The following is a 57,671-nucleotide window of genomic DNA, read 5'->3' on the forward strand; positions in this document are numbered from 1 at the left end:
GCTTTTTCGGCTTCTGGCCATTACGATAAGACGATCCTCCGGCACCGGCCCCTTGGTACCTGCTCTGACCGCTTCAATGTCGTCACGGGTGATGGGAATTCGAATGTCTGGATCATTCTTGATTTCTAGCTCAGTCTGATACCATCTGATAGGGTTCGTTTTATCACTCATGTTAAGTATGTTCTTTTTATCTACCGAGATATAACAAATCCCTGATTTATCAGGTAGATAACGGTAACCCGGTGCGCGGTATTCTACCCTTCCATGTAACGCAGGACTGAGAAAGCCCTCCAGTTGTTGCTTCAGTTTGCTCCAGGACATGTAATCCCCCTTTATATAAAACAGCGGACAGGCTTGCTTTCGGCAATCCCAACGCTAACGCACAAAAAAAAGCGATGGACACCTTCCACCGCCGTCTGATCTTCTCTCTACTTTAATTATACTTCGATTTACGATGGATTTACAGACTACAATTTTGCCGGTTTGCACACTATACTAGTGTGTACCAATCGCAAAGAAGAGGTGGATCTATATGAATAACCAAAAAGATGTGCTGGATAACGGTCCTTTTTTTCACGGTACGAAAGCAGAGCTGAAGATTGGAGATTTGTTAGAACCTCAACACTTATCTAATTACCAGAATAAAAAATCCAACTATATCTATTTCACGGCCACGTTAGAGGCTGCCAAATGGGGTGCCGAATTAGCAGCTTCTGAAGCCAAAGAAAGGATTTATATGGTTGAACCCTTAGGCGAGTTTGAAAATGACCCGAACGTAACGGACAAGAGATTCCCCGGAAACCCGACACGTTCCTATAGATCCAAATCTCCACTCAAAATCATAGCGGAATTAGGATTCTGGGAAAGACACTCCGAAGAACAAATTAATCATATGGTGGAATCTATAAAAATGCTGCATGAACAAGGGAAATTTGTAATTTACGATTGATTCTCACGTTCCCCGTCATCCTGCACCTTGCTTGCAAACTCATCGAGCAGCGCACGCACTTCACTTGTGGACTTGGTGTTCATTAAGGTATTTCTTAATTCACTTGCCCCGCGGAAGCCGCGGACATAGATTTTGAAGAATCGTTGAAGGGGGCTGAAGGCACGTGGTGCCTGTCCTGCGTATTGATCATAGAGATCCAGATGCAGCCGCAGCAGATCAAGCAATTCCTCACTACTGTGCTCCTTCGGCTCCTGCTCAAAAGCAAACGGATTATGAAAAATACCGCGCCCGATCATAATCCCATCCACACCGTACTGCTCAGCGAGCCTCAGGCCGGTCTGACGGTCAGGGATATCCCCGTTAATGGTCAGCAGCGTGCCCGGTGCCACCTCATCACGAAGCTTCTTGATCTCCGGGATCAGCTCCCAGTGGGCATCTACTTTGCTCATTTCCTCTCTGGTGCGCAGATGAATGGACAGATTCACAATGTCCTGCTGCAAAATATGGGTTAACCAGCCGCGCCATTCGTCGATGTCAGTGAATCCGAGCCTTGTTTTTACACTGACGGGGAGTCCCCCGGCTTTGGCCGCCTGGATGATCTCCGCTGCGAGCTCGGGACGGCAGATCAGGCCGCTTCCCTTCCCGTTCTCTGCTACATTCGCTACAGGACAACCCATATTGATGTCGATGCCTTTGAATCCTTCCTTCGCCATCCCGATGCTCATCTGACGGAAGTATTCCGGCTTGTCTCCCCAGATATGCGCTACAATCGGCTGTTCATCCTCTGTAAACGTCAGACGGCCGCGCACTGCATGGTGCCCCTCCGGGTGACAATAGCTCTCTGTATTCGCAAACTCCGTAAAAAACACATCCGGTCTGCCCGCTCTGCTTACGACATGGCGAAACACAACATCCGTCACATCCTCCATGGGCGCCAGTATGAAAAAAGGCCGTGGTAAATCACGCCAAAAATTGTTTGTCATATTAAAAACCTCTCTATGTCTTATTACTGCCTACATTTATCGGTCAACGAATCAATAAGTCGAGTTTAGCAACGACATCTGACAGTGTTATCTGTGGTACTTTGCAGATGAACGCTGCCTGTCGGGACTGCCAATCGAGACTCTTTACTTGATCAGCAAGGATAACCCCTTCGATGGGCAGATCCTGCGGAATAACTACTTCAAACGGATAGCCTTTTTGCTTCGAAGTTACCGGGCAGAGCAAACAAAGCCCTACCTTACCATTATAAGATGCAGGAGATACGACCAAGGCCGGACGTTTACCTGCCTGTTCATGCCCCGCTTGCGGACCCAACTGCAACCATACCAAGTCGCCGCGATCCGGCACATACCCGTTTGTTACCATACTTCCCGTCCTTGTAGCTCACCTGTAGGAACCTCTTTATGGAGATTTTCCGGTGTGACCTGGGAAAGGATTTCGTCTAGTGTAGCCGACTTCGGCTTTATTATAAGATGCCCATCTTCCACATCAAGATCGACTTCGGAGCCTTCCTCAATACCGACCTTCAAGGCAAGGGACTTCGGAATGCGAATGCCCAAGCTGTTACCCCATTTTTGGACCTGAAACATGGAACCGCCCCCTAGAATGTATAAACAAAGTATAAACATTCTGTTTTTGAAAGTCAAATCGTCAACATTCCCAATCAATACACGCAAAAGGACAATGATACGGTTTTTCATCGTGTACATCCTTGGAAATTTCAATTATATAATTATTTCCCGGGTTCGCACATGGTAAAATAAAGAAGAATTTACTTTAAGGTGAATTTACTTCAGGCGATAAAGAAGGAGAAACCAAATGAAAATATGCAGCGGCACCGCTCCGTGCAAGGTCTGAACCGGACGAAACTGCACGGAGCGGATAGAGTTCGTCCGTTCGGCTTTGCACTTTCATGGCAACCGATGAACAGCCTGTGGGTCGCACTAGTCGGCACAGGCAAAGGCTCCGGAGCAGCTTTGCTATTCCTTGCGATCGGAATTTTCGGTGCATGTTCTTGCCTGCCGTTCCGGGCGGATAAACATATATGGAGATTGGAAGAATAGTTTTTTTATTCAAACGGCAATTAGCACAGTGTAGCTTTTAGGCTGCCCTGTGCTTTTTATTTTCCTGCAAACTCAAAAAGGCTATGCTTTTCGTTGTCAGAAAAACATAGCCTATACTTCTTTAGAATTTTGCCTTAGTTAATTATCTTCATTCTTATCTTTTTCATCACTATTCTTATTTGCATTCGCATTACTATTCTTATTTTCATGAGCTACAGCATTACTTTTGGTTGCGCCTTGGTTTTTGTTGTCTACTTCTTTTTTATCATTATCTTCAGCATCATCTTTTTTAGATTTATTGGTCACACTGGCAGCATTATTATCCTTGCTATCCTTGTCCTCACTGCTCATCTTATCTTCTTTTTCATTAGCTTTAGATCCATTATTCACTTTAGCTGCATTTGTATTATTTGCATCGCTTGAGTCTGCGGCCGTGCCGGTGGTAGTGGTGCTAGTATTGGTATTATTGTCGGCTGTACTATTTGTTTGATCTTTGTTTTGATCTTTGTTTTGATCTTTATTTTGATCTTTATTTTGATCTTTATTTTCATCCTTATGATCAGCGTTATTCTTAAGCTTGGCTTTACTATCTTTTATAGTTTTCATTATATCTTTGACACTTGCATCTTTATATTCATCTACAGTAGCGGTTGGATCAACCTTTTGAAGCTTATTTATAAGATTAAGCTTGCCAGGGCTGATGCCTAAAGTTCTCGCCTGATCCCTGCGGGCAAGGGCAACATTATCTTTGATAACAGTTGCTGTTGTGTCAGTTTCCTGTAAAGCCTGATTTGCTCCGGTTTCAGCATCGTTTTCAAGTTTGGCTGCGGTCTTTGAATTATCTGTTTCCGATGTAATAGAAACCACAGATGAACCGTTATCGGCTATAAAACCATTATCAACAGCAGAATAAACCAGCGTGCTGACAGCTACTCTAACATTAGAACCTTTTATGCTTATTTTAGCCAATATCTTGTTGCCGTCGTCATTGATTCCTTTAACTTTTACAACTTTATCAAACGCGTTAACGCCTATTTCTACGCTGGGGTTAATGTCCAGGCTTAGGTATGATACCGGTGTTTGATAATAGGCGTATGCCGAACCGCTTCCACCAACTAATAAGGTTGCCATGCAAGCTGCTACTAACTTTTTCTTCATAATGAATGTCCTCCAATGATTGTATTTAATGTTTTTAGTATTCTCATTTATTAATGCGTCCTTTAGAAAACCTTCCGTTCTGCTTATTAAGTCGTCTTCGGCTTTAATTTGATTGATCGCAGATTTAAAACGTGAAATCATGTTCTTTACCTCCTAACTTTTGTTTCATAAGTTCCCTTGCTCTGTGTAAGTGAGAATAGATGGTGTTTACTTTTTTATTTAGTAACTGAGCCATTTCAGGCACGGTATACTCCTCGTAGTAAAATAGATAGATAACATCCTTGTACTTGTCCGGAAGTGATAAAACGACCTGCAGGAGTTCATTCTCTGCTTGATCCTCAAATGGAAATTCCATACCTTCAATTGAAACCATTTTCTTTCGCCAAAAGCTTTTTAAGATGTCCTTGCATTTATTGATTGTAACTCTGATTAGCCATGCTTTTTCATGTTCAGCACTTTCAAAGCGGGAGTTATTCTGTAACAACTTTAGGAATACTTCTTGAAAAACATCATCCACATCTGCACTATTATGTAGATATAAAAAGCATATTCGACGTACAAGGTCAGAATATTGGGTGAGCGCAGCTGAAATATTATCGTTGATATCAATCGGTAATTGGGCCATTTTTTCTCCTTTCTATAGTGGATACGATCGACCAATAAGAATCCTTGCAAAATTTTTTTGTTTTTTTGTTTGAAAAATATTCCTTTATTGAATTATTACCTTCATTTCATTTTTCAGCCGGAATTCACGCTTGGTAACGAAAAAAAGAGACGTGGGAATTCCCGCACCTCTTTTCGTTATGTTGTCATTGGATAGAATTCATTAACTCGTAGAACCCTATAAACCTAAGAACCCATCCGCCATGCTGGAAGGGTTCGGCTACCGTCACATTTTGTTTAGTCCTATCTCACTAGCACCGCCACCGACTCCACATATGTGGAGTCAGATAAGAAGACCCGTCAGCAACGGGGAGGACCACTCCAATCCGCACGATTCCTCATCATTAACCTAAGAAGGCGATCGAACGTTTTACTTTTTTTGCAAATGCAACGGGATTATCGATCGACTCCCAGTGAATATACATCAGACGTGGATTCTCAAAAAGCCAGTGATTATGGACTGCTGTTACTTTGATCCCGTTCTTGCGGAGGTTTGAGAGCAGTCGATTGACTTGATTCTGGAAAAGTGCCGTTTCCCCTAAACACAGTGCGCGACCTGAACTGTCCAGTGATTCGAACGAGAACAGCTGATAACGGACCAATGGAGATGTGGTACGTCTTCCTAAAATTGAGGCGTTTACTCTCCTGTTTCTGGAGACAAAACAAACCGGACCCTTTGTAATTTCATGCTCGGTTCCACCTAAAATAGTTGAAAATTGGTTACATAGTCTTCTAAAACGGGGGCTTGCCTTCACCTGTTTCTCCATACGAAATCATCCTTTCAGAATAAGTTAAGAATATAATTCACCGGTCCACTGCATTAACCTAAGAACGCAATGGATTCTTTGGTTTTTTTGGCAAACGCAACAGGATTGTCAATGGATTCCCAGTGCATATACATTAAACGAGGGTTTTCTTTTAGCCAGTGATTATGAAGCGCAGTCACTTTTATCCCGCGTTTACGGAGATTGGACATCAATCGATTCACTTGATTTTGATGTACGGCAGTCTCGCCCAAACAAAGCGCGCGGCCCGACTTATCAAGAGATTCAAACGAAAACATTTGCATTTGCACCAAAGGCGAGCGCGTTCTTCTTCCCAGGATTGTCTCCCTTAAGTTCGTCATACGCGTGACAAAACAAACCGGACCTTCTTCAACTTCCGATTCGCCACCTAGAATTTTTCCAAATTGCATACAAAGTCTTTTGAATTGCGGGCTAACCTTCACTTTTGCTTTCATATAATCCCTCCTTCACTCATTTTCGAAATATCTTATGATCAAATATGAAAAGTGCATGGACGAAACACTGAGGATAACCAAAATAAAAATAGGGCGTAGCGCAGATCATTCACGCACTTACCCCGAAAATCAAAAACTCTTATTAAAACGAAAAAGCCGAGTGATCATCAGGATAAACACCTGAATCTCATCGGCTTAGGGAGAAGTATTTTTTCAGAGACAGTGGGACTATAGAGACTAACATTACTATTTTAATATGATACGCCATATCTGCACCATTAAAAATTATATCATTTTCATATAAAAACTTTCCCTCAAACGTGTCATTTGAATAACTGTCTATCTAGCAATATAATCAATTAGTAGAAATATCTTCTAACTGGAGGAGTATTGAATGAACTTTGTAAACCCACCAGCAGAATCGCCTCAATATGTTACTCATAAAACATTTTACAGCCCAGTATTAAATCACGAAGTAGGCTATAATATCTATCTTCCGTCAGGGTACAAAGACTGCGGCGAAAAATATCCGGTTGCGTACCACATTCACGGATGGACGGGCAACGAATCCTCCGAGATATGGCCGCTGGAAAAGGTCTATAAAAACAGACAAGCCATTACTGTTTTTGTCAACGCCATTTCGTCGGAAGACAATTATTTCGATGCCTTGTTGCAAATTGAATCCATCCTTATTAAGGAACTGATTCCCCATATCGACGGTCAGTACAGAACAAACACAACCCGCGAGAACAGAATGCTGTCAGGGTTTTCGATGGGCGGCAACATGGCGTTTTATTATGCAGTTAAGCACCCCGAGCTGTTTGGTTCCGTAACCTCTTACGCAGGAACCTATCACCATCTCTATCTCAAAGAATTCCGTACTGTGGGGGTAGCACCGGAAAAAGTCATCGAGTTATACGAAGATATGATGAGAGAAGAATGGTATTTGGAGGAAAACAATATATTATGCTTGGTACGGCAAAATGCGGAAAAAATTCGCGGTAAACTAAAAATTGATATTCATATCGGCACAGCGGACATATTATTTTGCGATAATGAAATTTTACATTTATATTTGGATTCGTTGAATATACTGCATGAGTACAGGAAATTCGAGGAGATTGACCACGACTTGGAAAAAATATTATAGCACACACAAACACAGGGAAAGGCTTGAAATTCACAGGTCCCGCCTCCCCCGTTCCAATCCTCAAACCCCACGTCCACACGTGTGGAGTAAGCAACGTCAACACATCTTGCCTAATAAGGAATCCCGATGGGCAATATTAGCAAAAATTATTCAGCATTACAAAGCGGCAATTAGGAATTGTGTATATATGGAAGTATGTTGGAAATATTTGTTTCTCATAAAGCAGCTCGGGGGTAATATATAGAGCGGCATCCGCATACATAACGGTCTGTTGCTGGCATAAAGGACAATCGGTTGTCCTCCTGTGGATGATACGTGCGATTATTACAGAATAGGAGAATAAAAATGAAGAATCAAACCCAGGATACATATCGTTTTCAGGTCAACTTAAGCGGTATGATCAACATTTTGTCTAACCATTTGTATAGCAGCCCGAAGGTATTCTTGAGGGAGCTGCTGCAAAATGGTGTAGACGCGATTACTGCACGGCAGGCTTATTCTCAGGGTGGATACGATGGTAGGATTCATGTCGAGGTAAGCGAGACTTCAACCGGCGCGACCTTATTAGTTGAAGATAACGGGATCGGGTTAGACGAGTCGGAAATTCATGAGTTCCTGGCAATGATCGGACAATCCTCCAAGCGGGGCGAGGACTTTCTCCAGACCAACACCTCTTTTATCGGGCGGTTTGGCATCGGGCTCTTGTCTTGCTTTATGGTGAGTGACGATATCGTCATGGTTACACAATCCGCCAAGGGCGGACCTGCACTGGAATGGCGCGGGAAGCCGGATGGAACCTATACGATCCGCAAGCTCGAAGGGATACATGCTCCGGGAACCAAGGTTTTTTTGCGTTGCAAAGAAGGCTCTGAGCCGTACTTCAAGGAAGGCAATCTGCAAGAATGGCTGTTCCATTATGGAGCCCTGCTGCCTTACCCCATCCAATTGGTGTCCAATCAAACCACTCGCTTGATTAATCCGCCTTCCCCGCCTTGGGTCAAAGATCCGCAGCTGGCCCGGAAGCATCGCAGCGAGGTGCTGGCTTTTGGTAAGCAGGTGCTTGGGGAGACGTTCCGCGATTTCATTCCTCTGCATACCTCCTCCGGCCGGACAGGAGGCATCGCCTTTATCCTGCCGCAGGCAGTGAATTTGGGCGCCAAACGCAATCACAGGGTGTACTTGAAGCACATGCTGGTCTCCGAAGCCGCCGATAATGTCCTGCCGGACTGGGCGTTCTTCGTCAAATGTATGATTTGGACCGATGAGCTGCAGCCGACCGCTTCCCGGGAGCATTTCTATGAGAACGTCCAGCTGGAGCAGGTGCGGGAAGAACTGGGTAGCACCATTCGTCAGGAATTGATGAGGATGGCGGAGTATGATCCGGATCGCCTGCAATCTATCATTTCGCTGCATGCCTTATCCATGAAGGCCCTCGCCGTGGAAGATTCATCCTTCTACTCCATTATTCACGAGTGGCTCCCGTTTGAGAGCACCTTTGGCACGAAGCCGCTTGGCGAGCTGAAGCAGCAGTCCCCCCTTTACTTTACTGCTACTCTGGACGAATACCGCCAGATTACCCATGTGGCTTCGGCCCAATCCATGCTGGTGGTGAATGGCGGATATATTTATGATGCCGAGCTGCTGTCCCTGCTGCCCTTAATTGACCCGGACGTGCAGACGGAACGCTTGCTGCCGGAGGAGGTGTCATTATCCTTTACCGATATTACGCCTCAAGAGCGGCTTGACTACTATGAATCCGTAAGATTGGCGGATAGTGTGCTGCAGAAATTCCGCTGCCAGGTACAGCTTCGCCGCTTCAAGCCGGAGGAGATTCCTGTTCTCTACACGCTGTCCCATGAGTCCGCACAGTGGCGTGTTATGGAGGCGACCAAAGAAGTGAGCACCGACGCTCTGTCCTCCGTTCTGGGCAGCCTGGGCGCTACGTTAAAAGATGCAGCGTACGCAACGCTTTATTTTAACCTGAACAATCCTGTCATTGAGCGGGCCTTTCATCCGGCACATAAGGCAATGCTGCCTTCCATTATCGAAATGCTGTACTGTAATGCGCTGATGATGGGACATTATCCGATGAACCGTCAAGAGACAGCGCTTTTGAACAAAGGCATCATTCAATTTATTGATTGGGGTATGACGGCCAGTCATACGACAGGAGGAGATGAGTAGATGAACCTTACCGGGATGAGTTTTGAAGAGCTGATGGACGAAGCCTATGACATGCCAGGCGGAAAGGCTAAGCTGGAACTGCTGGAGCAGGCGGTACGGGTGGCAGATGCCGCAGGAGATCTCGATCAGGGCTTTGAGGCACGCAGCGAAATCGTAGAGACGGGCAGCTTCCATGGCTATCCGATGAAGGCACTGGTCGCCTTTTCCTGGCAATTGGGACAGTATGACAAAAATCCGGACCGGTTCGATAGCTTCACCCTGCTGTGGTCCTACAAGTGGGTTCTGGACCGCATCACCTCTTTTCCGGAAATTAGCCGTGTTCAGATCGAGAACCTGCTGGAGGACATGAAGATACGTTTTGCAGCCGAAGGCTATAGCAGCCGTTCCTATCACTACTACCGGGCGCACATCTTCGCTGAGTTTGGAGAGCTGGACAATTCTCAGGCAGAGTGGGATATCGTACAGGCCATGGATCTGGATGAGATGAGCGATTGTCCGGCCTGTGAGCAAAACCGCCTTGTCGAGTTTCTGGCGAAGCGGGGAGACGACGAAGGAACTGTGAAGGCGGCTGAGCCGATTCTCAAAGGTAAAATGAGCTGCGGCGAGGTGCCACATGTGACCATCACAAAGGTGCTGTTCCCTCTCCTGCGGCTGGGCCGTCAGCAGGAAGCGGATAAGCTTCAGAAGAAAGGCTACAAATTGGTAAAGGGTAACCGCGATTTTTTGTATCATCAGGGAGAGCACATCGGTTATCTTACCTTAACTGATCCAATCAAGGCGCTGGAGGTCTTTGAAGAGTATATCGCCTCCTCTCTCGATCATGAGAACCCGGTCGACCGGATGATATTCAACGCCTATTCGGCCAAGCTGTTCCGCAAGCTGGCGGAAGAATCCATCCAGTTCCAGGTTAAGCTTCCGGCAGGACACCCGCGTGGGCACCAGTCCGGGGAAGTAACACTGCTTGCGAAGCACTTCCAGCAAGACGCTCTCGCCACAGCGGAAAAACTGGATAAACGAAACGGTAACGATTACTATACCGCACTCCTGCAACGATTGTAGACTGTGTTCCAGTTTCACATTATTATTATAGGCACAGTGTTAGACGCAATGATGCCTTATACTAACCTTTGATGCGCTTATCGTAGCGCTGCTGTCCAATAAAATAATAGACCGCACTGCCGGCAAAGGCATGCGGTCTATTTGTCATTTCCTGTTTGCCCCGTTCTTACAAACGGGCTGCAGTCCTTGAATACGTTGTTTTTTTCCCAATATAACCTTCTAGCTACTTACCCGATCTAATGTATGTAACGTTACGAATATTCTAATACTTTTATTCAAGAAAGCAGGTGAACCCTTGCATACAGATCCTATTGTCATCAAAGCTAAAGCCGGGGATCCTGAAGCATTCATGCAGTTGATGCAGGAGATAGAGTTACCGTTATATAGAACTGCACGGTCTATCGTAAACAAAGACGAAGATTGTGCAGATGCCCTGCAGGAGACGATGCTTAAAGCCTTTAAGTCGATCCATACACTCAGAGAGCCCGCTTATTTCAAAACGTGGATCTTTCGGATTCTGATTAATGAATGTAACAAAATGGTCAAAAGCAGATCAAGAGCCCTCCCTTACGGAGAGCTTCCCGACGTCCCTTCCCCTTCCAAGGATTATGAGAAAATCGAATTATGGGATGCCGTTCAACATCTTGAGGAGAAACTACGGATTGTCATTCTCCTTCATTACTTACAGGACATGCCGATCAGTCAAATTTCCGACATTCTCGAAATTTCTACGGTAGCCGTGAAGACCCGGCTGCATCGCGCCCGCAAAAAGCTAAAGCATTCATCTCAAATCAATCTTGAAATGGAGTTGCGACATGGTGAACACTAAGTTAGAAGAACAATTAAAGAACTGCCAAAGCCTACTTCCCGATCAGTTATCGGAACTTACTCGCTCCAAGCTGAATGAGACTTACCAAATCATCAGGGAAACCAATCATTCCATTCCCCCCGTTCAGAGAAAGATAGAGGTATCAAGAACTTTTAATAAACGGTGGGGTTCCGCTGTAGCCGCTGCAGTCCTTGGACTTACCCTTATTGCTTCCGGCTTTGTATCGCCCGTAATGGCTAATGCACTCAAGGAAATCCCGGTTCTGGGACAAATCTATTCATTATGGGGAGAAAACAACGGAGATCCCGGTGTGCAACAAGCCGAGGATTTCATCACAAACGTAAACCAAAGCGTGACCCATGGCGATGTGACCATGAATATCCCAACGTTGTTATTTGACGGAACCCGAATTCTTATGAACATAACCACTCCAGGAAACCGTCTGGATTCGGAGCCCAATTCACCGCCTTCCGAAGCCAATAAAGGGGCGATAGATGTAGATAAGTTTGAGGTCCTCTATAAAGGTCAACCTCTGCTCTGGAATTACGAACATATGGACGGGGAGACTGCTTCCAGCATAATGGTTGAGGTTCTCAGCACTTATTATGAGCCGCTCGCAACAACACAGACTATCCAGTTCCCTGATCAGTTTGACTTGACTGTAAACGTAACATTAAAGGGCTACGATGTCCCGTTCCAATTTGTTCTGCCTGTTACAAGCTCAACGCCCGTTACCGTTCTAACTTCGGAGGAGACCAAGCATCACGATAACATTAACTTGCAGATCAGTAAGGTGGAAATCACCCCAATCACCACGCAGATATCCGTTGAGTACAAAACCAAATCGGACCAGAGCGTAGAAGAAATGCTTGCTTCCATCCCTTCGAAATATAAGGGCGCTAACGGGAGCGTCATCGCTCTTCAGTATGACATTGTGGATGAACATGGCGTTCAACTGAAGCCCATTGGTTATCACCCTATTAGCGAATCTTATAATATTCGCTTTGAACCCTTCAAGACTCTACCACGTACCATAACCATCAAACCGTACTTAGTTGTATCCCCAGGTGAAACCCCACCTGAGACTAAAGGACGGGTGGAAGTCAAAAATATGGTCAAGGAATACATCCCTGAGCTAGAGACTGTATTTTCGGTGCAATAGTTCATCTGTAAAAAGGACCTTATGATCTAGGATTAAAAGGGTATGCAAATCTACTACAGACGGAGCCATAATTGGCTTCGTCTATTTATTTAAATGAATTTAACTAACTCAACAAGTGTTCTTATCCCATGATTCACAAACAAAGAGATATACGTCAAATCCTTCTTCTCTTATATTGTCAACATAATTCTCTAGTATGCTTTCGTATCGTTAAAATTTTTCTTCTGGTTGCTGAGAAAATGTGTACTGCCCAACATTGAGAACAGAGACATGCATTTAGCTGTAAACCACCCCCGAGTGTCCATAGCATCTAACTCACGATCCATTTAGAAGACAAAAAAATACCCTCTCCATGAAGAGAGGGCAATCCCACATTAACTTCTCAATCGTTATTTCCGTTCCAGACCAACACCGCCACCGACTCCACATGTGTAGAGTAAGCAGAGTCAACACATTTAATAACAATTAATGGGGACGCCTTAACCTGCGCGATGCTAATAAATACGAAGCTTTTCGAAATCCCGGCAAAATCTATCCGATCAAAAAGGTTCTTCGTCATTACCTGGACCGGATCAACCTGATAAAAGAAGGAACTCTATGTAATTTTGTGGAAATAATCAAGAGCGTTTCAGGCCATTTAAATTATAAAAGGGAGTTTACCTATGAGAGAGCAAAACATAAGGAACAGAGTTAAGCAGTTCTCCGCCAGTATGCTTGTTGTCATTATGCTGATGCTGGCTATTCCTGCGTATGCAGCTGAGCAAGAGCAAGTTCTGCTTCCTTCCGGCTCACCCTTGTCTTCGCTTGAGGGGTTGACCGATAATTATGAAACTGTCTATGAGCCAATGACCGCAGCCGTGTCTGTGGCGGTGGTTAAGGATGGCGACACCCTCTTCGATAAAGCGTATGGATTTGCAGACATAGAGCGTCAGGTTGCTGCAGATACAGACACTGTATTTGAGTGGGGCTCCTGCACGAAGCTGCTGGTATGGACCAGTGTGATGCAGCTGGTTGAGCAGGGGAAGCTTAATCTGGAGACGGATATCCGTGAATATCTTCCTGAAGGCTTTCTCAGCAAGCTAAAATATGAGACGCCTATTTCGCTGCTGAACCTGATGAATCACAACGCGGGCTGGCAGGAGCTGAACACAGATTTATGGTATTTTGCAGAGGAAGATGTCCCTGAGCTTGGAGTGGCACTGCACCGCCTTGAACCCCGGCAGGTTCACCCGCCAGGCAAGGTTGTAGCTTATTCCAATTTTGGAGTGGCGCTGGCCGGCTATATTGTGGAGCTGCAGAGTGGTGAGCCCTTCCATACCTATGTGCAAAAGCATATCTTTGAAGTGCTTGGCATGGACCATACCTCCATTCACTGGGCGCAACAGGACAATCCGGCAGTTGCCGAAGGGAGAAGCCGAATTCAAGGATACACAACGAAGCTGAAGCTGATTCAGAAGAATAGAGCCTATCTCAGTATTTATCCCGCTGGAAGTACCATAGGAACCGCAAAGGATGCAGCGAAATTCGTGGCGGCTCTACTGCCTCCAGCTGGCCGTAACAGTCCGTTATTCCACGATAGTGCTACGTTACAGGAAATGCTGTCTCCCAGCCTGTACTATGAAGGGACTGACATTCCAAGAATTGCCCACGGTTTTTTTGCAGTGAATTATGCTGCTCCTGCGCTGGAACATCCCGGGAATACGCTCGGCTTCACAAGCAAGTTCGTGCTGGACCCGCAATCTGGTTTCGGCATGGTAGTGATGACCAATCAGTATAACGAGTCGAACTATACCACCGGCCTTGTCGACAAGGTGTTCGGCAACTACCTGCCCGCAGTCTACAGCGGCGAGCTTCCGGATAGTTCACAGGTGGCTGGTGAATATATAACTGCGCGAAGAGTAATCCATGGGTTCACCAAAATTCGGGACTTCTTTTATACTGAGAAGATTACCGCAAGTAACCCTTCCTATTTAGATCATAACGGCCAGCCCTTGAGCCAAATATCGCCTGATGCTTATGTTCCGGTCTATAGTTCGGGATTTATTTATTTTGTACGGGATGCTCAAGGAGCAGTGATCAAATTCTCGAACCCGTATATCGACTTTTTTCCGCTCACTGGCCTATCCGCACAAAGTATTCGAATCACCCTGGTCGCACTCAGTCTGGGTACAGCAATCATAATCTTTTCTCTTCTTGGCGGCCTGACCAGATGGATCATTCACAGATTTAAAAAAACGGCAAAACCGCCAGCCCGGTTGAACAAATACTATCTCTGGATGAATGCTGCAGGACTTGCCTTTATTGCGAATACAGCAATCCTGGGCTATAGAACCTTAATCAGCTCGACCTATTCAGCCCTTCGCATTCACCTAATACTTAACATCGTTTATGTTGTGCTTACAGCGGGTTATATCGTACTGCTTGGACTTAAAGTCTTGAAGCAAAAGAACGGCAAACGAAGAAATATTTTATATGCGCTGTCCGGCTTTTCAGCATTGCTGTTCAGCTCCCTTATCATCGGCTGGGATCTGTACTTTTAGATTGCTCATGAAATGAGAACTTCACAGAACGCAAAGAAGCCTACAGATCACCGTTCCATCATAAGCGAAACTTACCTATGGTTCAGGCAGTTCATTCTGAATAACAACCTACGCTATATCCGCTTCCACGATCTGCGCCATACCTCAACAAATCAAAAACGCAAAATAAAGACGCTACGGGGAGCAATTCCCGAGCGTCTTCTTGCGTTCTTTTATGTCAAATAATATTTATTTGTTGGCGATTATTTAGATTTTTCCCTCTTTACGTCAACGAACAAATATACCCACCGTCCTAATCTAATCACCCTGCACTACTTTAGCTCCAGTAATGCGACGGATTCCACATGCACCGTATGCGGGAACATATCCACCGGAGTGACCTCCACTGTCTTGTATCCGCCATCCTCCAGCACCCGCAAATCCCTCGCCAGTGTCGATGGATTGCACGACACATACACCACCCGCTCCGGCTTCATTGCCAGGATCGTATCCAGCAGCCGTGGATCGCAGCCCTTGCGCGGCGGATCGACGACGATGACGTCTGGCGTGACGCCTTGCTCTTTCCAGTTCGGGATTACATCCTCGGATGCCCCTACTTCGAACACTACGTTGTTCATATGATTAAGCCGGGCATTCCCCCGGGCATCTTCAATAGCTTCAGGCACAATCTCTACACCGTAGACCTTAGCTGCGTGCTGCGCCAGGAACAGCGAGATTGTACCAATGCCGCAATAGGCATCGATAACTGTTTCATTGCCAGTCAGTCCGGCGTATTCCACGGTTTTGCCGTAAAGCACCTCAGTCTGTGCCGGGTTCACCTGGTAGAACGAACGGGCGGAGATGGCGAACTGCACATCACCGATATAATCATAGATAACATCTCTGCCCCATAGGACACGGGTTTCGTTGCCGAAGATCACATTCGTACGCTGAGTGTTCACGTTCTGGCAGATGCTGACTACATCCGGCAGCTGTTCCCGGATGCTGCCAAGCCAGGCGTCCATATGCGGGATATCGCGGCCGTTGGTTACGAGGACGAGCATCATTTCGCCGGTGCGGAAGGCTTTCTTCACGACAACATGGCGCAGCAGGCCGCGGCCGGTTTCTTCATTATAGGCGGAGATGCCCAGCTCTCTGCCGATGCGTTTCACCGCGCCTACGACATCGTCGTTATGCTCGTGCTGAATCAGGCACGTCTCCATATCGACGATCCGGTGGCTGCCGCGGGCATAGAAGCCACCGACCAGGCCGCCTTCGGTGACGCCGATCGGCACCTGAGCCTTGTTGCGGTAACGCCAAGGCTCGTCCATACCCAGGGTAGGCTGAACGATGATACCATCAGCTTGGGCTCCCGCAGCGTTTGCCACACCATCACGCTCATCCGCCCCCGTAGTGAGATTCGCCGTATCAGCGGCTCCTTCAGCTCCACCGCTTCCCGCTATAGCGCCTCTTCCCGGCGCCCCAGCCACCTCCAGCTTCCCGATCCGCTGGAGATTGTCCACCACCAGCTGGCGTTTCCACGCCAGCTGGGCGGTGTAATCCATATGCTGCAGCTGGCAGCCGCCGCATTGGTCGTAGATCGGGCACGGCGGCGCGATGCGGTCGCTGCTGGCCTGCACAAGCTCAAGCAACTTGGCGTAGCCGTACTGCTTCTTGGTCTTGAGCACCTTCGCCCGGACCTTCTCACCGGGCAGGGCTCCAGACACAAAAAGGGTAAAGCCTTCTACGCGGCCTACCCCTTCACCTTCATGGGTCATGCCGATGATATCGAGCATAACCTCGTCATTCTTATTCACTGGCAGTCCGGCGGCAGGCGCCGTGCCTTCCCGGCGGCTTGCGCTGCGTCCACTGCGTTGTTTACTCATAGCTATATATTCACTTCTTTCGTGTTCTTCTAATACAAAAGCTCCAGCCGACCCGGGCGGGCCACCGCACGAATCAAGTGGAGCATTTCTGTCATGTTAACGTCCTGCAATGCGGCTTCATCAGCCGCATCCCCGAAATTCCCCATCCTCAATGATTCTGCGCAAAAATCCGCAAATGCTGCGGCAGGATCTGGAACTTGCCCGGCAGCGTGCCGCCGAGTTCCCCGTCCAGGTTAAGCTGGACGTATCCCGGGGAAGTGACCTCCATCGCATCGGTACGGAAGTACACGACTTTCTTGTCCTGCAGATGCTCGCCGCGGATGGCCAGGGTGACCAGACGGATGAACTCCGCAAGGTTGCATTTCTTAACCGCAATGACGTCGAACAGGCCGTCGTCGATGCGCGCATCCGGGGCGAGCTTCTCGAAGCCGCCGACGGAATTGGTGTTGGCGATTAGGAAGAGCATGAACTCGTCATGGATCAGCTCCTGGCCGTTGGCGCGGATGTACAGCTCCTGCGGCGAGAGGCTGGCCATTTTCTCAATACCCTTCAGGTAATAAGCCAGCTGGCCCATCATCGTCTTGAGTCTGCTTGGAACCTCGTATGTCAGCTCGGTCAGGCGGCCGCCGCCGGCTATATTAATGAAGTATCGGTCGTTGGCTTTGCCGAGGTCAATCAGGCGCGACTCCTGGCGCAGAATCAGATCGCAGGAATCCTCCCAGTTCTTCGGTATGCCCATCGCCCGGGCAAAATCATTGGTAGTACCCAGCGGCAATACGCCGAGCGGGGGAAGATTGGGCTTCTCCGCCATACCGTTAATAACCTCGTTCAGCGTGCCGTCGCCGCCGGCAGCTATGATCAGATCATAACATCCGCGTTCAACCGCTTCTGCTGCAGCTGCCGTAGCATCGCCTTCTCCGGTTGTAGCATGACAAGTTGCTTCAATGCCGCCTATATCCAGCCGGTCCAAAATGTCGGCGAGTCGCTTTTTCATTTCTTCCCGTCCAGAAGTGGGATTATAAATCAATCTCGCAGTTTTCATTACCGGAACGCCACCTGTTTATATAATAGATAACCTTACTGATTATAACCAATTCAGCACCCTACAAGCAATGTCGGAGACTAACCGGCGAATATATTTATGCTAAACACGCTTCCTCAGCAGGTAATCTAAATATATGTATGCGGCAGCGGCGGAAATCAACACTCCCGGAGTGTGAATTCCGCAATTAATGAACCCGCAGCTTCTCCAGCATCCTGAGCACCTGTTGCTCAATCCAGTGCGGCAGCAGCGGATGCGGCAGCAGGGTGCTGCCTGAATAAGCATACCTCAGGCCCTCAAGCCGCTTCGGAATGACTACTTTAGTGAAATATCCCTCACTCAGAAAGAGCGGAGCCACCAGTACATCATGGCCCTTCTCAATCCAATATTCAGCCCGTTCTCTTACATTCTCGGGGTTCAGCAGACCGTAATCAGCCGCTGCCACTCCGCTGAGCAGGCGTACCCGCTCCGCCAGGGAGGAGATGCCAACTTCCCAGCGCTGGCGGAAGCCGTCATGTATACTGCCATGCCCCACGAGCAGAATGATCTCCCGCTCCGGGTGGACAGACAGCTCCCGCAGCTTGTCCCAGAGCATTACGGCAATATCCGGATCATCATCGACCGGGTAGCCGAAATGCACGTTAGCCTGCACCTCGAAGCGCTCCAGATCGGTCTCACGCTCAGGGGCAGGCTTCGCTCCAAGTGCATACTCTATCTCATCGATATGCGTACTTCCTGAAGAAACAAACAAGGGGATCACAATAATATCTGTGACCCCTGCAGATTCCAGCTCATTTATACCATCTTGAATCAAACGGCCTTCTACCAGCTCCAGAAAAGAAACCGCCACCGGCAGCTCTTCCTCCAGCGATAAATGACCCACTGCTTCATCTACAATAGAAACCCAGGCCTTGTCGCGGGAGCCATGACTGATAATAAGTACGCCCGGCTTCATGTCTTAACGCCCCAGACGTTCCAGCGTTAACTTATAGCCGTCATTACCGTAATTCAGGCAGCGCTTCACCCGTGAGATCGTCGCTGTGCTGGCTCCGGTCTCGGCTTCGATCTGGTTATAGGTAGAGCCTTTGCCGAGCATGCGTGCAACCTCCAGACGCTGAGACAGCGACTGAATTTCGTTTACTGTGCACAGATCGTCAAAGAACACATAACATTCTTCCATATTTTTGAGTGTTAAAATGGCTTCAAATAATTGGTCAACACTTTTATCGTTTAGCTTCTTAAGCTGCATCGTAGATCATCCCCTAAAAGTTTGGTCAGCATCATTTTCACTGATTTAGCATTATACAAAACTGACATTAAAACATTAAAAATATAAATTTAAACTGACTATCTTGCCTCTACTATATTGTACTGGAGCAGTTTTTTCAAGCATTAACGATTTCACGCTGTAAAGAACGAAAATAATGGACAACTGTCCACTGTGGGCGCACACAATCTTATGTAACCGAAAACCCGCTTCCTCTGCTCTATAGGATTTACCGCCTTAATTATAGTACTACATAAGCACCGAAAATCAAGCATGGACACGGTTTCTTCACTTCCGCTTCCGCCTGATGGGCATTCGCCCTTTTCCGCTGCTATCCCGGTAACCCGGGCGTTTGTCTATACCTTATGTTCGCCTATGACATACAGTATAGCAAACCACTAACGAAGGAATGTGATGTTATGCCTAATCATTACTACAATCATTCCAGCCGGGATAGACGTTCACTGGCCGGTCCGTATACTTACTCACCCTATCCCGGAATCGGTTCATACGTCCAGCCGCCTCCCCCTGTAGAGGCCGGAATATTTCCTGCGCTTGGGACGGAGACTGCAGAAGCAGCGCTGGCCGTACCCGTAACCGAAGCTGCCGCTGCCCCAAAAGCCGGCGGACTGCTGGGCGGTCTCGGCAATCTCGGGAATCTCGGCAATCTGGCCAATATGGATCAGCTCAAAGGAATTATTGACCGGATGGGCGGGATCGACGGGATCGTAAACTCCATGGGCAAGGTGCAGAAGGTGATGCAGGGCTTTCAGCAAATGGCACCGATGGTAAAGCTCGTTATGGGCACCTTCGGCAAGAAGAAAGGCTCGGGCGCACTGGCTGCTGAAGAGGACGCTGCCCTGTATAAGCCCAAATCACGCAAAAAAAGACGCCCCTCCACGCAGCGCCGCAAATCCCCACCGAAAAAAAACCGCAAGTCCTCTCCTGCCTCCGTGAAACGCCGCCGCACTTAGCGGTGGCGTTTCACGCGTTTTTTTGTCACCGCAGGCTCTACTGCTCTACTACTTAAACCAGCCGCTCCGCCGGAACCACCGGAACATGCCCGCCCCCAGCACCAGCATCAGCAGCAGGATCACCGGATACCCGTAGGCCCAGTCCAGCTCCGGCATCACTCTGAAATTCATCCCGTAGATTCCGGCGATCAGAGTCAGCGGCATGAATACCGTCGTGATCACAGTGAGTGTTTTCATAATAGAATTCATCCGGTTGGAGTTAAGTGAGATGTAGCTGTCCCGCAGATCGGCGGTCATTTCCCGGTCGACCTCAATCATGTCGGTCAGCTTCAGCAGATGATCATAGATATCGCCGAAATAGATCCGTTCCTCCCCGTTGCTCTGCACATGCTGCGAATTGACGATCCGGTACATCAGATCACGCATCGGGACAATCGTCCGGCGCAGCTTGAGCAGCCGCCCCCGCACATTGAACACCTGGCTCATCAGCTCCTCCACCGACTCCGTGCTGCCCATGCTCTCCAGGTCCGCCAGCTCGTCTTCCAGACTGTACAGGCTGGGAAAATATTTGTCGACCAGTTTGTCCATCACGGTATAGGCGGCAGCCATCGGACCTCCGGACCAGCCTTTGCGGCTGTGAATTTCCCCTTGCACGATCTCCCAGGCTTCATCCATTTCCGATTTCTGCTGGTGATGATAGGAGACGAGGAAGCTTTTGCTTAAGAACAGGTCTATTTCCTCCGCCTCCAGCGTCACTTCATTGAGTGCATGCAGCACTAAAAACTGCACATTCTCATAATAATCCAGCTTGGGCCGCTGCAGGACATGCATGCAATCCTCAATCGCCAGAGGGTGGAAATGAAAATAGGTGTCGAGCAGAAGAGTTTCCTCCGGTGTTGGGGAGGCGAAATCCGCCCAGACCCAGGCATAGTCAGCAATCGTTATGCTCTGAAGCGGCAGATCTGTCAGCAGTTCACCCTTATGTGTTACCGCCAGTGTACGTATCATCTATGAGTCCTCCGTCTAATCCTGTTTCTAAGCTTTCAGCGGCTTTATTTACCATTGTACAGTATGTGGCGGCTTCTGCCCAAATTCCTGTTTCGCTGCAAAAAAATAACCGCCAGCCCGCTGTTCAACGGTTCCGGTGGTTGTCAGATTGAACGTCTCTACCCGTCCTTAGGATTAACGGCCCAGGCCTTCCAGCAGCTCCAAATGCAGCACCTGCAGGAACTTCTTCAGATTGACCTTCACTTTGCCGGACTCCCGGCCCAGCTCGATCTCTCTCATCTTCAGCCGCACCTCTTCAAAGTCGAAATAGAGCGGCGCATAATGCTCAAACTTCGGATTCCCGTAATCCGTCAGCCCGATCGAAGCCAGATTAATCAGCCCGGCAGACAAAGCGCGGCGCAGGCGCTGCTCAATCGCTTTGACCTCCTTGGCTGCTTCAGAGGGAGACGTCTTATAGGTAGCCGCAGCCATTTCATATAGCTCCTTAAGCGGCGGAAGGGTCCGGTTATCCTCTCTGGCAGCTGTAAGCTCCATCATCAGAATGATATCCCGGCTTCCGGCCTCAGAGATCATGCCCATATTCATCAGAATCGGCTGGATAATCTCTTTTACAGAACGTTTATTCACCGCGGCCGGTGCCAGTCCGAACTGCAGCCCTTCCAGCTTGCCGAGGCTCAATTTGATCTCATCCAGATAGCGGTTAATCGCATAACGTTCATTCACTTTATGCAGCACGGACTCGACTTCGATTTTATTGATCGGCTTGCGGATGAAAAACTCAATTCCGCTGCGGTAGGCACGGCCGACCATATCACTGTTCTCAATCTGCGAGATCATCACGAACTTGGAGCGGCAGCCTTGGGCCTGCAGCGAATTAATCGTCTCAATCCCGTCCTGGTCCGGCATCAGCAGATCCATCAGCACAATATCCGGACGTTCCTCCAGAATCAGACGCACTCCGTCCTGCCCGCATTCCGCTGTACCGGTCACTTCACCAAGTCCGCTGTCCTCAATAATATGCTGCAGCATTCTTCTGGCCGACCCGTCGTCATCTACAATACAGAAAGATAGCGGCATTCCCTATTCCTCCTCCTTCCGCAGCTTTGCCGTCGGTAAAATAATCTGAAACCTGGCCCCCCCATGCTTTGAGGCATTATCGACTGTAAGTTGTCCCCCGAATAAGTCGACAATGTCCTTCACATGCGACAGTCCAATTCCCGTAGCCGCAACGCCCTCCTGATCGAACTTCGTGGTAAAGCCTGGCTCGAACAGCAGCTCACGGTCACGTTCGGCAATCCCGCCGCCGCTGTCCGCTACTGCAAAGACCGTATTCTCCCCATCCTCATACACTTCAAGGGACACGCTGCCTTCAACTTTTATCACTTCAACCGCATTAGCTGTAAGATTACCCAGCAGAGTTAATAGAGGGATGTAGCTCGCGGTGATATAGTCAGAGTTCATCATCAGTGTAAAATTTATTTGTTTGCCCAGCATTTCAGCGTACTTGGCATTGCTCTTGAGCGTAAACTTCATGATCACAGACAGCGGCAGATCGCCGGTCGCCTCGCGCTCCACAAGCTTCACCAGACCCGCCAGAATGCGCTGCGAGTCCTTCTTCACTTCATGAATCTGCTGGGTAATGTCAAGCACCTGACGGCTGTACGGCCTAAGTTCTTCCTCAGCCTTAAGGCTGCGGTACAGATCATAGCTGCTTAAGGTCACACGTTCCAGCGTCCCGATTGATTTCTCCAGATAAAAAACTTCCCCATACAGCCCCGAGCCGAAGCCGAGCATCTGCTCCATCCGCCGGTTCTGCTCCCGCTGCGCAATCCGCATCTGGCTGACAGAAATACTGCTGTATACCCCGGTTGTAAAATAGGTGCGGATCACCGCAATCGCCATCAGAAACGTCCATTCATTCAGCCGGAAAGTAGCTGAGTCCAGCACGATCAGCCGGGTGAGCAGCTCCATCTCATTCGACAGCAGATCAATAATCGCCGCAACGCCGCCAAGGACCAGAGGATGGAACGTATCCAGCCGGCTTTTGATCAGACTCATCAGCACCGCGAACACAATATAATAGACCATCGCTGAGAAATGGCTGTTCAGACTCTGGAGAAACGAAGCTCCGCTGCCGGCTGCAGCATCCATCCCGGTGCGGAATAATAACACGGTGACACCGGTTGCGATTCCCGTAGTAATATATGGCAGACGCCTCATTAAAAGCAAAAACAGCAGAAAAGCGCTGCTGCCTAGTGCAATCCGGAAGATGTCACCGTCAAACGGATTTATTTTAAATTCCCCGGCCACTGCTGTCCCCAAAGCTACCACAGCAATCTGCAGAGCCCTGGATTTAAGTATAGAATGTCCCATCGCCCACTGCTCCTGCCAAGAGATGTTGTCAACTATACTACCATAACCCTTGCCACTTTTATACGTCCTGGTATTGGTTTCCGGTAAATCAGGCCGTTTTATGCTCAAGTCTTCTCGAAACTACTGACAGCAGGTAATTCACTGCGAAATACAGCACGGCAATCAGCAGCAGAACAGGAATCGTAAAGCTTTCCTTCTGCCCCATCACAATCTTCGCATTATGCATCAGTTCCGGTAGGGCGACGATTGTCGCGAGTGAGGTATCCTTGAGCAATGAAATGAACTGGCTGACGAGCGGCGGCACCATATGACGCAGTCCCTGCGGAAGCACGATATGCCATAGCGTCTGGAAGCTGCTGAGTCCGGATGAACGTGCGGCTTCAATCTGTCCCTTGTCAACGGCCGTTAATCCCCCGCGCACTATCTCGGCAATCATCGCAGCCTCGAAGATCGTGAGTGCGGCAATCGCCGCAGTGGTCAGCCCCATCTTGATTCCTACCTCCGGCAGCGCGAAGCGGACGAAGAAAATAATCAGCAGCAGCGGCAAGTTACGGATTAGCTCGACCAGAAAGAACATCACCGGCGAGAGGACCGGCACTTCCGCATAGCGGATTACACCGACAATCACGCCAATCACGAAGCTCAGAATGATCGACACAAAAGCCACAATCAGTGTAAGGTAGAAGCCGTCCATCAAAAAACCTAAATTAGCGGCTGAAAATGCACCGGCAAAATCCATAGTATCCCTCCTTGCTAGTTATCAAAGTATTCCTAAATCATAATTCAGGGAGTGTGCCTATTAGTACTTCCGCTGCAATCTGCGCTCCCATACCCGGACGCCATAACTGAGCGGCAGTGTCAGCACCAGATAGAATACCGCTACAAAAATATAAGTATCAAAGGTGCGGTAGGTTTCTGTAGAGATGCTGTCTGCGAAATACATCAGGTCCATCCCTGCCACAATGGTCAGCACGGAAGAGTTCTTAATCAGGTTAATGAACTGGTTCCCGAGCGGGGGAATGACCAGCTTAATGGCCTGCGGCAAAATCACATGCATCATCGTCTGGATATAGCTGAGTCCGGACGAACGTGCCGCCTCCATCTGCCCTTTGGGAACAGCCATAATTCCCGCACGGATCGCTTCTGCAATAAATGCCGAGGTGTACACAGCCAGACCTATCGTTCCGGCCTTGAATCCGTCAAGCGGAAAACCCAGTGCCGACGGGCCGTAATAGAAAATATACACCACAAGCAGCAGCGGAATATTACGGACGAACTCGACGTATCCTGTTCCGAACCAGCGAAGTCCCTTCACCGTGGTGATACGGAACACCGCGATTACAGACCCGAGCAGGAAGCTGCCGATCAAGGCTAGCACACTAGACAGAATCGTACCCCAAAAGCCCTCCAGATAAAGGCCGAAATAATCGGTTAATATCGAAAAATCCATCGTTCTCACCTACCCTTGCCTACAAGATAATTAGTTGGACTCACTTACTTTATTCCTACTCCATCTGTCTTTTTACAAGAAGAAACGGCAGAGCCGGTCCTCTACAGGGCCGGGTACCGTTTCTGTAATCCTTATAAGAACAAGATCTATTCACACTTATTTCGCTGGAGCTTTACCGATCCATTTGGTATAGATAGCATCGTATTCGCCGTTTGCTTTCAGTTCAGCCAGTGTATCATTAATGGCCTTAACCACATCCGTGTTGCCTTTTTGTACGGCAATGCCGTACGGCTCATCGGTGAACGGTTTACCTACAACTTCATAACCGTCATCCTGGGAAGCCATACCGTACAGAATTGCATCGTCGGTTGTGAGCGCATCCCCTTGACCTGCCTTCAGGGCTGCGAAAGCATCCTGATAGTTATCGAATTCCAGCACCGTTACACCCGGAACCTTCTCTTTAATGTTCTTGATCGAAGTGGCACCCTTGGAGCCCAGGATCTTGGTATCCTTGGTTACACTTTCAAGTCCGGTAATCGGGCTGCCTTTCTTCACGAGCAGCGATTGTCCGGCCTGGAAATACACGTCGGAGAAATCCACTTCCTTCTTGCGTTCCTCGGTAATTGTCATTGTAGCGACAACCATATCGATCTCACCGTTATTCAGCATCGGAATGCGTGTCTTGGAGGTTACTTCCTTCAGCTCAATAGCATTTTCGTCACCCAGAATGTGCTTGGCAATGGCTTTGGAGATATCGATATCGAAGCCTTCAACGTTACCGGAAGCAGGATCCTTCAATCCGAACAGCCGGGTGTCATATTTTACTCCAACCAGCAGCTTGCCGCGTTCCTTGATCTTGGCGATTGCAGCAGAATCCGCCGCATTCCCGGCAGCATTGCCGCCGCTGGCTGCACTATTATTCCCGGCATTATTGTTATTTCCGCATCCGGCAATGACGAATAGGGCTGCAACCATCAGCACACTTAACCATTTGAAGCTCTTAAATTTGTTCATTTCTCTTCCTCCCCGTAATCTATATATTTTGGTTAATGACTTAATACACGGCTGAGAAACGTCCGGGTCCGTTCTTCCCTTGGACTGGCGAAGAATTGGGCTGGCTCGGCTTCTTCCACGATTTGTCCCTGATCCATGAAGATGACCCGGTCGGCCACCTCTTTGGCAAAGCCCATCTCATGTGTAACCACTACCATGGTCATACCTTCTTTGGCCAGGGTACGCATTACATCGAGCACCTCGCCGACCATCTCCGGATCAAGCGCCGAGGTCGGTTCGTCGAACAGCATAATCTTCGGCTTCATCGCCAGCCCCCGGGCTATAGCGACACGCTGCTGCTGGCCGCCGGACAGCTGGGAAGGATAAGCATGGGCTTTATCAGCAATGCCGACCTTTTCCAGATAATACATCGCTGTCTTCTCGGCTTCTGCCTTGCTTAGTCCCAGCACCTTGATCGGTGCCAATGTAATATTGTCGATCACTTTTTTGTGCGGATACAGATTGAAATGCTGAAACACCATTCCGATCTCCTTGCGCAGCTTGTTGATATCTGTTTTGCGTTCATTCACCGTTATCCCGTCAACAGTCAGTCCGCCGCTGGTTATCGTCTCCAGCCGGTTGATGCAGCGCAGCATGGTGCTTTTACCGGACCCGGAAGGGCCGACTACGACAACCACTTCCCCTTCCTGTACATGAAGGTCGATGGTTTTCAGCACATGAAATTGTCCGTAATGTTTCTCTACCTGATGAAAGTCGATCAACGACAGGCCTCCTTTACACACTTCTGGTTATAAGATTCTCAAGCTGCTCACTGTCAGCTATGGTAACACTTAGAACACACCTTACTGTAGAGACTACCGAAAACTATATAATCCTACTTCGTTTTTCAAAAATTCATGTCATTTTCTTTTCAAAAAGTGAGATATTTCATTTTCTTTTTGCCCCAATTAATGTTTTTTATCAATCACATGTAACTTTTAGTGACGTTTCTCTCTTGTACATAAGCAAAAAAGACACCCTTTGGTGTCCTCAGCCCAAACTATGGAATTCCTGGCTAACCAACAAAAAAAGATGTCAGCAGCCGTTCTTGGCCTCTAACATCTTAGTTACCCTGTTCTAGAAGAAAACTTTAAAGATAATTCCTGCCAGCACTGCGCTGATCGGAATGGTGATGAACCAGGTAATGATAATCCGGCCGGCTACTCCCCATTTCACAGCAGAGAAACGTTTGGCTGAACCCACACCGAGAATGGCCGATGTAATGGCATGCGTGGAGCTTACCGGCAAATGCAGCAGGGTGGCCGAGAAAATTACCGAAGCAGCAGAGATATCTGCGGCAAAACCGTTGATCGGTTCAATCTTGAATATTTTGGTACCCATCGTCTTAATGATCTTCCATCCGCCAATCGAGGTCCCGAGCGCCATAGACGTTGCGGCGGCGATTTTAACCCAGAGCGGAACTTCCATTGACTTCAGATGTCCCGAGGTTACCAGGGCAAAGGTGATAATCCCCATTGCCTTCTGGGCATCATTGGTACCATGTGTAAAGGATTGCAGGGCAGCCGTCAGCACTTGCATCGAGCGGAAGCCTTTGTTCACTGTATGCGGACTGCGTTTGGCAAACACCCACTTAAGAATCGTCATGATGATATAACCGATCACAAAGGCGATCAGCGGGGAGAATACCAGCCCCTCAACGATCTCGATGAACCCGCTCCACTTGATGTGGTCCGAACCGGCTCCGACATAGACTGCACCGGCCAAAGCACCGATCAGGGCATGGGAGGAGGAGGACGGAATACCGAGCCACCAGGTGATCAGGTTCCAGATGATAGCAGCAATCAGGGTGGCAGCTACAATGTCAATACCGTTAGTAAGCAGCGTCGGATCGGTGATACTGCCGCCGATCTTCTTGGCTACGCCCGTAAACATCAGCGCCCCGATGAAGTTCATCAGCGCTGCCATAATAATGGCTGTACGCGGCTTCAGCGCACGTGTCGAAACAGAAGTGGCGATGGCGTTGGCCGTATCATGGAAACCATTGATGAAATCGAACGCTAGCGCGAGAAATATAACAAAACTGAGCATTAATAATGATGTTTCCATATCTTAGAGCCCCTTATGAATTGCGCATGATGATCGATTCCAGCATGTTGGCTACGTCTTCACATTTATCAGTGGTCGTTTCCAACCGCTCGTAAAGCTCTTTGCGCTTAATCAGCTCGATAGGATCTGTAACGGTTTCGAACAGGTTTTTGGTGCAGATACGGAGAACCTCGTCACCCTGATTCTCCAGATCATTCAGACGGATCGTATACTCACGAATCGCCAGAAGCTTTTTCTGGGAGAGCAGATGAACCGCTTTTTGAATTTCATAGGCAGACTGGCGGAGGATTTCCGCGAACTGCACAATATATTCATCCGCGTCCAGCAGGTTGTACATATAGAAGCGTGAAGCAGAAGCTTCCAGGCCATCCATAACATCATCCATGCTGGTGATCAAATCCATAATGTCGTCACGCTCAAGCGGAGTGATGAACGTTTTGTTCAATTCCTTGATGACAGTGTGCGTGTAGGTATCGCATTGGTTTTCGTACTTCTTCATCACCGCAGCGAAATTATCGACATTATCCCGGAGACTGGTAATATTCTGAGCGAAGTAATCTGCCGCCTGGACAATGGTATCCGCCATATTTTCCAAAGTCTCAAAGAAAATATCCTTTTTTTTCAACTTCATTAGTTTAAACCCCTTTACATAAAATTGCCGTGAAAACGGAATGTCTTCCAGATGTAAGCAGCCTGAAAATGAATGACAACCTTTGTTATCTTAACATATCAGCCGAAGGGATAGAAGTAAAAGAACCGAACTTTTTTACACTATATTAACAATTCCCCGGAATGGACAAATTCATTCTCTGAACCCGCTTTTTTCCGGTCAAAATCAGTCCCGGCTTGGCGAAACCGGATACTCCACATGACTGCTGAAAGAAGGGCTGTTCGGTACGATCAGGATATGGGTTACCCCGGGATACATCAGCGCTTCTGTGCCGTCTGCCTTTACAAAGCGGATGATGTCTCCCGGATTGCGCGCCCATTTGCCCTTCAGGACTGTTCCGCGCTGGAAGAGCAGCGCCTCTCCGCCCAGCTCCACATCGATTTGAAGTCTGCCTACATCGTCAAGCACCTTATGATCCGCTCCAATCACCATGACGTTTGCAGCCTCCACCGGATTATTATTATTCAGATCCAGATGCGGCTTACCGTTGACCGAGCGGAGGTAGGTCCGGCGCTGGGCATCATATTTATAGCCTACCGTATAGCTTTTGAGCAAAAAGTTAACGTTCAGCTCCGCTGCGGCTTCCCCTTCAGTCGGAAGAAAGTCGGGATCGGTGAACTGGTAACCCGGAACCGCTACACTCCCGGCATAGCCAAGCTTTGCAGCGCCTTCACGCAGCTTTGCAGCGTTGCTGTACAAATTATGCGGCGCTTTGCGTTCCTTGTCCCGCCAGAAATAAGCACCGGCCTTGCCGATCTCGTCCATATCCTCCTTCTTCTGCCGCTGGAGGATGGCATAAGCTGCCGGACTGCCGCCGGCATGCACCGTTACCCCGCCATAGCTCTCCCCGATATCGATCAGATAAGGGCGGATGCTGCGGATCGGGCCGATTTTGACCACTCCCGTATGGCTCTGGAATATCCCGATGATCCGGGTGATTCCGCCTTCAGCCAGCACTTCATACAGGATGTCGGCCTCGCTTACTCCGGACTGCGGACGGGCGGCTGGCGCATTGTTGATCATGACGGCGAGCGGACGCGGCAGACTGCCCTCCTGCACGGGAAGACCGGTTAGTCCGGACACCTGCTGTGCTGCCGGTTCAGCAGTGGGTGACGGCTCGGGTATTGTGCTTGGCAGAGGTGACAAGGTAGGCATGGCCGTCGGAGCGGCCTCAGGCGCCGGCTTCTCTGACCCGCAGGCGGAGAGCATCAGGGCAGCAAGCAAAATTACGGATATCATCCGGGAAGGATAGCGGTTCAGGGGCATCAGTTTTTGTTCCTCCTAAAGGTTTTCACTTCTACTGATTGAACTTGAAATATACATTAGTTCCTTCCATTTAATCACAGCATGGCCTATTTGTCTTGAGCCTGCAAATAAAAAAGGATACAGCCTCTTTATCGGCTGTATCCTCAGGTTATTGTATTTATGCTAATCTACCATCCAACAATTAAGACTGAGCGTGCCGTACTGGTAAGCTTGAATCATCAGCTGTGCCTGCCTGCCGGCATCGGCAGTGCCCATAATGTAAAACAGCGGAACAAAATGCTCTCTTCCATAAGAGGGAACGGCATCCCGTACATGCGGCGCCTTCTTCTCGTAAGCGAACAAGGAAGGCAGATCCCAGCTTTCGAGTCCTTTGGCGATCCAGGCGTCGAACTCCTGAGCCCAGGATTCGGGCTGATCATCCTGCTTCAGCATGCGCAGATTGTGTACAAGTCCGCCGCTGCCGAGCAGCAGAATCCCTTCTTCACGCAGCGGAGCCAGCATCCGCCCGATCGTATACTGTTCCTCAGGCGAGCGCAAAGAATCCACTGATAACGCCACAACCGGAATGTCAGCCTGAGGGAACATTTTCTTAAGAATGACCCAAACGCCATGGTCCAGACCACGGCCCAGAACCGGCTGGTGCGGGAGATTGCTCTGGTTAAAAAGCTCGGAAATCCGGCTGCTAAGCGCTGGATCGCCAGGTGCCGGGTAGGTCAGGGAGTACATTTCTTCCGGAAATCCATAGAAATCATGCTGCGTTTCGTGCTGTGCATCTACTGTAATCAGCTGTTCGGGACTGTCCCAGTGTGCAGAGAAAACAACGATGCCCCGGGGCGTCCCCAGATCCTGACCAAGGCGCTCCAGGAAACGGGTATATTCGTTATCCTCGAGCGCGAGGACCGGAGAGCCATGCGCGATAAAAAATGCCGGTAATTTCATAGGGAGCCAACCTCCTCCATAACCCAGTATATGGTCTGCCCCTTTATTTTAACCCTATTTACCGGGGATTGCGAGTAAGCTTCTCTGGCAGAAGGACTGGCTGCTATATCTGACGCCATCTTAATACCGCGTATGCTATATCATCCAGTTCTGCCATTCCTGCTGTAAATGCTCCTGCTGGTTCATCCAGTCCTTGGTCCGTTTCAGCACCTGTTCCTGCGCCGGGCCGGATGAGAAGGTATGATCTCCCTGGAAGATAATTTCTTTATCGCAGCGCCCTTCGGGGCGTGTCCAGAATAGCTTCTGGTATAGGAACGCATAATCCACCGGAATCACATCATCGGAGGTGCCATGGATGACCAGCACATCGCCGCTGAATTTGCCGGCCTCCTGAAAAGGCTGGAACGCCGCAAGAGAGTTGAAATACACCGGAGTAAAGGAATAGCCCGCATAATCGGCAGAGCCGGCTTTGACAGACCGGTCATAGGCCTCTCTGCCCACGATCTTCACAATATCATTAAACGGATAGCCAACCGCCGCCCACAGCACAAGGTTCTTAACCCGGCGGTCACGGACGGCGGTCAAGAGTGCTACCGCTCCCCCGAGGCTGTGACCGATCAGGGTGACGCGCTGCGGATCGACATCGGCTGAGCCGATGCCGTAGTCCAGTACTGCCCGGGTCTGGGCAATCATCGATTCCATATCCTCACTGCCGTAATTGCCGCTGCTCTCGCCGCAGCCTGCATAGTCGAAGCGGATTACCATATATCCGTCCTGGGCCAGCTCACGCGCAGCCTTAACAAAAATCCGGTCAACACCGATCCGGTTACCTACGAACCCGTGGCAGATGACTGCCAGAGGCACCCGGTCCTTGCATCGTCCGGAGGTTCCCTTTTCCCGTGATGGATAGTGTATGCTCGCTGTAAGTTCTTCCTGGTTATGCCGGATTACAATATTCCGCTCCATTGTTGTATCCCCCTCAAAAGTAAGGCTATTTTAAAGTATTATAATTCCGATTACTTTAGTATGATTAATATCTTTATTATACGTTTTACGCTCTTATTGTCAATAACCACACACCTAAATGTGAACAGGAATAAGCCTCTTCTGCTCCTTGGGAGCAAAAGAGGCCGAACCTTCCCATAACTTCACTCAATCGTAGCTGTTGTGAAACATATCGTGGGTTTCCTGGCGGCCTTCCCAGTCCTCGAAGCCGGTCTCCGAATCCTGTCCTGCAGCATCCCACAGACTGAAGCCGTCAGAATTGCCCCAGTCTCCCACTTGGTTTGTCTCTGCAGGTGCGAAGCCGTCACCCATGAATTTACCTACCTCTTTTTTCTTCTCATGTCCCATAACGCTACCTGCCCTTCCTAAGCTATATTTGTGAAGCTAATCACAATTTCAGTGTTCACTCTTCCAAAATAGATTATTCATGGCAAAGCGAAAGGGTTGTCCTTGCACACAACCGCCGTGCAAACGTATACTCTAGGTTAAAGGCTAACCCGATTAACCACTACTTGGAGGTTTTCATCCATACTATGAAAGTTAAAGCTATGATTAAAGAAAACAACGCTCTGCGTGAACAAATGACCCCGTTTAACCGTTCATACTTTGAAGATATGATTCTGGCTATGCGGGCAAGCCAGGTAGACCCGGTACGTGCGGAGGAGCTGCTGCTGGAAGCGGCGGCACTGCTGCTGCAGGGACAGGGCAAAGGCAAAAATGCCAAGCAAATCTTCGGTGAACATCCGGAGGATTATTTCAAAGATATTATGGGCAGCGTTCCAGCGCGGCCTGAACGCAGCAAACTGAACTATTACCTGATGATTGCGTGGACGGCGCTGACCCTATTTTTCGGCGTAATGGCCATTGCCGGGCTCTTTATGGAGTGGAGCGGCGGTTCAGCAGATATGTTCGGCAAGGTTAGTGTATTCACACTGATCGTCGTGGGCTTGGGTTCCATCGTGCTTATGGAGCTGCTGGTGAGATGGATGTCTTCACTATCAGAGAATGATGCGCCCAAAGCCAAGACTTTCGATATTAAGGCACTCGGCATCTATGTCCTAGTTGCTGTCGTTGTGATTTTTGCCGGGATATTCCTTGATAATCTGTTCCCGGTGATTACGATCTCACCCTGGGTAAGCCTGATTATCGGTCTGGCCGGCGGGCTCGGACTGAAATTTATATTTTTCAAATCCTAGATTTCTTATTCCACTTCCGACAACACAGGGGGAAACTTCCATGAAGAAGCACAGTATTCTAACCACTGCTCTGGCCCTCACACTTGGACTGCAAGGAGCCGGCGTAACCGTTCATGCCGAAGGGACGGCTGCCGACACCTCTGCCGGAACCGGGAAGACGCTTACTACTGCGACCGGTACCAGCAGCCATGCCCAGGCGGTTTATAAAGCTGCTTTGCCGTTTCTGGCAGACTCCGCAAAGCTTCCGCAAGCCATCCAATATTTGAACAGCAATATCTATGCAGTCAGCCCTTACCAGGCTACTGTTCTGATCCTGAAGCTTGAGAACCTGCACAAGGCGGCACTTCCTGTCTGGGATAGCAGATTCAGCGGCAGCTCTGTACAGCGGAAGCTTACTTCCGTTTACAAGGCAGGGATCAGCATGGCTAAGCTGGCCGAGAGTACAGAGGATGCTGCCCTGCGCACTTTACTGAAAAGTGCCGGGGAGAGCGGATATAAGCTGGAGACGGCCGAGGGCTCCTTTTTCCCGGTCATTGATTACGCCGCCTACCGCAAATATAAAGTGTACGTGATGAGCGACATCCGCGATTATATAACGATTATGGCCGCGGAGTCGGATCTGCCTTCTTCCAAGGATAACGGACTGGTCATCGGCTGGTCCGAGGTTGCCGCCAGAGCCTTGAACCAGGAGCAGTTCATCCAGCACTATCCCAAGTCGAACCGGATCACAGCGGTCAAGACACTGTATCGGGTGTATGTCACCAATACCTTCTACGGACAGAACAATACGCCACTCTTCCACTATGACAATCTGGAAATGGATTTGGAAGCACAGAAGGCCTACACCAGTATTCTGGCTAAAAATAACGGCAGCAGCACATACCTGCAGAAGCTTGACGGCCTGATGAAGCTGCTGAAAGAGAACGGCTATAAGCAGGATGCCAGCGTAGAGAAGTATTTGAAGGAAGAGGTCCCGCTGACTTAGCATACACAGAAAGGCCCGCCCCGGATTTTCTCCGAGACGGGCCTTTTATTTTAGATCAGCATATTAAATAAATTAGGTTCCTTGTTAATCTCCGTATAATCGACGCCCTTCTGTTTCATCCGTTCGATAAGCGGCTCATAATCTTCCCGCTGAAACAGCTCAATCCCGACAAGCGCCGGTCCGTTCTCTTTATCATTCTTCTTGGTATATTCAAAACGGGTAATGTCATCATCAGGTCCGAGCACTTGGGCCAGGAACTCCTTCAGCGCACCGGCACGCTGCGGGAAGTTAATCATGAAGTAATGCTTGAGTCCTTCATAAATGAGCGAACGCTCCTTAATTTCCTGCATCCGGTCAATATCATTGTTGCCGCCGCTGACGATGCAGACCACTGTTTTGCCGCGGATTTGATCCCGGTACATGTCGAGTGCCGCAATGGGCAGTGAGCCTGCCGGTTCAACAACAATCGCATTCTCATTGTACAACTCCAGAATCGTCGTGCACGCCTTGCCCTCCGGCACTTTGACCACATCATCCAAAAGACGGGCACAAATATCATAGGTTAATCCGCCGACACGTTTCACAGCAGCCCCATCTACAAATTTATTAATCTCCGCCAGGGTTACAACTTCTCCGCGTTCTAAGGCTTCACTCATGGAAGCTGCCCCGGTCGGCTCCACACCGATGACCTTCGTCGCAGGACTTACGGTCTTCACATAGGTGGCTACGCCTGCTGCCAGACCGCCGCCGCCAATGGTGACAAACACAAAATCCGCCGGCTTGTCCAGGCTCTCCATAACCTCCATGGCAATCGTTCCGTTACCGGCGATAATCCGCGGTTCATCAAACGGGTGAATCAGGGTCATGCTATGATCCACACAAGCCTGAAGAGCCTCTTCATACGCATCATCAAAGGTATCCCCCTTGAGAATAACCTCCACAAACTCACCACCAAAGCGCCGGACCTGCTTGATCTTCTGGTTCGGTGTCGTGCTTGGCATATAGACTTTCCCTTTAATCCCTAGCGCTTTGCAGGAGTACGCTACCCCTTGTGCATGATTGCCCGCACTTGCGCAGACAATACCCTTGGCTCTATCTTCAGCAGGCAGGCTGCGAATCATATTGTATGCGCCACGAATCTTGAAGGAACGGACAATCTGCAAATCTTCACGCTTCAAGTATACATTGCAGTCATACTTGGCTGACAGCACCGCATCCAGCTGAAGCGGCGTACGGACGATTACCTCCCGCAGCACATGGTGTGCCCGCACAATATCTTCCATTCCTACGATCCGGTCTTCGCCGTCTCTCATCAATTCCTCGCCTCACTGTCTCTATCTATAATTTCCGCTTCTTGTAACATACTCTTCCAAGGACATTTTATCAAGAACTGTCCTCTCCAGGCAATACTCAACAGGCAAACATATAACATAAGTATTCACATCTTCCCATAAAAAACCAGCTTTGTGCCCCTGGCCGCAAAGCTGGTATACGAAATGCGTTAAACCTTTATGCCTTAAACCTGGATACGGCCTGCTGCAGCAGTGCCGAGCTATTCTTAATCTCGTCCATCTCCGTTACGATCTCACCCGATTTACCAATAATCTGCTCCGCTTGGACAGCAATGCTGCCGGCCCCTTCTGCCCCTTCGTTCGCAGCGCTGCTGGTCTCTCCAATCGCTGTCAGCATGCTCTGAATAGAGGCGAGAAGCTGTTCGGATGTGGCGCTGAAATCCGTCACCAGCTCATCGATATACCGGGCATCCTCGCTGTACCGCTGACCGGTCTCCTGCATGGAATCATAATCTTTCAGTACCTGGCTGTCCATAAAATGCAGCATACTCTCTGCACCCTCCACCAGCTTGGATACCGCCTTTACAACGGATTCGGTTACATCCTGAATCTCTGTAACAGTCGCGCGTGAAGTTTCAGCAAGCTTGCGGATCTCTTCAGCTACAACTGCAAACCCCCGGCCTGCATCACCTGCTCTCGCCGCTTCAATGGAGGCATTAAGCGACAGCAGATTGGTCTGCGCGGCAATTTCGAGAATCGCACCTGACAGGGCCTGGATCTGTGAGATGGACCCCGCCTGCTCTATCGCACTGCGCAGCTTCTCCTCGCTCTGCCCGTATACCTCATCTGCTTGCTGTCTGGACCGGATAGCGGCTTCCTTAAGCTTGTCAGCACGATCATTGATCTGTCCGGCCGCCTCGGCGCCTTCCTGGGCTTTGCGGGCAATGCCGCTGATAGCAGACTCGATTTCATTCGTACTGGCGTTCATTTCCTGCATAGAGGCTGCCGTCTGCTGCATCCCGGCCGACAACTCCTCGGTAATCGCCGAGATTTCCGAAATACTGCCGTCGAGTACAAATACATTCTTCTCAGTGTTGTCCAGTGCCTCTGAAATACTGTGTGAGCTCTGCTTAATGTCCTGAATCAATCTCTGCTGGGAAGACACCATATCGTTAAACCCCTTCGCCAGCACACCAATTTCATCTTTGGCCGTAACACTGGCCCGCGTTGACAGATCCCCCGTCATGGCTTTCTGGAACGCTGCTGTCAGAATGGGAATCGGCTTCAGAATACTACCCGAGACCAAATAGAGCAGTACAAACATCACTACAATAGAAATAATAATGGACAGGAAGAATATTAGCTTAAACGTTTGCAGTTCCTTCTCAGCATCCTTCTGGGGAACAATTAGTGCAACGGACCACTGTTTGTCCACCGCTGGTGCATAGGAGACATAGCTGGCTTCGCCGTCGATATCCGTCAGAATCACATTCGCGCCCCACTGAACCATTTTCTCGCCGACAGCCTTCCAGTCTGCTCCGAGATCACTCATTTTCTGCAGCAGGATATTATCTGTGTCGGGATGATAGATAAACGTCCCCGTCTTATCGATCAGTATGGCATATCCGCTGCCGTTGTAATTAAAAGCGCTCAGCGCCTGGATAATCTGCTCCGTTGAGATATCCGCCCCGGCAACCCCGATCAGCTTGCCGGCGTCATTCAGGATCGGCGCTGTAACACTGACGACCATTTTGCCTGAACCGGCATCAATGTAGGGATCCGTCACCGTCAGCTTGTTGTTCTGGACCGTGGTAGCATACCAGCCGCGTTCCTTCATATTGAAATCCGCCGGAGGCTCGAACTCATCCTGGGTAATAACCTTATTCACCGCATCCAGGCCGATATACACATTAAGCAGGTTTTTGTTGCTGTCCTTAATCAGGTTAAGCGTCTGAATTAATTCACTGTACCCCTCAGTGGTCTTGACCGTATCCGCTGAATCCACCTGTGCGATGAAGTTGCGGACATAGGCATTCGCGTTCAGCAATTCCACGCTGTCTGAAGCAGGCTGAAGCAGATCCTTGACCTTCACACTGATTTTCTCCTTCTCGTAAGAAAGGGAACTGTGCAGATCGTCCACGATAATCTGTTTGGCATTGCTATAAATAACTACCGCTACAATAGCGAAAATAGCCACAACAGACAAAATCACCGACAAAAATAGCTTGCCGCGAATCCCCATATTACGTACTGCCCCAATCGATGACTTCCATGCGAGCGGCTTCGCATTCTCCTTGGACCGGCCCGCAGGTGGAAGCAGGACTGCCCCGTCCACTGCCTTCAGTTCAGGCTTCTGCTCCTTCTCGCCTAGCTCTTCCTTGATTTTTCTTAGTGCCATAGGGCTCCTCCCACCTTCTATAAAAATGAGCCGATACTATCTTCTTATGTATGCTGCCTATGCTTTCGACTTATTTCTGCTTATTTCTGCAAAAAAACTCTTTATCCCTTTAACGTTTTGCATCGAGCTGTGAAAAAACTGTGTCCATGTCAGCTTTTTTCAGAAAAAAGCGAATCAAATAAACATTTTCATCAGTAAACATTCATTTATTAACATAAATATCGGTAAATCCGGGGTTAATGATGAATTTAATGTTAGGTTTAATATCATTGAAGGAGGTATTGCGTTCAATAAAGATGGAGTAATTGGCAGAATTAAAGCAGGGGATTCGCAAAAAGAGGAAGCGGATGCGGCAGAGAATAATTCAAATGTTGTGCAAGCGTTTTGCCGCAACCACGAACAGGTACTGCCCTATGATACTTCTGAGCGTAGAGTCGTTCAGATATAACGCAGACGCAGTGATTGTGCCGGCCATAGCCCCTCGCTCGCAGGTTCATTGCTGTGCAGGGAGCCCATTAACTCTTTGAAGTAATACCGGTTGTATTCATTTATAAGTTCGTCGAGTACCATCGATTGATGGAGCACGGCGGGATGGCCCAGGTAGAATTTCTCTTCGAGCTTATTTAAGTTGTGCCGGGCTTGTTCGATACTTTGCTTGAGAATCTCTGATTCTTTCACCTTTTATCCCTCCTTTTGATAGTATTGTAAAAGACTATGCCTTTCTCCATGTGAAATTTTTTTCAGATAAATAATAAAAAATATGAAAAGAAAAAGACCAGCCGGGGGCTGGTCTTGGGAAACCGAACTAACTACCAAATAAATACGGATTACGCACCACCATGTACATTTAAAGGAACAAAAATCGCTTGAGATATGCCTGGAATCACAGCTCCTAATAACAAACTACTTACCACTAACAACGCCGCCACTTTTCTTTTCATTTTTACCAATCTCCTTTTTCATTAAATTTTGGTATTCAAGCTGTATATCAAATGATGCGTAATCCCGGAATCGTTCAAACAATCTCACAAATGAAAGAATACGCGGCTCATTATTAATAGAATCAGCTTTCACTAAGCCGTGCAACAGATATGTAAACCCTTCTGAGTAATCCCCATTCCATAAATAATAATAGGCTAATTCATAGAAACATAGCGTAGACTCCTCAGCTATGATTTGATGCGTGTATATGCCTATGGACTCCGGTTGTAGCGTTACATAATGCAAAACCCGAGATTTATATTTTTCCAGAATATGATTTATTTTAAAATCAAATCTATTGGCAGCTTTTACAATATTCAGAATCCCGATTAATATTTCATCCTCATCCTGGTCAATGAATGCTAAATAATCAGAAATGATACCTTCCTCTCCGAGCAGAAGTCTGCAGACGAAAATATTCGCCTTTGACCACCCCTCGTAAAGTTTAACCCACTTTTCTGTTTCGTCATCCCTATCCTTAACCCAGCTTAAGTCTACATACTTATATGCATATTGAAGTGCCTCTTCATAAGCTTCTCTTGCATCACAAACGCTGCCTCGCAGCAGATACGAAAATGACAAATATACAAAGAGTGGTCGCTTCAATTTTTTTTTAGGCTCATCTCTTTTGTGTCCGGGCTTAGACGCCAACTGTAGCTGTATCTTGGCTTTAGTTCCTAGTTCTTCTGCGATTTCATCGACCTTATCCCAACGACGTAATGATCTGTATGTATTAGCCAGATCCCTCAAAGCATCAAGCTGATCGATTTCATCCAGCCTGTCCACAAAAGGTTCGAATTGAATCGCCGCTTGAAGATTGCGCTCCTGATTATCACTCATCCGGAGCGTAAACAGCCGGTACTGGCAAAAGGCCAGACGTTCCGAATGCTGTCTTCTTTCGCTTGCGGCAACGCTCTCATAGAGAATAACAGCGGCCTTATGTTTGCCGGCAGTAAAAAACTCTTCAGCAACTTCAAACAGCAGCGGCGAATAGGTCAAGTTGTCGAGCAGCAGCTGCACTGACCTGCGGATGCAGTCCAGACTGTCCAGCTCCGCACAGCGGAAAAGGAACGGCCTGATTCTGCGCCAGTTAGGCACAGTCTCTACAATACACTCCTGAATATATTGCTCATAGTAATAACCTTCCGGCAGGTTTAGCACCTTAGTCATCCTGTCCAGCTGGTCAACCGCCATAATCCTGTTTCCTTTCAGAATGGAGCTGACGGTCCCGGCATTCAGGCCTGCCTTCCTGCCTAGTTGGCTGAGATTTAAGCCTTCCCGTTCAATGAAATCTTCCAGCTCGCTGCGAATCGTGGTTGTGTAGTTCAATTAACCACCCCCTAAAAGGAACATCGGCAGTACATGCAGTATCCTCTGCTTCTTCGCTGATAACTGATAACATTTTCTAATATATTACAAATATAGCCAATTACTTTAGACTCGTCAACAGTTTTTTTTCTCTTTATCCCCATTTTTTTGCAGCATATTATATAATAAAACTTTTGTCCTACTTTGATGATAAAACCTATGTATTTAGACCAATACAACATAAAATAGCCCCTCAATGCGGTGGGGCTTTAGCTCCGCTGATACTCAGGTACTTTGACAGGATTCCAAAACATAACAATACATATCTTCAAAAAAAGCTGCCGGGGGATTTCCCGGCAGCTCTACATTTCTATTGCTTCAGCATCCATTTTAATAAATCCGGCACACTTGCCCATAAACGGGAATGCATAATAACGTATTCGATCGCTTCATTGGAGTCACCCATGCCGACAAAATCCGGAAGATTATGCGGCAGCCGTTTCACACCCAGTAAATAATCAGGCACATGCTTGTTCACTCCGCGCGCTACACGGTAGAGCATTTTGAGCTGGGAGGTGATTCCGTTCTTTTTATACTCCAGGACAATCCGGTCATAGGCAAAAGCCGCTGCCGCATCCTCCTTGCCGTATTTCTTAAGCACCTGCTCCGCCTCTTTCAGCTGATTGCTGTAGAGGTACACCGCAGCCAGCAAATAACGCGCTCCGGTATTGTCATCGGGATTAAGCTCCAGAATATGCTCCAGCGTCTGTGCCGCTTCTTCTGCTTTTCCGCCAAACCAGCAGGATTCGGCATAGCTCTTGCATATACGGATATAAGGACGGGTTTCATGAAGACCCCAGAAATGGCCTTTATTCTTCGCAAAAAAATCCTCGCCCAGCTCACGTCCGGCGGCAGCGATCCCTGCTTTCAGCAAAGCCCGTGCCTCCTGCTCATTCTCTGACTCCTCGGCGAGGATCAGGTAGGCATCTGAGTTATCCGGATAAATCTCCAGTGCCGCTTCCGCCAGCTGAATCCGCCGCTTCACAGAGGTGGCTTCCATGGATTTATGCAGCAGCATCTGCGACTTCTCTCTGGGCGTGCCCGGACCGTTGAGGACGAGCAGTTCATCCGATTCTCCGCCCATGCCGTATTCCTCTATATAGTTGAGTATTTCCTTTACCTTACGGGAGATGGTTGCCGTGGTAACCTCATACTTTTCGGCCAGCCCAGTCTGGGTCAAAGTGAATCCGTATTCCTCGGATAGTATATATTCAATGGCTGCGCAGAACGAGCCCGATTTCTTCACCGCAGGTTTGGTCTGGCGGGAGAAGCCGTTCCAGAGAACCAGTGCTTCAAAAATCAGTTCCCGCTCGTACTGCTCCCTCATGCTCTCAATCAGCTGCAATGCCAGCTGTTCATGGGCCGGATGCTCCCATTTCAGCTCACGTGCAACCATTTTTTTCAGCTTGGTCAGCGTAAGCTTGCTTTCAGGCCGGACGACCGCTTCTGGAGCCGCAGGCATCGCCTCCGGTTCAGCTATTACAGCCTCACGGGCTGCCGCCTCTTCCGTTGTTACGAGCCGCAGTATGGACTCCACCGCTGACGTTTCTTTACCCAGGCAGCATCTTTTGTATTTTTTCCCGCTTCCGCATGGGCATAAGTCATTTCTTCCAACCTTACTCAAAAGTGATTCCCCCTTAAATCTGTGGCTAGCCATTCGCATAAGCGTATCGCTACTTTTGCACTATAAGTATCTTTTCCCGGCACGAGGCATTCTATATAAGTCAGCAGGCACGCCATACGTAAAAAACTGATTTAAAAAAGGCCTTTCCATGAAAGGAAAGACCCTTTATCTGTATATATCCGCACATTTTTCCCCCGTACGTGTTGTATTATAGCACTTCTTCTATCACTTGTCAGTCCTTTTTTGGGACTAATAGCGTAAAAATTTGCTAGGTTGCAGTTCTTTATCCTCAGATCAGCGCCTTCATGGCAATATCACTGCGGTTCTGCTTTCCTGCGAAATGAATCTTATCCGCACTTGTGTATGCTGCATTTCGGGCTTCGGCAATATTCGCCCCCCGGCCTACAACACCAAGTACACGTCCGCCGTTTGTGATCCAGCGCCCTTCCTCATCCCGCGCCGTTCCTGCGTGGAATACGAGTCCGTCTCCGGCTTCCGCAAGCCCGGTAATCGGCACGCCCTTTGGATAAGATCCCGGATAACCCTCGGAGGCCAGGACCACGCATACAGCCGCCTCATCGCTCCACTCAATGTTGATATCGGCAAGTCTGCCCTCAGCTACCGCCAAAAAGATCTCCAGCAGATCGCTCCGCAGACGTGGCAGCACAACCTGGGTCTCCGGATCGCCGAAACGCGCATTGAACTCAATCGTTTTCGGCTTGCCGTCCGGTGAAATCATCAGCCCTGCGAACAGCACGCCGCTGAAGGAACGGCCTTCCGCTACCATGGCTTTGGCCGTAGGCTCAATAATCGTCTTGACCGCCTCACGGATAATGGCTTCATCAATATGCGGCAGGGGGGAATAAGTCCCCATACCGCCTGTATTAGGCCCCTTATCACCGTCGAATATCGGCTTGTGATCCTGCGCAGCCGCCATCGGGCGCACGGTCTCTCCGTCGACAAAAGCGAGAATCGACATTTCCTGTCCGGCCAGAAACTCTTCAATCACGACCTGGGCGCCGGCTTCGCCGAACACCTTGGCCACCATAATATCACGCAGCGCCTGCTCGGCTTCCTCGCGCGAATAAGCAACAGTAACCCCTTTGCCGGCAGCCAGGCCATCGGCCTTGATAACAATCGGTAATCCCTGCCCGCGCAAATAGGCAAGCGCAGCTTCATAATCGCTGAACTTCTCGTAGGCTGCTGTCGGAATACGATATTTGTGGAGCAGGTCCTTCATGAACGTTTTACTGCCTTCAATTTCAGCCGCATTCTTGCGTGGACCGAATACCGGAATGTTCTGCGCTTCGAACGCGTCGACAATTCCTGCTGCCAGCGGATCATCGGGACCGATGACAGCAAGTCCTACTTCATGCTCTTTGGCAAACGCAGTCAGCTTATCAAACTCAAATACACCGATCGGCACACATTCCGCCAGCTGGGCAATCCCGGCATTGCCGGGTGCACAGTAGATTTTACCGGCTGCGGGGCTTTGGGACAGCTTCCAGATGATCGCATGCTCCCGGCCGCCGCTGCCGACCACTAAAATATCCATTGAAATGAAATCCTCCCCGAGTAATTCTAGTGTTTGAAATGGCGGACGCCGGTGAAGACCATAGCGATTCCGTATTCATTGGCAACCTTGATCGATTCCTCGTCTTTGATCGACCCGCCTGGCTGAATTACAGCGGTAATTCCTGCTTTTGCTGCAAGTTCAAGCGTATCGCCCATCGGGAAAAAGGCATCAGAAGCCAGTACAGCACCCTTGGCTTTCTCTCCAGCCTGTTCAATCGCAATTTTCGCGGAACCGACACGATTCATTTGGCCTGCGCCGACGCCGACCGTCATATCATCCGCTGCCAGTACAATGGCGTTAGACTTCACATGCTTAACCACTTTCCAGCCGAACAGCAGCTGCTTAAGCTCTTCTTCTGTAGGCTTGCGGTCCGTAACGACCTGCAGGTCATCCGGATTCACGGAGTGCACGTCGCTCTCCTGCACAACCATCCCGCCCTCAATGGAAGTCACAACAAAGCTGCTCTTGCGTGCCGCTGCGGCACTCAGATTACCGATCTTGAGCAGGCGAATATTTTTCTTCTTCGTCAAGATTTCCAGCGCTTCTTCGGTGAAGCCCGGAGCCAGGACGATCTCGAGGAAAATATCCTTAAGCAGATTTGCAGTGTCCGCATCGATGATCCGGTTCGCGGCAACAATTCCGCCGAAGATCGAGGTCGGATCAGCGTTGTAAGCTTTTTGATAAGCCTCATATACACTTGTTCCCACGCCTACGCCGCATGGATTCATATGCTTAATGGCCACAACCGCAGGTTCTTCGAATTCCTTCACGATCTGTAGCGCCGCGTTGGCATCATTGATATTGTTATAGGACAATTCCTTACCGTGCAGCTGCTCGGCAGCTGTCAGCGTATCCTGCGCCGCTAGAGGCTTGCGGTAGAATGCCGCCTTCTGATGCGGGTTCTCCCCGTAACGCAGATCCTGGATTTTCTCGTAAGTCACTGTATAGCGCTCAGGCAGTGGTTCACCGGTCACATTAGCCAGATAATCGGCAATCAGGGCATCGTAAGCCGCCGTATGGCGGAACACTTTTGCTGCAAGACGTTTGCGGGTTTCAAGTGTCGTATCCCCGCCTGCACGCACTTCTTCAAGCACATTGGCATAATCAGCCGCATCCACAACCACACTAACAAAAGCGTGGTTCTTCGCTGCTGAACGCAGCATCGTCGGTCCGCCGATATCGATATTCTCGATCGCTTCCTCGTACGATACATCGGGCTTAGCAATCGTCTCCGCGAACGGATACAGATTCACCACTACCAGATCAATGTAGTCAAGGCCAAGCTCAGTCATCTGCCGTGTGTGCTCCTCATTGTCACGAACCGCAAGCAGGCCGCTGTGTACAGCAGGATGCAGCGTTTTAACGCGTCCGTCCATGATTTCGGGGAAGCCTGTTACATCGGAGATACCGATAACCGGTACGCCTTCTTTAGCCAAAAGTGTGCTAGTGCCGCCTGTGGAGATAATTTCTACGCCTAGTGCAGACAACTCGCGGCAAAAATCCACGATGCCCTGTTTGTCCGATACGCTGACCAGCGCTCTTTTGATACTCACTTGAATAGTCCTCCTCCGGATGATGCTAGATTAGTATTATTTGACTAGAGACTCTTGTTATATAAACGACACTGTAACGGTCTATCATCGACACAACAGCCGTCAACCGACAACAACTAAATGTTTGTGCAATATTTCCCGAGAAATATCAGAACCCGCGGATGGTGTGCAGAGTGTCGAAAAAAGCTGCAGGTATAAGACATAATTTCAGTTATATGTCCCTGCAATGCCATTCCCACCTGTGATAAATCTACTGACGGACAATAACGTGTCTTCCGTGCAGTTCTACCTTTCCGGCGGCAAAAGCGCCCACGACCTCGGGATACAGCTCGTACTCCACCTGATGAATCCGTTCCGCCAGCGACTCGGCCGTATCCCCGGCTTCTACCGCCACACTGCGCTGGGCAATAACCGGTCCGGTATCCATGCCTCCGTCGACAAAATGCACCGTCACTCCTGTAAGCTTCACACCATAATCCAGTGCCTGTCCAATCGCGTCTTTCCCGGCAAAGGCCGGCAGCAGTGAAGGATGAATGTTGATAATCCGGCCGGCAAATGGCTCCAGCAGTACCGGGGTGATCAGCCGCATGTAACCGGCAAGTACGATCAGACCGATGTCCCGGCGCTTCAGCTCGGCAACAATCTCCGCCTCGTAAAGCTCACGGCTGGCGAAGTCCTTCGGCCGCAACAGGAGGGCGGGTACGCCCGCAGCCTCCGCACGCTGTGCTACAAGCGCTTCCGGCCGGTCGGAAACCAGCAGCTCAATGCTTCCCTCACCAAGCTGCCCGGCTCTCTGAGCTTCAATAAGTGCGGCAAAATTGCTGCCCTGCCCGGAGGCAAATACAGCGATCCGGCTGCTGCTCATCACACCTCAGCTCCAGTAAAGGTAACAATGCGCTCTCCTTCAGTCACCGTTCCGATCAAATAAGCCTCTTCACCGCTAGCCTTCAGCAGCTCAAGCGCACGTTCTCCGTCCGCAGCAGGAACAACCAGGACAAGGCCGATACCCATATTAAAAGTAGTGAACATATCCCGATTGCTTACACTGCCTTTGCTCTGCATCAAGCCGAACACCGGCTGAATTGGCCAGGACCCATAGTTGATTTCCACGTTCACGTTATCCGGCAGCATCCGCGGAATATTCTCGATGAAGCCGCCGCCGGTAATATGCGCCATGCCTTTAACCTTGACCTGCTCCAGCAGTGCCAGCAAAGGCTTGACGTAGATTTTGGTTGGAGCCAGCAGGACATCCACAAGCGGAGCGCCCAGCTCAGGAAGGACATCATTCAAGTCATAGCCGGCTTGTTCCAGCAAAAGCTTGCGCACCAGCGAGAAGCCATTGCTGTGTATTCCGCTGGAAGCGAGGCCAATTACCGTATCGCCAGGTGCAATATCCGCACCGGTAACGAGCTTGGCTTTGTCAGCCACACCCACCGTAAAGCCGGCGATATCGTACTCACCCGCAGCATACATGCCCGGCATTTCCGCCGTTTCGCCGCCGATTAACGCGCAGCCTGCCTGATGGCAGCCTTCCGCAATTCCGGCCACGATGGCTTCGATCTTCTCCGGCACGACTTTGTCGCAGGCCAGATAGTCCAGGAAGAAGAGCGGCTCTGCACCTTGTACCACGATGTCGTTGACACACATCGCTACAGCGTCGATGCCAATCGTATCATGCCGGTCTGCTGCGAACGCGAGCTTGAGTTTGGTGCCGACACCATCGGTTCCCGATACCAGCACCGGCTCTTCGTATTTATCTTTATTAAGACCGAACAGTGCGCCGAATCCGCCAAGCTCTGTCATGACCTCCGGACGGTATGTGCGCTTCACATGCTTCTTCATGCGTTCTACCGCTTCATTGCCAGCCGCAATATCCACTCCGGCGTTTTTATAAGCTTCCGACACTTTTGGACACCTCATTTTAGTTAGTTTAGAGCGCGGTTTCGGGGCGGCAGGGATTCTCTGGTGGTTAATGGGGCGCCATTACAAGGAATGTTTGGACTTCCGGTCGCTGTTATATTTGGATTTCCTGATTAAAACCGCTGTCCGCGGTAGAAATCCAAATATAAAGGCGAACGCTACGCTCCTACAGTTCCAAACTTCCTCTCCATGGCTTCCAACCACCTGGACAACCCGTCCGCAAGCCGAAGTTCGCGCCTTGCACACGGGCAGTGGCTCGGCGCTCTTGGCGAAGCCAAGCGCCTCGCTAAGCGAGAGGCAACCCGCTTTTGCGAAGCAAACAGACGGGGCCGCGAGCCCAAAGTGCCCGGCGGGGCCGCAGGCCGCCAGGGCCCGCAGCGACGTGAAGCGTGTCCGCAGGACAAAGCGGGCACCCACACCCACGCCCTCTTAGCAAGTTTAGAGCAAACTCCTACCGCCGAGCTTTCGTGTGGCCGGAGGGCAGCGCCCTCCGGAATCCCCCTTTGTAAGGGGGACTTAGGGGGATGGGCACCACGACTTACGGGGATGTCCACACTAGCAAGAACAGCCGTCCTTCTCTTCCCCGCCGAAATCCACCTGCGTCGGGTAATCGTTATCGAAGCAGGAGAGGCAGAGGCCCCCCTTATACTCTTCGCTGCTGTAGCCGCCGATGGACTGGATCAGTCCCTCCGGCGAGAGGAAGGACAGCGAATCGGCGTTAATCTCCTCGCACATTTCTTGAATAGTCTTGTAAGATGCAATCAGCTCACGGCGGTCAGGCGTATCGATGCCGTAGAAGCACGGATTCTTGAACGGCGGCGAAGTGATCCGCACATGCACTTCAAGCGCTCCGGCTTCGCGCAGCAGATTAACGATCCGGCGTGAGGTCGTACCGCGGACGATGGAGTCATCGATCATGACGACACGCTGGCCTTCAACGACGCGGCGTACGGCGCTGAGCTTCATCTTAACACCCTGCTCACGCAGCTCCTGGCTCGGCTGGATAAAGGTCCGGCCGGTGTATTTATTCTTGATCAATCCAAGCTCGTACGGGATACCCGTCTGCTCGGCATAGCCGATGGCTGCGGAGATACTGGAATCCGGCACACCGGTTACAATATCCGCGTCCACAAAGGATTCCAGTGCCATCCGGCTGCCCATCCGCTTGCGGGCGGAATGGAGGTTTGCGCCGTTGAGGTCACTGTCAGGACGGGCAAAATAGATATATTCCATCGCACACAGTGCTTTGCGCTTCGGTTCTGTGAAACGGTCTTCCAGGAAGCCGTTCTTATCCAGTACCAGCAGCTCGCCCGGTTCGATATCACGGACCAGAGTGGCCCCGATGACTTCAAGCGCGCAGGACTCCGAAGCGAAGACATACGCTTCACCGAGGCGGCCCATAACCAGCGGGCGCAGCCCGTGCGGGTCAGAAGCGACGATCAGCTTGTCGTTGGTCATCAGCAGGAAGGCGAAACCGCCGACGAGCTGGCGCAGCGCATCCTTGGCTGCTTCGACAAAATCCTTCGGCGAACGTGCAATCAGATGCGCGAGCACCTCGGTGTCACTGGTGGTCTGGAAGATGGAGCCGCTCATTTCGAGCTGCTTGCGGATCAGCGGCTCGTTGACGATATTACCGTTAGTCGCAATCGCCAGATCGCCGTCGCGGTACTTGAAGACCAGCGGCTGCGCATTTGTCAGCCGGCTGTCCCCGCTGGTGGAATAACGCACATGTCCGATGGACATGTCACCGACCAGCGACGCGATTTTGTCCTTGTCGAAGACTTCCTTAACAAGGCCCATACCGCGGTGATAGTTGAAATCGCGGCCGTCCGCTACGCAGATGCCGGCACTCTCTTCACCACGATGCTGCAGGGCGTGCAGCCCATAATAAGACATGGAGGCGGCTTCCGGGTGTCCGAAGACCCCGAAGACGCCGCATTCTTCTTTTAACGTGTCAAAAATATCTCCCGAGCCCGTTCCTTCATTGTAAAAGTCGCCGGTCCACAGGATGGGGGTCTCCTGCTTGTTCCCGGTCTTTACTTCATAAGACATGGAATAGCATCCTCCCAAACGGATTTGAGTTCTGATACAGCCTCATCAAGTGCGGATGCACCGTCCAAGGATACGCGCAATCTGTCACCGCCGACAGTTCCGATGATTTCTACCGGTACGCCGTAAGCAGCAACCGCTGCTTTCAATTCTTCTGCCCGGTCAGGTGCTGCTGTCAGCACAATGCGGGATTGGGTCTCACTAAACAGCGCCACATCCGGACGCAGTCCGCCAGCGGACAACTCCACGTTAGCGCCAATACCACCGCTGATGCAGCTCTCGGCCAGTGCCGCCGCCAATCCGCCTTCGGACAGGTCATGAGCCGAGCGGACAAGACCGCTGCGGATTGTACCAAGTACAGCATCCAGCAATTTTTGTTCTGTAGCTAAATCAAGCGCAGGCGGGCGGCCTTCAGTCAAGCCGTGAACCGCATATTGGAACTCACTGCCGCCAAGCTCTGCTTTGGTTACGCCCAGCAGCAGAATGGCATCGCCCTCCTGCTTGAAGGCTTGAGTCGTAATGTGATCCGTATCTTCAACCAGACCCACCATACCGACAACCGGAGTCGGATAGATGGCGCCGGCAGCATTTTCGTTGTACAAGCTGACGTTACCGCCGATAACCGGCGTATCGAGCACACGGCAGGCTTCAGCCATACCGTCTACGGCACGTTCCATCTGCCAGAAAATCTCCGGCTTCTCCGGGCTGCCGAAGTTCAGATTGTCCGTAATCGCCAGCGGTTTAGCGCCGGAGCAGACAATGTTGCGGGCCGCTTCACTTACCGCAATGCGTCCGCCGACTTCAGGGTCCAGATAGACATATCGTCCGTTGCAGTCTGTAGTCATAGCCAGACCTTTGCGTGTGCCATGGATCGTAACCACTGCAGCATCGGAGCCCGGACGAACCGCCGTGCTGGTGCGGACCATATAATCGTATTGGTTATAGACCCAGGCTTTGCTTGCCACTGTAGGCGAAGCCAGTACCGTGCGCAATGCGCCGCCGAGATCGGTAACTTCTTCATAACGAAGGGTATCTACGTTTGCATTCTCTTCATAGTAAGCCGGAACTGCTGATGGCTTCTTGTAGATTGGGCATTCATCTACCAGCGCCGTTACCGGCATATCGCCGACAACCTCACCGTGATGGAACAGCTTCAGGCGGCCGTCATCCGTTACCTTGCCCACTTTGCGGCAGATCACGCCCCAACGGTCAAAAATCTCCTGTGCCTGCGCTTCATCCTTAGGCTCAACCACGAACAGCATCCGCTCCTGGGATTCGGACAGCATCATTTCATAAGGCGTCATGCCTTCTTCACGCTGCGGCACCTGATCCAGGTACAGTTCCAGGCCGTTGCCGGCTTTACTGGCCATCTCAGCACTGGAACAGGTTAACCCTGCTGCACCCATGTCCTGGATACCAAGCACGATACCGCTGTCGATCAGCTCAAGGCACGATTCCATCACCAGCTTCTCCATAAACGGGTCGCCGACTTGAACCGCTGTTTTCTTGGCTTCGGATTCCTCGCTCAGCTCTACAGAAGCAAAGGTAGCACCGTGAATACCGTCGCGTCCGGTAGGAGGACCAACGTAGAACACAGGGTTTCCTACACCTTTGGCGACACCGCGCTGGATTTTATCATGATCAATCAGTCCGACACACATTGCGTTAACCAGCGGATTGCCGTCATAGCTGTTGTCGAACATAATTTCCCCGCCGACGGTTGGGATTCCGATACAGTTGCCGTAGCCAGCGATGCCGGACACGACATGCTCGAACAAATATTTTACCCGGTCGCTCTCAAGCTTCCCGAAACGCAGGGAATTGAGCAGCGCTACCGGTCTTGCACCCATGGAGAAAATATCGCGGATAATCCCGCCCACCCCGGTCGCCGCGCCCTGATAAGGCTCAACAGCCGACGGATGGTTGTGGCTTTCGATTTTGAATACAACCGCCTGGTTGTCTCCGATGTCCACGATGCCCGCGCCTTCGCCCGGACCCATCAGTACACGCGGACCGCTTGTCGGAAAACGTCCAAGAAGCGGCTTGGAGTTCTTATATGCGCAGTGCTCGGACCACATTACGCTGAATACGCCGATTTCGGTATAGTTAGGCTTACGGCCCATGAAAGAAGTGATGAGCTCATATTCGCTGTCCGATACTCCGAATTGACTGTAGATTTTCTGCTCCGCGATTTGCTCTGCGGTCGGCTCCTTAGCGGATACTTGCTGCGTCATAACGATCCCTCCATGTCTTGAGAATGGATGTAAACATCCGTTTGCCGTCTTCCGAACCCAGTAGGCTGTTCGCAGCGCGTTCCGGGTGAGGCATCATGCCTACTACATTACCTGCCGCGTTGCTGATTCCCGCAATATCGGCTACCGAGCCGTTAGGGTTATCGCTGTATGTGAATACGATCTGATTGTTTGCTTTGAGCGATGCCAAAGTCTCTTCATCACAGTAATAATTGCCTTCGCCATGTGCGATCGGAATGACAATTTCTTCATCCTTCGCATAATCAACCGTAAACGGGGTTGTGTTATTAACGACCTTAAGCACCGTGTCATGACAGCGGAACTTCATCGACATGTTACGACGCAGCGCACCTGGCAGCAGCCCCGCTTCGGTCAGAATCTGGAACCCGTTGCAGATGCCCAGCACGAATTTGCCCTGCTCCACCGCTTTGGCCACTTCGGCCATTACCGGAGCAAACTGGGAAATCGCGCCGCAGCGCAGATAGTCACCATAAGAGAAACCGCCCGGCACGAGAATGCAGTCATACGCCGACAAGTCAGTCGCGGTATGCCACACATAATCTACAGGTTCACCAAGGCTGTCCTCTACCGCTTTGTAGCAGTCAATGTCGCAATTGGAGCCTGGAAAGACAAGTACAGCAAATTTCATGACTTTTAGTCCTCCAATTCGTAGCGGTAATCCTCGATCACCGTGTTGGCCAGCAGCTTTTCGCACATTTCCTTCAGGCGTCCTTCCGCTTCAGCGCGGTTGTCCGTATCGAGAGTCAGCTCCATGTATTTGCCGATGCGCAGACTTTCAACTTCCTGGAAACCTACCGAATGCAGCGCCCCCTGTACTGCTACACCTTGGGGATCGAGCACGCTTTTCTTGATGGTGACATAGACTGTCGCTTTTAACATACGCTTGTAGTTCCTCCTAAAATTTAATGAGCCGATTGGGCCATAATTAACGAGATCTTCACCTGAAACTGAACCTGAACCCGCCGATAACCTTTAGATCAAAATAATTGTATAGAGTGCAACTAGCGCCTTGGCTGCAGCTTAGCAGACACGAGACATAAAAAACGGCTTACAAATCCTTGCCGGTAAGACGGTGATAGATATCCAAGTAACGGCGGCTGGTTTCTTCCACCACTTCAGGCGGCAGCGGGTCCGGCGTGCTGTTCTTGTCCCAGGAGGATGCGGAGAGATACGTCCGGACCGGCTCCTTGTCCATACTGTCAATTTCAATATCCAGTGCATATTTATCTTTAGCCCAGAAGCGTGAAGCATCCGGCGTAAAAATCTCGTCAATCAAAATCACTTTGCCGTCCAGCAGGCCGAACTCGAATTTGCAGTCCGCAAGGATGATGCCGCGCTCATTGCAATATTCTCTGGCAAAAGCGAACAGCTTCAGGCTTTTCTCCTTCAGCTCAAGGGCCAGCTCCGCACCAATCTGCTCCTGCATCTGCTCGAAAGGAATGTCTTCATCGTGTCCTACATCATTTTTAGCCGCAGGTGTAAAAATCGGCTCCGCCAGCACCGCGTTTTTGCGCAATCCTTTGGGAAGCTCAATACCGTTAACTTTTCCGGTCTCCTGATACTGACGCCAGCCTCCGCCGGTAATGCAGCCGCGCACTACACATTCAATATCGATCCGCTCCGCTTTGCGTACCACCATGACGCGGTTTTTGAGTGCCTCGCGATCCCGTACAATGTCTCCTAGCTGATCAACATCAATGTGTACCACGTGGTTTTCAATGAGATTTTTGGTCTGCCCGAACCAGAAGGCGCTAAGCCGGTTCAGCACATTTCCTTTGTCCGGCACCGCCGGGTCGAGCACATAGTCAAACGCGGAGATCCGGTCCGTTACGACGATCAGTACATGTTCCCCCAAATCGTACAATTCGCGAACCTTTCCTTTATAGAGCAGCGGTGCATTTACGAGATCCACAGCCGTGGAAACGGCAGGGTATGTCATGACCTTTCCTCCCTTGAACAAATGATCTTGCTTATATACTTGAGCTGCAAGCGCTGGAGTGTTGATTGTTCTCCGCTTCACCGGAGAATTGAAACCATTCGTTGGTTAATTGGGTCACTGCAAGGAATGTTTGGACTTCCAGCCGCTGTTGTCTCCAGATTTCTATGATTTATATCGCTTATAGCGGATGAAATCCGGAGACAAAGGCGGACGCTACCGCTCTTACAGTTCCAAAATTCCTCTCCGTTCCTCATAACTGCTTATTGTTCAATTCTGTCGCTGCCGCTCCAGAACAACAACTCCCCGGCGCCTCCGCCCGTATTATTCTCCAGCTCTTTAGTTCACCACTAACTTACCTTTTTATTAGTTAGATAAGTTCTAGCTTGCGGAAAATGGTGTCCACATGCTTAAGGTGCCAGGAAGGATTGAAGGCATCGTCGATTTCTTCCGGACTAAGCACAGCCGTGATTTCCGGAGTAGCTTCGACGATATCGCGGAACTGGGTCTGTTCTTCCCAGGCCTGCATCGCACGCGGCTGCACTGTATCGTATGCCTGTTCGCGGCTGAAGCCTTTGTCGATCAGCTTGGTCAGGATGCGGCCCGAGAACGGAACACCGTAGGTGCGGTTCATGTTGCGCTTCATATTTTCCGGGAACACGGTCAGGTTCTTCACAATGTTGCCGAAGCGGTTCAGCATGTAGTTCAGCAGCATCGTTGCATCCGGCAGGATAATCCGTTCCACAGAGGAATGCGAGATATCACGTTCATGCCAGAGCGGCACATTCTCGTAAGCTGTAACCATGTGGCCGCGGATCACGCGCGACAGTCCGGAGATGTTCTCGCAGCCGATCGGATTGCGTTTATGCGGCATCGCGGAGGAGCCTTTTTGACCTTTGGCAAAAGCCTCTTCCACCTCACGGATTTCGCTCTTTTGCAAAGCGCGGATTTCAGTGGCAAATTTGTCGAGCGATGTTGCTACCAGTGCAAGTGTAGCCATATATTCAGCATGGCGGTCACGCTGCAGCGTCTGGGTCGAGATCGGAGCCGGGCTGGTTCCCAGCTTCTTGCAGACGAATTCTTCCACGAACGGGTCGATGTTGGCATAGGTGCCGACTGCACCGGAGATTTTACCGAATTGAACGCCTTTAGCCGCATGGCGGAAGCGATCCAGGTTACGTTTCATTTCCTCATACCACAATGCCATTTTGAGACCGAAGGTTGTAGGCTCGGCATGTACACCATGGGTACGTCCCATCATCGGAGTATCTTTGTAGGCGATCGCTTTATCCTTGAGAATTTCGATGAAATTGATGATGTCCTGCTCCAGAATCTCGTTCGCCTGACGCAGCAGGTATCCGAGCGCTGTATCCACAACATCTGTGGAAGTTAATCCGTAGTGCACCCATTTGCGCTCTGCACCTAGGCTCTCTGATACCGCACGGGTAAAGGCGATCACGTCATGACGGGTTTCCAGCTCAATTTCGTTGATTCGTTCAATATCAAACTTGGCGTCCTTGCGCAGCTTAGCCGCGTCTTCCTGCGGGATGACCCCCAGCTCAGCCCAGGCTTCACAAGCACAAATTTCTACTTCAAGCCACGCATTAAATTTATTTTCTTCGGTCCAAATGGCCCGCATCTCAGGTCTGCTGTAACGTTCGATCATATCTGTTCAGTTCCTCCAAAGGTTAGTTTGCTCTACCCAGGACAATCCGTCGCCGGTATCCTTGCAGAGCAGGTTGATATGGCCCATTTTTCGGCCGTTTTTGCTCTCGGTCTTGCCATATATATGAAGCTTGGGAGCAATCCCAAGCCGGCTTGCCGCCTCATCCGGATGTCCGGTCCGCTGAATCACACCGTCCAAATGCTCTCCGAGTACATTTACCATGACCACCGGGGTAAGCAGTGCAGTCTCACCGAGCGGCAGATTGCAGATCGCCCGGATGTGCTGCTCAAACTGCGAAGTCACACAGGCGTCCATCGTATAATGCCCCGAATTATGCGGACGCGGCGCCAGTTCATTGACGAATAATTCCCCGTCTTCCGTAACGAACATCTCCACAGCCAGCAGTCCGACTGCGTTCAGTCCGGACACTAGCCGTTCGGCCAGCTCGCAGGCCCGCTGCCGGATATCCTCCGGGACTCGCGCCGGCACAATGGACAGGTGCAGAATGTTGTTCACATGGATGTTCTCCGAAGGCGGGAAGCACTTCACTTCACCAGAGGTGCTGCGCGCGGCAATGACGGAAATTTCACACTTGAATTTCACGAATTTCTCCAGCACCAGCTCCGGTGCTTCGGCGTCTCCGTGCTGCGATGCCGCGTTAGGTGCCACCTGCCGGAAGGCTGCCTCCAGCTCTTCAAGTTGGCGGATGACGGCTTGTCCCTTGCCGTCATATCCCCCTGTGGCGGTCTTCAGCACACAGGGCAGGCCCAGCTCGGCAGCCGCGGCGGTAAGCTCCGCCAGGCTGCCGACCTTGCGGTACGGGGCAACGGGCACGCCCGCAGCCTCGATCGCGGCCTTCTCGCGCAGCCGGTGCTGCGTCGTATACAGCAGCTCGCTGCCCTGCGGCACGTACGATTCCTCCGTCAGCAAGGCGGCTACGCCGGCGTCGACGTTCTCGAACTCGTACGTGATAACGTCCGCGCGCTGCGCCAACTCCCGCGCCGCGTCGCGGTCATTGTACGCCGCGGTGATCTGCGGCGTTACTTGCCCGCAGGGCGCATCCGGCGCAGGGTCCAGCGCCACGAAGCGGTACCCCATGGCGCTGCCGGCCAGCGCCATCATGCGGCCGAGCTGGCCGCCGCCGAGCACGCCGATCGTCGTCCGGCCCGGCAGCAGCGTGCGGGCTGCATCCAAAGCACCGGCCTTCAATTCTTCGTGCCTCATAAGCTGTCGCTGCTTTCCAGCACTTCGTGCTCTATCGCTTCACGACGCTGCTGTACCCGGCCTTGTACCTCCGGATCAAAGGCACCGATGATCTGCGCCGCAAGTAAGCCTGCATTGGTTGCACCTGCACGCCCAATCGCCACGGTGGCCACCGGGATTCCTCCCGGCATCTGCACAATAGATAGCAGCGAATCCAGGCCGTTCAGTGCTTTGGACTGCACCGGCACACCGATAACGGGCAGAATCGTCTTTGCCGCGACCATGCCCGGCAGATGTGCTGCACCGCCCGCTCCGGCAATAATAACCCGGAGACCGCGTGCTGCCGCTTCCTCCGCATAGCGGAACATCAGATCCGGCGTACGATGTGCAGAGATGACTTTTTTCTCATACGGAACTTTCAGCTCTTCCAGCACGGCACAGGCATACTCCATCGTTTCCCAATCGGATTTGCTGCCCATGATAACTCCAACCTGCACAGACATGTTTCAACCTACCTTCCGCTCAATATAGAAACTCATTTGCTTTAAGTTGTCCCGTTTCTCACTAGTTTTCCATAAATCCGAAAAAAAAAGCCCGGATTCCAGACGCATTTTGCTGCGGGTGGACCCAGACTACTGCAGGAATCAGGAGAGGACTGCTCCGCTATCCGCCAGAGGCGGAGATCAAGTCAAGCGCAGAGCTCGCCGCCCCGTATACCGGAGCGGCGCTTAAGAGCTGTTCTAGTCATCCTATTTCCTCGTAGTCCGGCAATTTACGGTTACCGGGTAGAAACTTCCGGGCCCTATTCCCGGTTTTATACGAGCTCTTCATAGGTTCAGTTTAACAATGCCCTACACTTCGTGTCAACTTAAACACGAACATTGTTATTTCCAGCCGTCAAAACGTTCGCTTTTGGGCACAATCAAATTCCTGAAAATGGCTAATCGAACAGCGAATGGCCTCTTTCTCCACGTTTATGCTTCCTGTAGAACTATAGAAAAAAGGGAGGAACACCTAAGCGTCCCGCCCGCTAACCCTCTATTATTTTACGACCAGTACCGGAATCCGGGAGCTTTGTACCACATTATGGCTTACGCTGCCCAGGACAAATTCACGTATTCCTCCAAGTCCGCGGCTGCCGATGACAATAACATCCACATTCTGCTCCTTGGCATAATTCAGAATCACTTCAGCAGGAGAACCCTGCAGCAGCTCAACAGTCGCATTCAGGCCTTCCTCTTCCAGACGTCCCTTCACTTCTTCCGTGGTCTGCACTGCCAAATCATAATAATCCTTGTTCACTGAAGCCGGCAGAGGCGCGAGTGCTTCCCCGATGAAAAACCGCGGGAATTCAAATGCGTGTACGACGTAAATGGAGGAACCGGGAGTTACCTTAGCCAGTTCGATCGCCCGCTCCAATGCCTGATTGGAAGCTTTTGACCCGTCATAGGCGAGCAAAATTTTAGAGAATAACATATACGCCACCTCTTTCTGTTTTGTGTAACCAGTAGCCTATTTTCAAAACACTATCTTAAAAAATACCCATACAGCAGGATGTTAAGCACTAGCAGCAGCGGAATTCCGATCCGGAAGGAAGTATGCCTTGTTTTATGCCGTTTGCGGTACATCGCAATCCATATACCCAGTGCGCCGCCCATAAACGCCAGCAGAA

At 50.2% G+C, this 57,671-nt stretch carries 55 protein-coding genes and 1 riboswitch (2 of these 56 cut by a window edge); of the genes, 11 read left to right on the forward strand and 44 right to left on the reverse strand.

Features of this window, described 5'->3' with window-relative positions; all coding sequences use genetic code 11:
- Window positions 1-321, reverse strand: partial view of an SF0329 family protein gene (locus L6H70_RS26110; protein WP_236337145.1) — the 5' portion only. 246 nt of this gene lie to the left of the window's left edge; the window shows 321 of its 567 coding nt (coding positions 1-321); its start codon is at window positions 319-321; the stop codon falls past the left edge of the window.
- Window positions 322-532: 211 nt separating this feature from the next.
- On the opposite strand from L6H70_RS26110, the gene arr reads away from it, so the two are divergent.
- Window positions 533-949, forward strand: a complete 417-nt coding sequence (gene arr, locus L6H70_RS26115; RefSeq protein ID WP_236337146.1) for an NAD(+)--rifampin ADP-ribosyltransferase — start codon at window positions 533-535, stop codon at window positions 947-949.
- Here arr and L6H70_RS26120 read toward each other — a convergent pair.
- The 3 genes from L6H70_RS26120 to L6H70_RS26130 are packed head-to-tail and all read right to left on the reverse strand — an operon-like array spanning window position 940 to window position 2,652.
- Window positions 940-1,932, reverse strand: a complete 993-nt coding sequence (locus L6H70_RS26120; protein ID WP_236337147.1) for a tRNA dihydrouridine synthase — start codon at window positions 1,930-1,932, stop codon at window positions 940-942. The genes arr and L6H70_RS26120 overlap by 10 nt on opposite strands.
- Window positions 1,933-1,975: 43 nt before the next feature.
- Window positions 1,976-2,317, reverse strand: coding sequence for an endoribonuclease MazF (gene mazF, locus L6H70_RS26125; RefSeq protein WP_074112739.1), 342 nt, complete (start codon window positions 2,315-2,317; stop codon window positions 1,976-1,978).
- Window positions 2,311-2,652, reverse strand: a complete 342-nt coding sequence (locus L6H70_RS26130) for an AbrB/MazE/SpoVT family DNA-binding domain-containing protein (RefSeq protein ID WP_236337148.1) — start codon at window positions 2,650-2,652, stop codon at window positions 2,311-2,313. The genes mazF and L6H70_RS26130 overlap by 7 nt, the downstream gene beginning before the upstream one ends.
- 126 nt (window positions 2,653-2,778) lie before the next feature.
- Between L6H70_RS26130 and L6H70_RS26135 the strand changes: the two genes are divergently transcribed.
- Complete coding sequence (locus L6H70_RS26135; protein WP_236337150.1) at window positions 2,779-3,015, forward strand: hypothetical protein; 237 nt, start codon at window positions 2,779-2,781, stop codon at window positions 3,013-3,015.
- Window positions 3,016-3,153: 138 nt separating this feature from the next.
- On the opposite strand, the gene L6H70_RS26140 is transcribed toward L6H70_RS26135, so the two are convergent.
- From L6H70_RS26140 to L6H70_RS26155, 4 genes are all read right to left on the reverse strand, one after another.
- Window positions 3,154-4,314 (reverse strand): anti-sigma-I factor RsgI family protein, encoded by a 1,161-nt coding sequence (locus tag L6H70_RS26140; protein WP_236337152.1) that lies wholly within the window; start codon window positions 4,312-4,314, stop codon window positions 3,154-3,156.
- Complete coding sequence (locus L6H70_RS26145; protein WP_236337153.1) at window positions 4,298-4,798, reverse strand: RNA polymerase sigma factor; 501 nt, start codon at window positions 4,796-4,798, stop codon at window positions 4,298-4,300. Before L6H70_RS26145 ends, L6H70_RS26140 begins: the two co-directional genes overlap by 17 nt.
- A 382-nt stretch (window positions 4,799-5,180) precedes the next feature.
- Window positions 5,181-5,603, reverse strand: a complete 423-nt coding sequence (locus L6H70_RS26150; RefSeq protein ID WP_236337154.1) for a DUF1259 domain-containing protein — start codon at window positions 5,601-5,603, stop codon at window positions 5,181-5,183.
- 53 nt (window positions 5,604-5,656) lie between these two features.
- Window positions 5,657-6,076 (reverse strand): DUF1259 domain-containing protein, encoded by a 420-nt coding sequence (locus L6H70_RS26155; protein WP_236337155.1) that lies wholly within the window; start codon window positions 6,074-6,076, stop codon window positions 5,657-5,659.
- A gap of 394 nt (window positions 6,077-6,470) precedes the next feature.
- On the opposite strand from L6H70_RS26155, the gene L6H70_RS26160 reads away from it, so the two are divergent.
- The 6 genes from L6H70_RS26160 (at window position 6,471) to L6H70_RS26185 (ending at window position 15,000) form a co-directional block, all read left to right on the forward strand.
- Window positions 6,471-7,226 carry an alpha/beta hydrolase gene (locus tag L6H70_RS26160; RefSeq protein ID WP_236337156.1) on the forward strand — a complete coding sequence of 252 codons (756 nt, stop codon included), beginning with the start codon at window positions 6,471-6,473 and terminating at the stop codon, window positions 7,224-7,226.
- A gap of 345 nt (window positions 7,227-7,571) precedes the next feature.
- A complete protein-coding gene (locus L6H70_RS26165) occupies window positions 7,572-9,410 on the forward strand; it encodes an HSP90 family protein (protein WP_236337157.1) in 1,839 nt (612 codons plus the stop codon).
- Complete coding sequence (locus L6H70_RS26170; RefSeq protein WP_236337158.1) at window positions 9,411-10,469, forward strand: hypothetical protein; 1,059 nt, start codon at window positions 9,411-9,413, stop codon at window positions 10,467-10,469.
- A gap of 295 nt (window positions 10,470-10,764) precedes the next feature.
- Window positions 10,765-11,298 (forward strand): RNA polymerase sigma factor, encoded by a 534-nt coding sequence (locus tag L6H70_RS26175; protein WP_236337159.1) that lies wholly within the window; start codon window positions 10,765-10,767, stop codon window positions 11,296-11,298.
- Window positions 11,285-12,460 (forward strand): DUF4179 domain-containing protein, encoded by a 1,176-nt coding sequence (locus L6H70_RS26180; RefSeq protein ID WP_236337160.1) that lies wholly within the window; start codon window positions 11,285-11,287, stop codon window positions 12,458-12,460. The genes L6H70_RS26175 and L6H70_RS26180 overlap by 14 nt, the downstream gene beginning before the upstream one ends.
- A 662-nt stretch (window positions 12,461-13,122) precedes the next feature.
- On the forward strand, window positions 13,123-15,000 hold the full coding sequence (locus tag L6H70_RS26185) for a serine hydrolase domain-containing protein (RefSeq protein WP_236337161.1): 1,878 nt from the start codon (window positions 13,123-13,125) through the stop codon (window positions 14,998-15,000).
- A gap of 311 nt (window positions 15,001-15,311) precedes the next feature.
- Here L6H70_RS26185 and rlmD read toward each other — a convergent pair whose 3' ends face one another.
- The 4 genes from rlmD to L6H70_RS26205 all read right to left on the reverse strand — a co-directional run bounded on the left by rlmD (window position 15,312) and on the right by L6H70_RS26205 (window position 19,156).
- Window positions 15,312-16,865 carry a 23S rRNA (uracil(1939)-C(5))-methyltransferase RlmD gene (gene rlmD / locus L6H70_RS26190; protein ID WP_236337162.1) on the reverse strand — a complete coding sequence of 518 codons (1,554 nt, stop codon included), beginning with the start codon at window positions 16,863-16,865 and terminating at the stop codon, window positions 15,312-15,314.
- A 148-nt stretch (window positions 16,866-17,013) separates the two neighbouring features.
- Window positions 17,014-17,907, reverse strand: coding sequence for a diacylglycerol kinase (locus L6H70_RS26195; protein ID WP_236337164.1), 894 nt, complete (start codon window positions 17,905-17,907; stop codon window positions 17,014-17,016).
- Between the two features lie 187 nt (window positions 17,908-18,094).
- A complete protein-coding gene (locus L6H70_RS26200) occupies window positions 18,095-18,862 on the reverse strand; it encodes a sirohydrochlorin chelatase (RefSeq protein ID WP_236337165.1) in 768 nt (255 codons plus the stop codon).
- A gap of 3 nt (window positions 18,863-18,865) precedes the next feature.
- Window positions 18,866-19,156, reverse strand: coding sequence for a YerC/YecD family TrpR-related protein (locus tag L6H70_RS26205; RefSeq protein ID WP_236337166.1), 291 nt, complete (start codon window positions 19,154-19,156; stop codon window positions 18,866-18,868).
- A 437-nt stretch (window positions 19,157-19,593) separates the two neighbouring features.
- Between L6H70_RS26205 and L6H70_RS26210 the strand changes: the two genes are divergently transcribed.
- Complete coding sequence (locus L6H70_RS26210; RefSeq protein ID WP_236337167.1) at window positions 19,594-20,148, forward strand: tyrosine protein kinase; 555 nt, start codon at window positions 19,594-19,596, stop codon at window positions 20,146-20,148.
- Between the two features lie 48 nt (window positions 20,149-20,196).
- On the opposite strand, the gene corA is transcribed toward L6H70_RS26210, so the two are convergent.
- The 13 genes from corA to L6H70_RS26275 all read right to left on the reverse strand — a co-directional run bounded on the left by corA (window position 20,197) and on the right by L6H70_RS26275 (window position 32,327).
- A complete protein-coding gene (gene corA / locus L6H70_RS26215) occupies window positions 20,197-21,156 on the reverse strand; it encodes a magnesium/cobalt transporter CorA (RefSeq protein WP_236337168.1) in 960 nt (319 codons plus the stop codon).
- Window positions 21,157-21,330: 174 nt separating this feature from the next.
- Window positions 21,331-22,233 (reverse strand): response regulator, encoded by a 903-nt coding sequence (locus L6H70_RS26220; RefSeq protein ID WP_236337169.1) that lies wholly within the window; start codon window positions 22,231-22,233, stop codon window positions 21,331-21,333.
- 3 nt (window positions 22,234-22,236) lie between these two features.
- Window positions 22,237-23,529 (reverse strand): ATP-binding protein, encoded by a 1,293-nt coding sequence (locus L6H70_RS26225; RefSeq protein ID WP_236337170.1) that lies wholly within the window; start codon window positions 23,527-23,529, stop codon window positions 22,237-22,239.
- Between the two features lie 88 nt (window positions 23,530-23,617).
- Window positions 23,618-24,268 carry an amino acid ABC transporter permease gene (locus L6H70_RS26230; RefSeq protein WP_236337171.1) on the reverse strand — a complete coding sequence of 217 codons (651 nt, stop codon included), beginning with the start codon at window positions 24,266-24,268 and terminating at the stop codon, window positions 23,618-23,620.
- Between the two features lie 60 nt (window positions 24,269-24,328).
- Window positions 24,329-24,979: an amino acid ABC transporter permease gene (locus tag L6H70_RS26235; protein WP_236337173.1), complete on the reverse strand. Its 651-nt coding sequence runs from the start codon at window positions 24,977-24,979 to the stop codon at window positions 24,329-24,331.
- A 156-nt stretch (window positions 24,980-25,135) separates the two neighbouring features.
- Entirely contained in the window at window positions 25,136-25,993 is an 858-nt protein-coding gene (locus L6H70_RS26240) for a glutamate ABC transporter substrate-binding protein (protein ID WP_236337174.1), read from the reverse strand.
- A gap of 32 nt (window positions 25,994-26,025) precedes the next feature.
- Window positions 26,026-26,754, reverse strand: coding sequence for an amino acid ABC transporter ATP-binding protein (locus tag L6H70_RS26245; protein ID WP_236337176.1), 729 nt, complete (start codon window positions 26,752-26,754; stop codon window positions 26,026-26,028).
- A 355-nt stretch (window positions 26,755-27,109) separates the two neighbouring features.
- The gene (locus tag L6H70_RS26250) at window positions 27,110-28,099 is read right to left on the reverse strand and encodes an inorganic phosphate transporter (protein ID WP_236337178.1); all 990 of its coding nucleotides are present in this window, start codon (window positions 28,097-28,099) and stop codon (window positions 27,110-27,112) included.
- 13 nt (window positions 28,100-28,112) lie between these two features.
- Complete coding sequence (locus L6H70_RS26255; RefSeq protein ID WP_236337180.1) at window positions 28,113-28,730, reverse strand: DUF47 domain-containing protein; 618 nt, start codon at window positions 28,728-28,730, stop codon at window positions 28,113-28,115.
- Between the two features lie 204 nt (window positions 28,731-28,934).
- Window positions 28,935-30,035, reverse strand: a complete 1,101-nt coding sequence (locus L6H70_RS26260) for a DUF3048 domain-containing protein (RefSeq protein WP_236337183.1) — start codon at window positions 30,033-30,035, stop codon at window positions 28,935-28,937.
- Window positions 30,036-30,197: 162 nt separating this feature from the next.
- Entirely contained in the window at window positions 30,198-30,974 is a 777-nt protein-coding gene (locus L6H70_RS26265; protein ID WP_236337185.1) for a DODA-type extradiol aromatic ring-opening family dioxygenase, read from the reverse strand.
- Window positions 30,975-31,109: 135 nt separating this feature from the next.
- The gene (locus L6H70_RS26270) at window positions 31,110-31,940 is read right to left on the reverse strand and encodes an alpha/beta hydrolase (protein ID WP_236337186.1); all 831 of its coding nucleotides are present in this window, start codon (window positions 31,938-31,940) and stop codon (window positions 31,110-31,112) included.
- 186 nt (window positions 31,941-32,126) lie between these two features.
- Window positions 32,127-32,327, reverse strand: a complete 201-nt coding sequence (locus tag L6H70_RS26275) for a hypothetical protein (RefSeq protein ID WP_236337187.1) — start codon at window positions 32,325-32,327, stop codon at window positions 32,127-32,129.
- Window positions 32,328-32,512: 185 nt separating this feature from the next.
- Between L6H70_RS26275 and L6H70_RS26280 the strand changes: the two genes are divergently transcribed.
- Both L6H70_RS26280 and L6H70_RS26285 read left to right on the forward strand, forming a co-directional pair.
- Window positions 32,513-33,175 carry a DUF1129 family protein gene (locus L6H70_RS26280; protein ID WP_236337188.1) on the forward strand — a complete coding sequence of 221 codons (663 nt, stop codon included), beginning with the start codon at window positions 32,513-32,515 and terminating at the stop codon, window positions 33,173-33,175.
- Window positions 33,176-33,215: 40 nt separating this feature from the next.
- Window positions 33,216-34,160: a hypothetical protein gene (locus L6H70_RS26285; protein ID WP_236337189.1), complete on the forward strand. Its 945-nt coding sequence runs from the start codon at window positions 33,216-33,218 to the stop codon at window positions 34,158-34,160.
- A 50-nt stretch (window positions 34,161-34,210) separates the two neighbouring features.
- On the opposite strand, the gene ilvA is transcribed toward L6H70_RS26285, so the two are convergent.
- From ilvA to L6H70_RS26380, 19 genes are all read right to left on the reverse strand, one after another.
- The gene (ilvA, locus tag L6H70_RS26290; RefSeq protein ID WP_236337190.1) at window positions 34,211-35,473 is read right to left on the reverse strand and encodes a threonine ammonia-lyase IlvA; all 1,263 of its coding nucleotides are present in this window, start codon (window positions 35,471-35,473) and stop codon (window positions 34,211-34,213) included.
- A gap of 196 nt (window positions 35,474-35,669) precedes the next feature.
- Window positions 35,670-37,850: a methyl-accepting chemotaxis protein gene (locus tag L6H70_RS26295; protein ID WP_236337191.1), complete on the reverse strand. Its 2,181-nt coding sequence runs from the start codon at window positions 37,848-37,850 to the stop codon at window positions 35,670-35,672.
- Between the two features lie 438 nt (window positions 37,851-38,288).
- Window positions 38,289-38,528, reverse strand: coding sequence for an aspartyl-phosphate phosphatase Spo0E family protein (locus L6H70_RS26300; RefSeq protein ID WP_236337192.1), 240 nt, complete (start codon window positions 38,526-38,528; stop codon window positions 38,289-38,291).
- A gap of 225 nt (window positions 38,529-38,753) precedes the next feature.
- A complete protein-coding gene (locus L6H70_RS26305; protein ID WP_236337194.1) occupies window positions 38,754-40,160 on the reverse strand; it encodes a helix-turn-helix domain-containing protein in 1,407 nt (468 codons plus the stop codon).
- A gap of 349 nt (window positions 40,161-40,509) precedes the next feature.
- Window positions 40,510-41,823 carry a tetratricopeptide repeat protein gene (locus L6H70_RS26310; RefSeq protein ID WP_236337196.1) on the reverse strand — a complete coding sequence of 438 codons (1,314 nt, stop codon included), beginning with the start codon at window positions 41,821-41,823 and terminating at the stop codon, window positions 40,510-40,512.
- Window positions 41,824-42,112: 289 nt separating this feature from the next.
- Window positions 42,113-43,378, reverse strand: coding sequence for a phosphoribosylamine--glycine ligase (gene purD, locus L6H70_RS26315; RefSeq protein ID WP_236337198.1), 1,266 nt, complete (start codon window positions 43,376-43,378; stop codon window positions 42,113-42,115).
- A gap of 26 nt (window positions 43,379-43,404) precedes the next feature.
- A complete protein-coding gene (purH, locus tag L6H70_RS26320) occupies window positions 43,405-44,952 on the reverse strand; it encodes a bifunctional phosphoribosylaminoimidazolecarboxamide formyltransferase/IMP cyclohydrolase (RefSeq protein WP_236337199.1) in 1,548 nt (515 codons plus the stop codon).
- Between the two features lie 250 nt (window positions 44,953-45,202).
- Window positions 45,203-45,817, reverse strand: coding sequence for a phosphoribosylglycinamide formyltransferase (gene purN, locus L6H70_RS26325; RefSeq protein WP_236337200.1), 615 nt, complete (start codon window positions 45,815-45,817; stop codon window positions 45,203-45,205).
- A complete protein-coding gene (gene purM, locus L6H70_RS26330; RefSeq protein ID WP_236337201.1) occupies window positions 45,817-46,857 on the reverse strand; it encodes a phosphoribosylformylglycinamidine cyclo-ligase in 1,041 nt (346 codons plus the stop codon). The genes purN and purM overlap by 1 nt, the downstream gene beginning before the upstream one ends.
- A gap of 570 nt (window positions 46,858-47,427) precedes the next feature.
- Window positions 47,428-48,924: an amidophosphoribosyltransferase gene (purF, locus tag L6H70_RS26335; RefSeq protein WP_054943870.1), complete on the reverse strand. Its 1,497-nt coding sequence runs from the start codon at window positions 48,922-48,924 to the stop codon at window positions 47,428-47,430.
- Window positions 48,909-51,155, reverse strand: coding sequence for a phosphoribosylformylglycinamidine synthase subunit PurL (gene purL, locus L6H70_RS26340; protein ID WP_236337202.1), 2,247 nt, complete (start codon window positions 51,153-51,155; stop codon window positions 48,909-48,911). The genes purF and purL overlap by 16 nt, the downstream gene beginning before the upstream one ends.
- Window positions 51,133-51,822, reverse strand: coding sequence for a phosphoribosylformylglycinamidine synthase subunit PurQ (purQ, locus tag L6H70_RS26345; RefSeq protein WP_236337203.1), 690 nt, complete (start codon window positions 51,820-51,822; stop codon window positions 51,133-51,135). The genes purL and purQ overlap by 23 nt, the downstream gene beginning before the upstream one ends.
- Window positions 51,823-51,827: 5 nt before the next feature.
- Window positions 51,828-52,073 carry a phosphoribosylformylglycinamidine synthase subunit PurS gene (gene purS / locus L6H70_RS26350; protein ID WP_019913657.1) on the reverse strand — a complete coding sequence of 82 codons (246 nt, stop codon included), beginning with the start codon at window positions 52,071-52,073 and terminating at the stop codon, window positions 51,828-51,830.
- Between the two features lie 169 nt (window positions 52,074-52,242).
- Complete coding sequence (locus L6H70_RS26355) at window positions 52,243-53,133, reverse strand: phosphoribosylaminoimidazolesuccinocarboxamide synthase (protein ID WP_236337204.1); 891 nt, start codon at window positions 53,131-53,133, stop codon at window positions 52,243-52,245.
- A gap of 367 nt (window positions 53,134-53,500) precedes the next feature.
- Window positions 53,501-54,796: an adenylosuccinate lyase gene (purB, locus tag L6H70_RS26360; RefSeq protein ID WP_236337205.1), complete on the reverse strand. Its 1,296-nt coding sequence runs from the start codon at window positions 54,794-54,796 to the stop codon at window positions 53,501-53,503.
- A 6-nt stretch (window positions 54,797-54,802) separates the two neighbouring features.
- On the reverse strand, window positions 54,803-56,020 hold the full coding sequence (purK, locus tag L6H70_RS26365) for a 5-(carboxyamino)imidazole ribonucleotide synthase (RefSeq protein WP_236337206.1): 1,218 nt from the start codon (window positions 56,018-56,020) through the stop codon (window positions 54,803-54,805).
- Window positions 56,017-56,502: a 5-(carboxyamino)imidazole ribonucleotide mutase gene (gene purE, locus L6H70_RS26370; RefSeq protein ID WP_236337208.1), complete on the reverse strand. Its 486-nt coding sequence runs from the start codon at window positions 56,500-56,502 to the stop codon at window positions 56,017-56,019. Before purE ends, purK begins: the two co-directional genes overlap by 4 nt.
- A gap of 237 nt (window positions 56,503-56,739) precedes the next feature.
- A riboswitch (purine riboswitch) is annotated at window positions 56,740-56,841 on the reverse strand.
- 199 nt (window positions 56,842-57,040) lie between these two features.
- The gene (locus L6H70_RS26375) at window positions 57,041-57,475 is read right to left on the reverse strand and encodes a universal stress protein (protein WP_206103087.1); all 435 of its coding nucleotides are present in this window, start codon (window positions 57,473-57,475) and stop codon (window positions 57,041-57,043) included.
- Between the two features lie 50 nt (window positions 57,476-57,525).
- Window positions 57,526-57,671: the 3' portion of a DUF1294 domain-containing protein gene (locus tag L6H70_RS26380; RefSeq protein ID WP_236337216.1), read on the reverse strand. The gene runs 118 nt beyond the window's last position; the window shows 146 of its 264 coding nt (coding positions 119-264); the start codon falls outside the window, past its right edge — the gene reads right to left on this strand; its stop codon occupies window positions 57,526-57,528.

The sequence above is a fragment of the Paenibacillus auburnensis genome (assembly GCF_927798115.1).
Classification (GTDB): Bacteria; Bacillota; Bacilli; order Paenibacillales; family Paenibacillaceae; genus Paenibacillus_AQ; species Paenibacillus_AQ auburnensis.

Excerpts from the sequence above, each read along its gene's own strand:
- L6H70_RS26200 (WP_236337165.1), bottom strand. The coding sequence starts at position 18,862 with ATGAAGCCGGGCGTACTTATTATCAGTCATGGCTCCCGCGACAAGGCC.
- L6H70_RS26155 (WP_236337155.1), bottom strand. The coding sequence starts at position 6,076 with ATGAAAGCAAAAGTGAAGGTTAGCCCGCAATTCAAAAGACTTTGTATG.
- L6H70_RS26210 (WP_236337167.1), top strand. The coding sequence starts at position 19,594 with ATGCCTAATCATTACTACAATCATTCCAGCCGGGATAGACGTTCACTG.
- purL (WP_236337202.1), bottom strand. The coding sequence starts at position 51,155 with ATGACGCAGCAAGTATCCGCTAAGGAGCCGACCGCAGAGCAAATCGCG.
- corA (WP_236337168.1), bottom strand. The coding sequence starts at position 21,156 with ATGATACGTACACTGGCGGTAACACATAAGGGTGAACTGCTGACAGAT.
- L6H70_RS26165 (WP_236337157.1), top strand. The coding sequence starts at position 7,572 with ATGAAGAATCAAACCCAGGATACATATCGTTTTCAGGTCAACTTAAGC.
- purQ (WP_236337203.1), bottom strand. The coding sequence starts at position 51,822 with ATGAAATTTGCTGTACTTGTCTTTCCAGGCTCCAATTGCGACATTGAC.
- mazF (WP_074112739.1), bottom strand. The coding sequence starts at position 2,317 with ATGGTAACAAACGGGTATGTGCCGGATCGCGGCGACTTGGTATGGTTG.
- L6H70_RS26375 (WP_206103087.1), bottom strand. The coding sequence starts at position 57,475 with ATGTTATTCTCTAAAATTTTGCTCGCCTATGACGGGTCAAAAGCTTCC.
- L6H70_RS26195 (WP_236337164.1), bottom strand. The coding sequence starts at position 17,907 with ATGAAAACTGCGAGATTGATTTATAATCCCACTTCTGGACGGGAAGAA.
- L6H70_RS26285 (WP_236337189.1), top strand. The coding sequence starts at position 33,216 with ATGAAGAAGCACAGTATTCTAACCACTGCTCTGGCCCTCACACTTGGA.
- L6H70_RS26260 (WP_236337183.1), bottom strand. The coding sequence starts at position 30,035 with ATGCCCCTGAACCGCTATCCTTCCCGGATGATATCCGTAATTTTGCTT.
- rlmD (WP_236337162.1), bottom strand. The coding sequence starts at position 16,865 with ATGAGTAAACAACGCAGTGGACGCAGCGCAAGCCGCCGGGAAGGCACG.
- L6H70_RS26135 (WP_236337150.1), top strand. The coding sequence starts at position 2,779 with ATGCAGCGGCACCGCTCCGTGCAAGGTCTGAACCGGACGAAACTGCAC.
- L6H70_RS26280 (WP_236337188.1), top strand. The coding sequence starts at position 32,513 with ATGAAAGTTAAAGCTATGATTAAAGAAAACAACGCTCTGCGTGAACAA.
- L6H70_RS26220 (WP_236337169.1), bottom strand. The coding sequence starts at position 22,233 with ATGCCGCTATCTTTCTGTATTGTAGATGACGACGGGTCGGCCAGAAGA.
- L6H70_RS26230 (WP_236337171.1), bottom strand. The coding sequence starts at position 24,268 with ATGGATTTTGCCGGTGCATTTTCAGCCGCTAATTTAGGTTTTTTGATG.
- L6H70_RS26240 (WP_236337174.1), bottom strand. The coding sequence starts at position 25,993 with ATGAACAAATTTAAGAGCTTCAAATGGTTAAGTGTGCTGATGGTTGCA.
- L6H70_RS26170 (WP_236337158.1), top strand. The coding sequence starts at position 9,411 with ATGAACCTTACCGGGATGAGTTTTGAAGAGCTGATGGACGAAGCCTAT.
- L6H70_RS26160 (WP_236337156.1), top strand. The coding sequence starts at position 6,471 with ATGAACTTTGTAAACCCACCAGCAGAATCGCCTCAATATGTTACTCAT.
- purS (WP_019913657.1), bottom strand. The coding sequence starts at position 52,073 with ATGTTAAAAGCGACAGTCTATGTCACCATCAAGAAAAGCGTGCTCGAT.
- purN (WP_236337200.1), bottom strand. The coding sequence starts at position 45,817 with ATGAGCAGCAGCCGGATCGCTGTATTTGCCTCCGGGCAGGGCAGCAAT.
- purB (WP_236337205.1), bottom strand. The coding sequence starts at position 54,796 with ATGATCGAACGTTACAGCAGACCTGAGATGCGGGCCATTTGGACCGAA.
- L6H70_RS26145 (WP_236337153.1), bottom strand. The coding sequence starts at position 4,798 with ATGGCCCAATTACCGATTGATATCAACGATAATATTTCAGCTGCGCTC.
- L6H70_RS26185 (WP_236337161.1), top strand. The coding sequence starts at position 13,123 with ATGAGAGAGCAAAACATAAGGAACAGAGTTAAGCAGTTCTCCGCCAGT.
- L6H70_RS26130 (WP_236337148.1), bottom strand. The coding sequence starts at position 2,652 with ATGAAAAACCGTATCATTGTCCTTTTGCGTGTATTGATTGGGAATGTT.
- L6H70_RS26355 (WP_236337204.1), bottom strand. The coding sequence starts at position 53,133 with ATGACATACCCTGCCGTTTCCACGGCTGTGGATCTCGTAAATGCACCG.
- purE (WP_236337208.1), bottom strand. The coding sequence starts at position 56,502 with ATGTCTGTGCAGGTTGGAGTTATCATGGGCAGCAAATCCGATTGGGAA.
- L6H70_RS26180 (WP_236337160.1), top strand. The coding sequence starts at position 11,285 with ATGGTGAACACTAAGTTAGAAGAACAATTAAAGAACTGCCAAAGCCTA.
- purK (WP_236337206.1), bottom strand. The coding sequence starts at position 56,020 with ATGAGGCACGAAGAATTGAAGGCCGGTGCTTTGGATGCAGCCCGCACG.
- L6H70_RS26250 (WP_236337178.1), bottom strand. The coding sequence starts at position 28,099 with ATGGAAACATCATTATTAATGCTCAGTTTTGTTATATTTCTCGCGCTA.
- L6H70_RS26275 (WP_236337187.1), bottom strand. The coding sequence starts at position 32,327 with ATGGGACATGAGAAGAAAAAAGAGGTAGGTAAATTCATGGGTGACGGC.
- L6H70_RS26265 (WP_236337185.1), bottom strand. The coding sequence starts at position 30,974 with ATGAAATTACCGGCATTTTTTATCGCGCATGGCTCTCCGGTCCTCGCG.
- L6H70_RS26205 (WP_236337166.1), bottom strand. The coding sequence starts at position 19,156 with ATGCAGCTTAAGAAGCTAAACGATAAAAGTGTTGACCAATTATTTGAA.
- L6H70_RS26235 (WP_236337173.1), bottom strand. The coding sequence starts at position 24,979 with ATGGATTTTTCGATATTAACCGATTATTTCGGCCTTTATCTGGAGGGC.
- purD (WP_236337198.1), bottom strand. The coding sequence starts at position 43,378 with ATGGATATTTTAGTGGTCGGCAGCGGCGGCCGGGAGCATGCGATCATC.
- L6H70_RS26150 (WP_236337154.1), bottom strand. The coding sequence starts at position 5,603 with ATGGAGAAACAGGTGAAGGCAAGCCCCCGTTTTAGAAGACTATGTAAC.
- L6H70_RS26120 (WP_236337147.1), bottom strand. The coding sequence starts at position 1,932 with ATGACAAACAATTTTTGGCGTGATTTACCACGGCCTTTTTTCATACTG.
- purF (WP_054943870.1), bottom strand. The coding sequence starts at position 48,924 with ATGTCTTATGAAGTAAAGACCGGGAACAAGCAGGAGACCCCCATCCTG.
- L6H70_RS26140 (WP_236337152.1), bottom strand. The coding sequence starts at position 4,314 with ATGATTTCACGTTTTAAATCTGCGATCAATCAAATTAAAGCCGAAGAC.
- L6H70_RS26295 (WP_236337191.1), bottom strand. The coding sequence starts at position 37,850 with ATGGCACTAAGAAAAATCAAGGAAGAGCTAGGCGAGAAGGAGCAGAAG.
- L6H70_RS26270 (WP_236337186.1), bottom strand. The coding sequence starts at position 31,940 with ATGGAGCGGAATATTGTAATCCGGCATAACCAGGAAGAACTTACAGCG.
- arr (WP_236337146.1), top strand. The coding sequence starts at position 533 with ATGAATAACCAAAAAGATGTGCTGGATAACGGTCCTTTTTTTCACGGT.
- L6H70_RS26225 (WP_236337170.1), bottom strand. The coding sequence starts at position 23,529 with ATGGGACATTCTATACTTAAATCCAGGGCTCTGCAGATTGCTGTGGTA.
- ilvA (WP_236337190.1), bottom strand. The coding sequence starts at position 35,473 with ATGAGAGACGGCGAAGACCGGATCGTAGGAATGGAAGATATTGTGCGG.
- L6H70_RS26255 (WP_236337180.1), bottom strand. The coding sequence starts at position 28,730 with ATGAAGTTGAAAAAAAAGGATATTTTCTTTGAGACTTTGGAAAATATG.